The sequence below is a fragment of the Humiphilus diazotrophicus genome (assembly GCF_059726315.1).
In genome coordinates, this window is the sequence record NZ_AP040870.1 from 2810560 (window position 1) to 2868230 (window position 57671).

General features: G+C 52.7%; 47 protein-coding genes (2 of these 47 only partly in view). 17 read left to right on the forward strand and 30 right to left on the reverse strand.

What is annotated here, in order from left to right:
- Positions 1–95, reverse strand: the 5' end (the start) of a protein-coding gene (gene pruA, locus AC6I7T_RS12235; RefSeq protein ID WP_497793727.1) for an L-glutamate gamma-semialdehyde dehydrogenase. Its footprint begins 1495 nt before the window's first position; only the first 95 of its 1590 coding nucleotides appear in the window; it begins with the start codon at positions 93–95; its stop codon lies beyond the left edge, outside the window.
- Positions 96–261: 166 nt separating this feature from the next.
- A complete protein-coding gene (locus AC6I7T_RS12240) occupies positions 262–3780 on the reverse strand; it encodes a trifunctional glycoside hydrolase family 18/polysaccharide deacetylase/glycosyltransferase family 2 protein (RefSeq protein WP_497793728.1) in 3519 nt (1172 codons plus the stop codon).
- 297 nt (positions 3781–4077) lie between these two features.
- On the opposite strand from AC6I7T_RS12240, the gene AC6I7T_RS12245 reads away from it, so the two are divergent.
- Positions 4078–5445, forward strand: a complete 1368-nt coding sequence (locus tag AC6I7T_RS12245) for an ArnT family glycosyltransferase (RefSeq protein ID WP_497793729.1) — start codon at positions 4078–4080, stop codon at positions 5443–5445.
- 66 nt (positions 5446–5511) lie between these two features.
- Here AC6I7T_RS12245 and AC6I7T_RS12250 read toward each other — a convergent pair whose 3' ends face one another.
- The 3 genes from AC6I7T_RS12250 to serS are packed head-to-tail and all read right to left on the reverse strand — an operon-like array spanning position 5512 to position 7963.
- The gene (locus AC6I7T_RS12250) at positions 5512–6231 is read right to left on the reverse strand and encodes a LolA family protein (RefSeq protein ID WP_497793730.1); all 720 of its coding nucleotides are present in this window, start codon (positions 6229–6231) and stop codon (positions 5512–5514) included.
- A 35-nt stretch (positions 6232–6266) separates the two neighbouring features.
- The gene (locus AC6I7T_RS12255) at positions 6267–6635 is read right to left on the reverse strand and encodes a hypothetical protein (RefSeq protein WP_497793731.1); all 369 of its coding nucleotides are present in this window, start codon (positions 6633–6635) and stop codon (positions 6267–6269) included.
- Between the two features lie 8 nt (positions 6636–6643).
- Positions 6644–7963 carry a serine--tRNA ligase gene (gene serS, locus AC6I7T_RS12260; RefSeq protein WP_497793732.1) on the reverse strand — a complete coding sequence of 440 codons (1320 nt, stop codon included), beginning with the start codon at positions 7961–7963 and terminating at the stop codon, positions 6644–6646.
- A 375-nt stretch (positions 7964–8338) separates the two neighbouring features.
- On the opposite strand from serS, the gene AC6I7T_RS12265 reads away from it, so the two are divergent.
- Together AC6I7T_RS12265 and AC6I7T_RS12270 are read left to right on the forward strand one after the other, a co-directional pair.
- A complete protein-coding gene (locus AC6I7T_RS12265) occupies positions 8339–10138 on the forward strand; it encodes an alkaline phosphatase family protein (RefSeq protein WP_497793733.1) in 1800 nt (599 codons plus the stop codon).
- Positions 10139–10146: 8 nt separating this feature from the next.
- Complete coding sequence (locus tag AC6I7T_RS12270) at positions 10147–11055, forward strand: dihydroorotate dehydrogenase (RefSeq protein ID WP_497793734.1); 909 nt, start codon at positions 10147–10149, stop codon at positions 11053–11055.
- A gap of 98 nt (positions 11056–11153) precedes the next feature.
- Here the strand turns inward: AC6I7T_RS12270 and AC6I7T_RS12275 are convergent, their stop codons facing one another.
- The 3 genes from AC6I7T_RS12275 to AC6I7T_RS12285 all read right to left on the reverse strand — a co-directional run bounded on the left by AC6I7T_RS12275 (position 11154) and on the right by AC6I7T_RS12285 (position 13609).
- Entirely contained in the window at positions 11154–11618 is a 465-nt protein-coding gene (locus AC6I7T_RS12275; RefSeq protein WP_497793735.1) for a hypothetical protein, read from the reverse strand.
- A gap of 119 nt (positions 11619–11737) precedes the next feature.
- Complete coding sequence (locus AC6I7T_RS12280; protein WP_497793736.1) at positions 11738–12691, reverse strand: MBL fold metallo-hydrolase; 954 nt, start codon at positions 12689–12691, stop codon at positions 11738–11740.
- 171 nt (positions 12692–12862) lie between these two features.
- The gene (locus tag AC6I7T_RS12285) at positions 12863–13609 is read right to left on the reverse strand and encodes a Stp1/IreP family PP2C-type Ser/Thr phosphatase (protein ID WP_497793737.1); all 747 of its coding nucleotides are present in this window, start codon (positions 13607–13609) and stop codon (positions 12863–12865) included.
- A gap of 338 nt (positions 13610–13947) precedes the next feature.
- Here AC6I7T_RS12285 and AC6I7T_RS12290 point away from each other — a divergent pair, with 338 nt between their 5' ends.
- The 3 genes from AC6I7T_RS12290 (at position 13948) to AC6I7T_RS12300 (ending at position 16665) form a co-directional block, all read left to right on the forward strand.
- Positions 13948–14778 (forward strand): phosphatase PAP2 family protein, encoded by an 831-nt coding sequence (locus AC6I7T_RS12290; protein ID WP_497793738.1) that lies wholly within the window; start codon positions 13948–13950, stop codon positions 14776–14778.
- Between the two features lie 197 nt (positions 14779–14975).
- Complete coding sequence (locus AC6I7T_RS12295) at positions 14976–15806, forward strand: class I SAM-dependent methyltransferase (RefSeq protein ID WP_497793739.1); 831 nt, start codon at positions 14976–14978, stop codon at positions 15804–15806.
- A gap of 355 nt (positions 15807–16161) precedes the next feature.
- Positions 16162–16665, forward strand: a complete 504-nt coding sequence (locus AC6I7T_RS12300; protein WP_497793740.1) for a helix-turn-helix domain-containing protein — start codon at positions 16162–16164, stop codon at positions 16663–16665.
- Here the strand turns inward: AC6I7T_RS12300 and AC6I7T_RS12305 are convergent.
- Together AC6I7T_RS12305 and AC6I7T_RS12310 are read right to left on the reverse strand one after the other, a co-directional pair.
- Complete coding sequence (locus AC6I7T_RS12305) at positions 16636–17478, reverse strand: SDR family NAD(P)-dependent oxidoreductase (RefSeq protein WP_497793741.1); 843 nt, start codon at positions 17476–17478, stop codon at positions 16636–16638. The two genes, AC6I7T_RS12300 and AC6I7T_RS12305, sit on opposite strands and share 30 nt — an antisense overlap.
- A 115-nt stretch (positions 17479–17593) precedes the next feature.
- Positions 17594–18922, reverse strand: a complete 1329-nt coding sequence (locus tag AC6I7T_RS12310) for a hypothetical protein (protein ID WP_497793742.1) — start codon at positions 18920–18922, stop codon at positions 17594–17596.
- A 382-nt stretch (positions 18923–19304) separates the two neighbouring features.
- On the opposite strand from AC6I7T_RS12310, the gene AC6I7T_RS12315 reads away from it, so the two are divergent.
- The 3 genes from AC6I7T_RS12315 (at position 19305) to AC6I7T_RS12325 (ending at position 23125) form a co-directional block, all read left to right on the forward strand.
- Positions 19305–21359, forward strand: coding sequence for a M13 family metallopeptidase (locus tag AC6I7T_RS12315; protein ID WP_497793743.1), 2055 nt, complete (start codon positions 19305–19307; stop codon positions 21357–21359).
- Positions 21360–21612: 253 nt separating this feature from the next.
- Complete coding sequence (locus AC6I7T_RS12320; protein WP_497793745.1) at positions 21613–22557, forward strand: DMT family transporter; 945 nt, start codon at positions 21613–21615, stop codon at positions 22555–22557.
- Between the two features lie 160 nt (positions 22558–22717).
- The gene (locus AC6I7T_RS12325) at positions 22718–23125 is read left to right on the forward strand and encodes a bacteriohemerythrin (RefSeq protein ID WP_497793746.1); all 408 of its coding nucleotides are present in this window, start codon (positions 22718–22720) and stop codon (positions 23123–23125) included.
- Positions 23126–23152: 27 nt separating this feature from the next.
- On the opposite strand, the gene holA is transcribed toward AC6I7T_RS12325, so the two are convergent.
- The 4 genes from holA to tilS form a co-directional block, all read right to left on the reverse strand.
- Positions 23153–24316, reverse strand: coding sequence for a DNA polymerase III subunit delta (gene holA / locus AC6I7T_RS12330; protein WP_497793748.1), 1164 nt, complete (start codon positions 24314–24316; stop codon positions 23153–23155).
- A 27-nt stretch (positions 24317–24343) separates the two neighbouring features.
- The gene (lptE, locus tag AC6I7T_RS12335) at positions 24344–24886 is read right to left on the reverse strand and encodes an LPS assembly lipoprotein LptE (protein WP_497793749.1); all 543 of its coding nucleotides are present in this window, start codon (positions 24884–24886) and stop codon (positions 24344–24346) included.
- A gap of 174 nt (positions 24887–25060) precedes the next feature.
- Positions 25061–26977 carry an ATP-dependent zinc metalloprotease FtsH gene (gene ftsH, locus AC6I7T_RS12340; RefSeq protein ID WP_497793750.1) on the reverse strand — a complete coding sequence of 639 codons (1917 nt, stop codon included), beginning with the start codon at positions 26975–26977 and terminating at the stop codon, positions 25061–25063.
- A 305-nt stretch (positions 26978–27282) separates the two neighbouring features.
- Positions 27283–28632: a tRNA lysidine(34) synthetase TilS gene (gene tilS / locus AC6I7T_RS12345; protein WP_497793751.1), complete on the reverse strand. Its 1350-nt coding sequence runs from the start codon at positions 28630–28632 to the stop codon at positions 27283–27285.
- 100 nt (positions 28633–28732) lie between these two features.
- On the opposite strand from tilS, the gene ispD reads away from it, so the two are divergent.
- The 4 genes from ispD to AC6I7T_RS12365 all read left to right on the forward strand — a co-directional run bounded on the left by ispD (position 28733) and on the right by AC6I7T_RS12365 (position 32636).
- The gene (ispD, locus tag AC6I7T_RS12350) at positions 28733–29431 is read left to right on the forward strand and encodes a 2-C-methyl-D-erythritol 4-phosphate cytidylyltransferase (protein ID WP_497794599.1); all 699 of its coding nucleotides are present in this window, start codon (positions 28733–28735) and stop codon (positions 29429–29431) included.
- A 43-nt stretch (positions 29432–29474) separates the two neighbouring features.
- Positions 29475–30092, forward strand: coding sequence for a 2-C-methyl-D-erythritol 2,4-cyclodiphosphate synthase (ispF, locus tag AC6I7T_RS12355; protein WP_497793752.1), 618 nt, complete (start codon positions 29475–29477; stop codon positions 30090–30092).
- A gap of 342 nt (positions 30093–30434) precedes the next feature.
- Positions 30435–32279: a M14 family metallopeptidase gene (locus AC6I7T_RS12360; RefSeq protein ID WP_497793753.1), complete on the forward strand. Its 1845-nt coding sequence runs from the start codon at positions 30435–30437 to the stop codon at positions 32277–32279.
- Positions 32280–32354: 75 nt separating this feature from the next.
- Positions 32355–32636: a hypothetical protein gene (locus AC6I7T_RS12365; RefSeq protein ID WP_497793754.1), complete on the forward strand. Its 282-nt coding sequence runs from the start codon at positions 32355–32357 to the stop codon at positions 32634–32636.
- Between the two features lie 152 nt (positions 32637–32788).
- Here the strand turns inward: AC6I7T_RS12365 and AC6I7T_RS12370 are convergent, their stop codons facing one another.
- From AC6I7T_RS12370 to AC6I7T_RS12380, 3 genes are all read right to left on the reverse strand, one after another.
- Entirely contained in the window at positions 32789–33448 is a 660-nt protein-coding gene (locus AC6I7T_RS12370; RefSeq protein ID WP_497793755.1) for a trimeric intracellular cation channel family protein, read from the reverse strand.
- Positions 33449–33551: 103 nt separating this feature from the next.
- The gene (locus tag AC6I7T_RS12375; RefSeq protein WP_497793756.1) at positions 33552–34061 is read right to left on the reverse strand and encodes a protein-disulfide reductase DsbD domain-containing protein; all 510 of its coding nucleotides are present in this window, start codon (positions 34059–34061) and stop codon (positions 33552–33554) included.
- On the reverse strand, positions 34058–34702 hold the full coding sequence (locus AC6I7T_RS12380; RefSeq protein WP_497793757.1) for a TlpA family protein disulfide reductase: 645 nt from the start codon (positions 34700–34702) through the stop codon (positions 34058–34060). The genes AC6I7T_RS12375 and AC6I7T_RS12380 overlap by 4 nt, the downstream gene beginning before the upstream one ends.
- A gap of 190 nt (positions 34703–34892) precedes the next feature.
- Here AC6I7T_RS12380 and AC6I7T_RS12385 point away from each other — a divergent pair, with 190 nt between their 5' ends.
- Complete coding sequence (locus tag AC6I7T_RS12385; RefSeq protein WP_497793758.1) at positions 34893–35879, forward strand: KpsF/GutQ family sugar-phosphate isomerase; 987 nt, start codon at positions 34893–34895, stop codon at positions 35877–35879.
- Here AC6I7T_RS12385 and AC6I7T_RS12390 read toward each other — a convergent pair.
- Both AC6I7T_RS12390 and AC6I7T_RS12395 read right to left on the reverse strand, forming a co-directional pair.
- Complete coding sequence (locus tag AC6I7T_RS12390; RefSeq protein WP_497793759.1) at positions 35876–36037, reverse strand: hypothetical protein; 162 nt, start codon at positions 36035–36037, stop codon at positions 35876–35878. The two genes, AC6I7T_RS12385 and AC6I7T_RS12390, sit on opposite strands and share 4 nt — an antisense overlap.
- A gap of 110 nt (positions 36038–36147) precedes the next feature.
- The gene (locus tag AC6I7T_RS12395) at positions 36148–38310 is read right to left on the reverse strand and encodes an FG-GAP-like repeat-containing protein (protein ID WP_497793760.1); all 2163 of its coding nucleotides are present in this window, start codon (positions 38308–38310) and stop codon (positions 36148–36150) included.
- A gap of 371 nt (positions 38311–38681) precedes the next feature.
- Between AC6I7T_RS12395 and AC6I7T_RS12400 the strand changes: the two genes are divergently transcribed.
- Positions 38682–38873 carry a CBS domain-containing protein gene (locus tag AC6I7T_RS12400; RefSeq protein ID WP_497793761.1) on the forward strand — a complete coding sequence of 64 codons (192 nt, stop codon included), beginning with the start codon at positions 38682–38684 and terminating at the stop codon, positions 38871–38873.
- Between the two features lie 166 nt (positions 38874–39039).
- On the opposite strand, the gene AC6I7T_RS12405 is transcribed toward AC6I7T_RS12400, so the two are convergent.
- A complete protein-coding gene (locus tag AC6I7T_RS12405) occupies positions 39040–41148 on the reverse strand; it encodes an FG-GAP-like repeat-containing protein (protein ID WP_497793762.1) in 2109 nt (702 codons plus the stop codon).
- 513 nt (positions 41149–41661) lie between these two features.
- On the opposite strand from AC6I7T_RS12405, the gene AC6I7T_RS12410 reads away from it, so the two are divergent.
- Positions 41662–43449, forward strand: a complete 1788-nt coding sequence (locus AC6I7T_RS12410; RefSeq protein ID WP_497793763.1) for a proline--tRNA ligase — start codon at positions 41662–41664, stop codon at positions 43447–43449.
- A gap of 125 nt (positions 43450–43574) precedes the next feature.
- Positions 43575–46190 carry a transglycosylase domain-containing protein gene (locus tag AC6I7T_RS12415; protein ID WP_497793764.1) on the forward strand — a complete coding sequence of 872 codons (2616 nt, stop codon included), beginning with the start codon at positions 43575–43577 and terminating at the stop codon, positions 46188–46190.
- A 62-nt stretch (positions 46191–46252) separates the two neighbouring features.
- On the opposite strand, the gene AC6I7T_RS12420 is transcribed toward AC6I7T_RS12415, so the two are convergent.
- The 10 genes from AC6I7T_RS12420 to AC6I7T_RS12465 all read right to left on the reverse strand — a co-directional run.
- On the reverse strand, positions 46253–47080 hold the full coding sequence (locus tag AC6I7T_RS12420; protein WP_497793766.1) for an Fpg/Nei family DNA glycosylase: 828 nt from the start codon (positions 47078–47080) through the stop codon (positions 46253–46255).
- Positions 47081–47155: 75 nt separating this feature from the next.
- Complete coding sequence (locus tag AC6I7T_RS12425) at positions 47156–47635, reverse strand: PaaI family thioesterase (RefSeq protein WP_497793767.1); 480 nt, start codon at positions 47633–47635, stop codon at positions 47156–47158.
- A 53-nt stretch (positions 47636–47688) separates the two neighbouring features.
- Positions 47689–48216 carry a GNAT family N-acetyltransferase gene (locus AC6I7T_RS12430; RefSeq protein ID WP_497793768.1) on the reverse strand — a complete coding sequence of 176 codons (528 nt, stop codon included), beginning with the start codon at positions 48214–48216 and terminating at the stop codon, positions 47689–47691.
- The gene (locus tag AC6I7T_RS12435; protein WP_497793769.1) at positions 48213–49055 is read right to left on the reverse strand and encodes a TrmB family transcriptional regulator; all 843 of its coding nucleotides are present in this window, start codon (positions 49053–49055) and stop codon (positions 48213–48215) included. Before AC6I7T_RS12435 ends, AC6I7T_RS12430 begins: the two co-directional genes overlap by 4 nt.
- Positions 49056–49160: 105 nt before the next feature.
- Positions 49161–53855 carry an Lhr family helicase gene (locus tag AC6I7T_RS12440; RefSeq protein ID WP_497793770.1) on the reverse strand — a complete coding sequence of 1565 codons (4695 nt, stop codon included), beginning with the start codon at positions 53853–53855 and terminating at the stop codon, positions 49161–49163.
- Between the two features lie 253 nt (positions 53856–54108).
- On the reverse strand, positions 54109–54936 hold the full coding sequence (locus AC6I7T_RS12445) for a CheR family methyltransferase (RefSeq protein ID WP_497793771.1): 828 nt from the start codon (positions 54934–54936) through the stop codon (positions 54109–54111).
- Between the two features lie 2 nt (positions 54937–54938).
- Positions 54939–56093, reverse strand: a complete 1155-nt coding sequence (locus AC6I7T_RS12450) for a protein-glutamate methylesterase/protein-glutamine glutaminase (RefSeq protein ID WP_497793773.1) — start codon at positions 56091–56093, stop codon at positions 54939–54941.
- Positions 56094–56095: 2 nt separating this feature from the next.
- Positions 56096–56464, reverse strand: a complete 369-nt coding sequence (locus tag AC6I7T_RS12455; RefSeq protein WP_497793774.1) for a response regulator — start codon at positions 56462–56464, stop codon at positions 56096–56098.
- A 22-nt stretch (positions 56465–56486) separates the two neighbouring features.
- Positions 56487–56981 carry a chemotaxis protein CheW gene (locus AC6I7T_RS12460; RefSeq protein ID WP_497793775.1) on the reverse strand — a complete coding sequence of 165 codons (495 nt, stop codon included), beginning with the start codon at positions 56979–56981 and terminating at the stop codon, positions 56487–56489.
- On the reverse strand, positions 56978–57671 hold the end of the coding sequence (locus tag AC6I7T_RS12465) for a chemotaxis protein CheA (protein ID WP_497793776.1). Its footprint extends 1610 nt past the window's final position; the window shows 694 of its 2304 coding nt (coding positions 1611–2304); its start codon lies off the right edge, out of view; it ends in the stop codon at positions 56978–56980. Before AC6I7T_RS12465 ends, AC6I7T_RS12460 begins: the two co-directional genes overlap by 4 nt.

Sequence of the window (57671 nt, forward strand, 5' to 3'; positions counted from 1 at the left end):
TGTGCATTTTCGGAGCGGGAAAAATCGGTGAAGGGCTCATTCTTAAACTCGCCCTTCGGTGAACGGGGAAGTATTACCGATGTCAGAGTAGCCATAACGGCATAGTGTAGACCACCGGAGCATCACTTTGCCCGAATCAAACCGCAAAGGAACTGGTTCCCTATTGATATCCCTGCTGGGCAGTATAGGCAGCGAAATATGCCAAATGCGAAGCCCCTGAATGCTGTAGTCGCATACAGGGGCTTGGATTGGATCTATTCCCTACTTCCCAGATGTAATCTGCTCGGTTTGCGGCGACATCTTTGCCGTTCTTTCAAGCTTGTCCCAATTGAACGGACGCCCGTCGATAGCTCTCTTAAGTGTCTTAAGCAGCACTAAGGAAAAGACTTGACGATAGGCAAACCGCTGCAACCAGATGTGGAAGAGCAACCAGCCATCGCCCTTGCTTGCCGGATGTCTTCGCTCCAGCGAAAACGCCAGCGCCGAGGTAATGAAATCGATGACCAGGAACGCGAGGAAATAGGTCACCAATTTTTCAAAGCTGGCAGCGTTTGCTGTTTCCGGGTGGAAGTGGCGATCCAGCAGATAATGCACAGCCCCGCCCAGGAACATCAGATCGATGAAAGGAGAGACTAACGGTAGCAGCATTTGGAAGATCACAATGTTCGGCAGGGCGAAGAAACCCATCGCCTTGTTCTTCGTAAAGGCCGCTTTGTGTTTGAATACCGCCTGAAGAATTCCAAAAGACCAGCGGAAGCGCTGACGCATCAATCCATTGGCATTGATTGGAGCCTCGGTAAAAGCCAGGGCTCTATCTTCGTAAACCACCTTGTAGCCCTGTTCCAGTAGATTCATAGTCAGATCGGCATCCTCGGCAACAGTGTTCTTCGGATAGCCTCCTGCCGCTCTTACTGCCACTGTTCTCCAGGCGCCGATAGCACCAGGAACAACAGTGACGACATTGAAAAGGTCCAGAGCACGGCGCTCGAAATTCTGACTGGTGATATATTCCAGAGCCTGCCAGCGAGTCCACAGGTTTACACGATTGCCGACCTTGGCATTTCCTGAGACAGCACCGATATCGGGATGAATAAAGTGAGCAACCAGTTTTGAAACTGCGTCGGTTGCAATTACCGTATCGGCATCGATTCCAACGTAAATCTCTTCCGGCATGTGCTCGAGAGCAAAATTCAATGCTTGAGCTTTACCTGCGTTGGGCTTCCGCAAAACAAGCACCTTGCCGGAAGCAATTTCCTTTGCATACGTTTCGCACGCGACATCGTAGGTAAGATCCTTCGATCCGTCGTCTACAACAATCACGCGCAGGTTCCGGTAATCGGAGTTCAGCACGGACTGGATGGTGCGGACAATTACCTTTTCTTCGTTGTATGCCGGAATGATTACAGCCACCGGCGGTTCAAACTCACCAGGAGCAGCGGTCTTCCGGCGACGCAAACGATCGACGAGAGCCATCAGGCCAATCAGCAGCAGGCGCGCACTCATGAGTACGTCGCCAACGAAGAAGATCCACGTTACAACGCGAGTAAAGAATGCGTAACCAAAGAATGCTATTGAGTCGACACGTGCCTGCCAGCGCTGACGAGAAGAGAGAGGAGGCATAACCTCTGCCCTGGTCTTCCCCATCAACTCCGAAACAGGAACAATCTCATAGCCCTTGGCACGGAGAGTCTCGATCACCACAGGAAGAGCAGCTAACGTTGCCGAGCGGTCTCCGCCTCCATCGTGCATCAGGATGATGCTGCCGCGGAATTGCGGTTTTGTCTTCATCGCCTCTAGCTGCTGAAGGATCGAATTAGTAATATCCTGCGGAGTCTTGCGAGGACGCTCCTCCCAGTCATTGGTATCGATCTTGTCGCCAACGATGATATAGCCAAGGTTTTGAACAAGGCTTGCAGGCGAGGCCTGATCGTCGGTATCCGGCTCCTGATCGATGGAGTATGGCGGACGGAAATAGAGAGGCTGAAGTCCCAGCTTTGCCGCAAACAATCGCTCTGTGAGGTTTAGCTCCAGAGCTAATTGACGCATAGAGACTTCGCTGATATCCGGATGCGTAAACGTGTGGCTGCCAATTTCATGACCCTCGGCAACAACACGCTTCATCAGACCCACATTATTCATGGCCTGAGCGCCGATCATCATGAAGGCAGCTTTCACGTTGTAGCGCTTTAGAACCTCAAGAATCTTCGGAGTCCACTTCGGGTCAGGACCGTCATCGAAGGTCAATGCAACCTTACGTGGCTGGTAACCGAAATACCTGAGCGTAAAGGCATGAGGATAGACGTCGATGCTCTCGTCCGTTATCAACCTCTTATGAGGATCGGGCTCACTGTTATCGACATCCACAGTTCTGCTGCCCGGTTGCGGCTTACCGGCAATTCGCAGAATATCGCCTTCACCCTCTTCGTCTACGCCCTGCCCAGGAAGCAGCTTCGATAGAAACTGCGGAGCGTCGGCGGAGGAAGGATGATCCCATATCGTCCAGAGTGATCTATCTTCGGAGCCGAGTCTCCACAGCGCAAAAGTCTTCAGCCCAAGTGCGCGCGCCGCTCGAAGTTCATTGAGAACAGTCACGCCATCCAGGAACCAGACCTGGTGCCTTATTCCCTGATCTTCATCGTCGTAAGCGAAGTGAGGATTGAGGGAGTCGTCATCGAGGTGAATTTCTGCTTCTGCATCGGAAGCGCGTTGCCACGCCTCCTGCACATTCAGCTCTTCCGATCCCAAGGTCTTAGGCTTGGCATTCTTGTGCTTCGAATTAGGAATGGTCGTGGTCCACTCATATCCGTAGTTACCAAGTGCACAGATGATCTTCTCTTTGGGAACAAGCTTTAGGACACGAGTCAGGTTATCGACAAACCAGTCCTGCGCAGCAATCGGACCGGGATCGCTCCCCATCTCATGCTGGTCGTAATTCATCAGCAGGATGCCATCACTGTTTGCGGCAAGCGTACGTAGTTCGTCATCCTCTGCCGAAACCTCTACGTTCACATAGAGGCGCAGATTTCGCGAATGCAATTCGCTGTACATTTCACGAACAAACTGGAGATAGTCCTTGAGGTGCTCATCCGGAACATCTTCGAAATCGAGTGAAATGCCCCGATACAGATTGGAAAGTGCCAGAATCCGAAGCAGCTGGGACCTGATCTGCGCACGCTTCCCCGCATCTGCCAGCATTACACCGACACCCTGATCAAAGGTCTCTTTAGACGCACTGTAATTACTGACCAGCGGGAAGATTTCGGTATCCTCTTTCGCCGTTGTAATCAGCCGTTTTACTTTGTCTTCTTCGTCGGGATCGTGAACACCGGTGTTGTCGATCAGGTTATAGGAGCGACCCTCAAAATTCAGAGATTTGAGAGTTCCATCCGGAACGCCAACTTGAATCCAGGTAGGAAAGAGCAGATCAATCTGATGAATGTGCTCTTTAAACGAAGAGTAGCCCGCAGGATCGTCCTGCTCATAATATGCGGCCCGCAAACCTTCATCTGCGTTCAGCGGAATATCCGAGGGCCTTCGATTCGAATGCCTGCGTGACGGGCGTACAGCCTTCTGAGTTTTGAGAAGTGGCGTGCGATCCTTCAGCGGCTTGTAGTTTCTCTTCTGCTGAGGGAGCAAGAGTTCCGGCAGAGTCTGCCGGCTAATCACACTAAAGAAAAACGCCGCGAGAATTACTGTCGACAGGACGGCGAGAACATCCAGAATTCGGCGAAGCCGTTTCCACCGCTTGCGCTCCGGATCGTAAAAGATTTGCTGGTCCATGCTTAAAACCTGTTATCCGCTTCCCGGGATAGAACGTTATATGAGGCGATCGGCTCAGGTTTGGCGATGGTATAAGAGAAAGTCGCCATAACGAGAAAGAGACGCTTATGTTTACAGCTGGCTATGCTGTAATTCCGCTGCGTATTATTAACGTACGTCACGAACGCTATACCTTTCGTGCCTTGGCCTCGAGAATTTGCTATTCCGTTCCCCTAAAGGGGATAACAACCTTCTCTCGATCCTATGGAACCTATCCAAGGTGAGTCAATTTTCGGCCGCCTTGTATGATGCCAACACATGCCTTTCGTAAGAACATTAAAGTGGCTAAATATTTTTCTTGCTTTGCTTGCCGGCGCTATATTGCGCTGGTGGTTCATCCATCAATTTAGGGAAATCAGCGGAGACAGCCTCATATACGGAGACCTGGCCAAAAACTGGTTCCTGCACGGAACCTATGGACTTTCGCATGGCACGCAGATCGCTCCTACTCTCATTCGCCTTCCCGGTTACCCGCTCTTTCTCATGCTTTGCTTTCGGCTTTTCGGGATTGAGCACTATAATGCGGTACTTTTCGCGCAAGCAGCTATCGACCTGGGTTCTTGCCTGCTGATCGCCGCCTTTGTACGCCGTATTGCTACCCCCAGAGCGGCATCGATCACTCTCTGGGCCGCTGCTCTTTGCCCTTTCACAGCCAATTACGTTGCAGCACCACTCGCGGAACCTCTCTCCATCTTCTGTCTCTCCCTGGGACTATTCGCATTGGCAGAGTACTGCCATCGCCCGCGAAAGCTTCCGCTCATTCTGCTCACCTTCGCCTTCAGCTACGGCGCCCTATTACGACCCGACGGAGCTCTGATCGCGGTTGCATTATGGCCTGCCCTATTGTTTGTACACCGCACAGGAACGATCTCATTCCCCAAGGCCCTTCGAACAGCTCTTCTTTGCGGATTACTTGCTGTACTTCCCTTTGTGGCCTGGGCATGGCGGAATGCAAAAACCTTTGGAGTTTTCCAGCCTCTGGCGCCGAAAACTGCCACAGATCCCGGAGATTACGCAGGCACGGGCTTCGATCGCTGGACAAAAACCTGGTGTGTCGACTTTGTCTCCACCTTTGAGGTCTACTGGAATTACCCGGGAGACGAGTTACACATGGAGTCGCTTCCGGAGAGGGCCTTTGACTCTCCTGCCCAACGGGCTGAAACAGAAAAGATCTTCGATAGCTATAACGAAACCGTCTCTCTTAGCCGAAGTATCGATTCCCGTTTTGCCAAACTCGCAGCGGAACGGATCCACTCGCATCCACTCCGATACTACGTAATACTTCCGCTAGCCCGTCTGGCGGATATGTGGCTACGTCCCCGAGTCGAATCTCTGCCTATCGAGTATCGCTGGTGGGAGTACTGGAACCATCATCAGGAAACGGAATTCTCCTACGCGTATGGCACCTTGAATCTCGCCTATCTCGTCATCGCACTGCTTGGCCTCAGGAAACATCCACCCTTTGTATGGGCCATGGTTGCGTACGTAGTGTTACGATCGGCACTCTTGCTGACTATCGAAGCACCGGAGACTCGTTATACGCTGGAATGCTTTCCGGTGATCTTCGCTCTCGCCGGTATTGCACTGGCGGGAAAACCGGCAAGCAAGAAGGTAGCTGCAATATAGAGGATAGCTGTTCCAGCAGGGGGCCCGGGACACGGCGGAAGGTCGTGTCCCGTCCCTTCAAAGCAATTACTTCCGGACTACCTGAGTGCCGGATGCAGTCTTGATCTCGAAGACGTTCTTCCCTACAGACTGGTTATAGCGAATGTTGCTATAAATCATGGTTCGGTTATCTCCGGAAGGGTCGAAGAACTGCTGCTTCAAGCTGATCGCCCGAGCCGGATCCACCCAAATAATCACGCTCTTGAAAGTTCTTTTGATGCTGTCTTGCTTTGGAATCAGCTGTAACTTGGCTACCGGCGTACCACTGATCTGCTCATTGCCCAAATACGTAATATTCCAGTTGTTCTGCAGATCGGTACCACTGCCGCCAAAGCCAAGCGTCAGAAAGGTCTCATACTGAGCATGATTGTTCCCTACCGAAAACACGGTCAACTGCTTAACCTGCGGTTGGTAATACTGCAGCGTGTTATCCCGAAAGAGAACATCCTTGGGGGTTGGCTTTCCGTTTAATTCACGGATATGAGCAGCCATCAGAGTCTGATTGCCCTTTCGTTGAAAGGCAATCGTACCCTTCTGGGTATCGCTCTCCTTCACTACAGCCTGGTATTGAATCCATTCGACATCGGCCTGCGCGCTCTGGAACTTTGCCGCTGCCGTATTCATCTGCTGCAGGACCTTCTCCAAGTCACCATTGGCTGCGCGCAGCAGTGGCGCACTCAACACCAACACCGCGACCAGCATCCACATCCGTGCCTTAAATATCGCCATCATGTTTTTCAAACCCATTCACTCCGCCATAGTTCTGTACGCAACTTCTGCTATTACCGATGCGCCCATACCTTATAAGCGGTTGTTGCTCCATTCGCATCTGTGACTGGTTCAAAACGTTCGATCTGCACGGAATCACCTACAACAGGCTTGATCACGCGACGCAAGGCCGTACGAAGCTGGAGGTTTTCGCCTGCAGCTTTCACATCGTCACTCTTTACCTCGAAGATAAAGCCATTACCACCATCGCTTTGCACGGAAAGCTGCGACGGAAGGCGGTTTCCGCCTGCCCTCTTGTCTCCGTAGTTCCAGAGATGCGGGGTGATAAAGATGAACGCCAGAATCATGGTCACCATTACGTCGTAATGGAAACTCCCACGCGGATACGTCCAAAAGAAATAGCTCTTTAACAAACGGCCCATCTCATCTCCTACTTTCCTGGCTCGATTACTTCCAGGCCACCCATATAGGGCTGTAACACCTTCGGAATCCGTACGCTGCCGTCGGCCTGCTGATAATTCTCAAGAACAGCCAGCCAGGTACGTCCAATAGCCAAGCCGCTGCCATTCAGAGTATGAACGAATTCAGTTTTCCCCTTCGCCTGAGGACGATAGCGAATATTGGCACGCCGGGCCTGGAAGCCTTCGAAGTTCGAACAGGAGGAAATCTCACGGTACAAGCCTTGGCCTGGAAGCCAGACTTCCAGATCGAAGGTCTTGGCTGAAGAGAAACCTGTATCTCCGGTTGACAATACAACGCGGCGATACGGGAGCTCCAGCTTCTCAAGAACGCTCTCCGCATCCCGGGTCAGCTTCTCATGCTCGGCGTCAGAATCTTCCGGACGGGTAAACTTCACCAGCTCCACCTTCTCAAACTGATGCTGCCGGATAATTCCACGCACATCTTTTCCGTAGGAACCGGCTTCGGAACGGAAGCAGGGAGTATAAGCCGTCAGAGAAATCGGCAACCGTGCCTCATCCAAGATCTCATCCCGATACAAGTTCGTCACCGGAACCTCGGCTGTTGGAATCAGCCAGTGGTCATTGTCGCGATAGACACCGGGTGTAAACCCTTCCGCATCAACACAGCGAAAGAGATCTTCGGAGAACTTCGGCAACTGCCCCGTGCCAAAGAGAGATTTGCTGTTCACCATAAAAGGTGGCAGCACTTCGGTATATCCATGCTCCTCGGTATGGAGGTTCAGCATGAAATTGATCAAAGCTCGTTCCAGCCGGGCTCCAGCGCCCATCAGGACGGAGAATCTCGCGCCGCTCAGCTTCGTAGCCCGTTCGAGATCCAGAATCTTGAGGGATTCACCAATCTCCCAGTGAGGCTTGGGCTGAAAAGAGAAGCTGGGAGGGTCACCCCAACGCTTGATCTCAATGTTGTCGGTCTCCGACTTACCCGCAGGAACCTCGTCACGGGTGAGGTTGGGGATACGAGCCAGGATGGCACGCATCTGCTCGTCGGCCTCAACGGAGGCTTTCTCCAAGCTATCGACACGATCTTTGAGCGAGCGGGTCTCTTCCATAACCGAAGAGGCGTCCTGCCCCGACTTCTTGAGCTGGGCCACCTGCTGGCTCAACTCGTTGCGGCGGGCCTTCAGTTGCTCAACTTCAGTGATGCGCTCGCGGCGGAGGGCATCCAGACCACGAAAATCGCCCAGAAGCTGGGCGGGATCCTGATTCCTCAGCCGCAGCTTCGCTTCTACTAATTCCAGGTTATTGCGTACGAACCCTAAGTCCAGCATGACCTTCTAGATTACTAGAGCTTGCTCCCCCTTCCCAGACATGAGGACCAGGAAAGGCAAATTGCACAGGAATTGAGGTCCCAGGAGACTTGAAAAAACGAGACGCCCTGAAAAAGTCCCGGATACCGGGAACGAAAAAGGCGCTATAAACCAAAGACTGCCTGGTTCCCGGTATCGCAGATTTCCCCCTCCTCCACCTCAACTTGACGCCCAGTGACAAGGGAAATGCGGAGCTACCCAAGCTTTTATATCCAAAGGAGATACAGCAAAATCCGCCCATACGGGGGTATTCAGAATGTTAAGAAACATAACGGCGACAGATAACCTCTTGTTAACATGACTGAGGCAGTCCCGCTGCGATACTGAATGCCATCTATGCCGAAATTGAAGCGTTTTCTTCTCTTATTCGTCGGGATCGTTTTGCTTCTCGCCGCCCCCTGGCAATCCTCAGCTTCTGTCTACGATAACCATCCCAAACTGGTTGTCGTTGTGGTCATCGATCAATTCCGAGGCGATTACCTGGAACGGTACCGGGCCGACTTCAAGGCACGTGGATTTCGTCTCTTTCTCGACCACGGGTCTTACTTCCCAGACTGCTATTACGATTACGCCAACACCAAAACAGCCCCGGGACACGCCACACTGGGAACCGGCGCCTATTCTGACGGACATGGTATTGCAGGCAATGAGTGGTGGGATCTTGCCCGCTCCAAAGACCACCCAATCACTTCGGTAGAAGACGAGCGCTATCGGCTGGTGGGGCTTCCCGATTCCAGCATTCCATCCAAGGCTCCCGGAGCCGCACCGGACGCTCCGACCTTCCTGATTGGCTCCTCGCCGCGTAATTTACGCGCCTCCACGATTGGAGACGAACTGCGCCTGGCAACGCAGGGCAAATCCAAAGTCTTCGGCATCTCATTGAAAGATCGGGCGGCCATCCTGCCCTCAGGATCGGCAGCCAACGCTGCCTTCTGGATCGATCCGGCCAGCGGCTACTTCGTCACCTCGACCTTCTATACCTCTCAATTGCCCGATTGGGCGGTTGCCTTCAATAAAAACGGCCGTCCGGAGCAGGCCGTCCAACAATCCAACGCTGAGAGCACAACCTCGTTCTACGAGCTGGTAGGACGTACACCTGCAGCGAATGCCTACGAGCTGGACTTCGCCCGCGCCCTGATTACCGGAGAGAGGATGGGCAGCGGGGATACAACCAATCTGGTCACTATCTCCCTCTCTGCCAACGATATCCAGGGTCATCAGATGGGCCCGGATTCGACTTACGAAAAGACGATGGTCGACTCTCTGGACTCCGACCTCGACAGCTTCTTTACCTGGCTCGACAAAAATGTCGAAGGCGGATTGCAGAACGTCTGGATTGCTCTTTCCGCAGATCACGGAGTTGCCCCTATTCCGTCTGACGCGGCCAACCTGGGAATCAACGCGGCGACGATTTCTCTCGACAAGCTGGTCGCCTCTCTTAACCAGGCAATGAATGCCAAATTCTCGCCAGGAGAAAACGTCGAATACTTACTGCCTCGCCAGGAATTGCCTTATCTTGCGCTGAATCGCCCGCCGTTTGAACGTGCGGGGATCAATGAGCAGGAAGCAGAAGAAGCCATCATGAAGGCAATACAGCCGGCCATCGATGCACAAAGTGCCCCGGTTGTAGACGAGGACCATCCTGCGCCAAAGCCGGGAGAGGCTCCAACACCCTCGGAGAAGCGGTTGCCGCCAACGCCGGTTGTGTACCGCACCTATACGCGTCTGCAGCTGGCCTCCGGCGAACTACCTCCCACCGAATTCGGACGGCTGCTTGCACATAGCTATTCTTCGAATGGCGGCTGGTACGTTATGGTTATTCCTACCGCCTATCAGATGGAGTACCTCAACAATATCCAGACCACGCACTTCAGCCCCTGGTCATACGATCGGCATGTTCCATTGGCGTTCTATGGGGCTCCGTTTAATCCAGGTACCTATCGAGGCCGGGTTGCCCCAGTGGATATGGCAGCTACCTTCGCTTCTCTGCTAGGAGTGAATCAACCCTCTGCCTCAGTTGGGCGTGTCCTGACCGAAGCTCTGCGTCCAGTCACATATACGGCACCTTCAAAAACACGTGGCGGACGTACAACGAAACCGAAAACAAAACCCTCCCCGGAAAGTAAGTCTCAGTGAAACCCGATATGCGTGTTCGGTTGGCCGGCATCGAGCTGGCCAACCCAGTCGTAGCCGCAAGTGGAACCTTCGGCTATGGCATTGAATTTGAAGACATTGTTTCGCTCGAGCGGCTTGGTGGACTGGTCACCAAGGGTATCTCACTGGAACCCATGACCGGCAACATGGCTCCGCGAATCGTGCAGTCCGCCTCCGGCATGATCAATGCAATTGGACTGCAGAACATTGGGACAGAAGCATTTCTCGAAAACAAGCTGCCACAACTGAGCCGCTACCCGACCTGTGCCGTCATCGTGAATGTCTTTGGCTACACGGTCAATGAGTATGTCTCAGTAATTCAAAGGCTTAACCAGGCAGGAGGGATTGCCGCCTACGAGTTGAACGTCTCTTGCCCGAACGTCCATGAGGGCGGGATGGCTTTCGGAGCCGATGCCGTCATGCTGGATCACCTGGTAAGCCGTGCGAAAAAGGCTTCTACACGTCCGCTGATCGTAAAGCTGTCCCCCAACGTGACCTCAATTGCCCAGATGGCCAGAGTGGCCGCAAATGCCGGAGCCGATGCCCTCTCGCTGGTGAATACCTTTCTGGCAATGGCCATTGATCCGGAAACAAGAAAACCTCGGTTGGCCAACATCACCGGAGGACTCTCCGGCCCGGCTATCAAACCCATCGCTCTGCGCATGGTCTACGAAGCTTCAAAATCGGTCAGTATTCCGATTCTAGGGATGGGAGGCATTGTCACGGCTGAAGACGCGGTCGAGTTCATGCTTGCCGGTGCCACGGCTGTTCAAGTCGGAACAGCCAGTTATGCAGATCCCCGTGCTGTCGAGAGGCTGGTAAAGGGGCTGGAACATTGGTGCAAGAACCACAATGTCGAGAAGATTAGCGACCTTACTGGAGCCCTGGAACTGGGATAGATACAAAGAGAAACCGGTCGACGATTGAATTCGTCGACCGGCATTTGTTGATTGCTCTGCCAGCTGATCGGTTCTTGTTTATCTGCCAGCTTTCCTCGCTATCGCTGACCCGCTTTTAACTGCTTCTCCTCTGGGAGGCGATCATGAAGACCTCGCGCATGTGCAAGCGCCATCCCACCGATATAAACCGGTGCGGGGGTCATCGTAGCCACCAGGACAAACGCCAAAAGAGAAAACAGCAAACCGGCAATGGCCGCCGCGTGCATCGTCAGGACAATGGTCATTGTCCGCAGATGCAAATCGACAAAAGCCCAGCTCTGTAACGGATCGATTCGATGGAGGATTGCTAGAGCAAGCAGAAACACAACGACTGAAGCCGAGGTCAAGGCAGCAAGCGTGACATCGATTGTCCGATGCAAACGCTGTCTTCTACGGCAGTGATCACACTCGACCAGGTGCTGCTCATAATCCTTCCGCATGTCGGGAGCGATTCCGGAGATATCATATCGCCAGCTGGCGAGAATGGCTCCGACAACCCTGTCTGTGCAATTGTTATCATTCATTGGCTATTAGCTCACTTCTTCTGACTAGTTTTTAGAGCAACTAGCTGCTTGACGGCAGGGGCAAGCACTACAGGCAACAACCCCGCCGAGTTACCATCTTGTTATTTTAGTCACTTTCGCTAGAAAGAGATAGTCCCCAGGGGCTGCCTCTGCTCTGCCAGGATCAACCGGTTACCTAGAAGGTTCATTCGGTCCTGAAGGGCCTTCTCGGCCGTAAGTCTTGCAATTTCAGGAAGATTGTTGCTCTCGGAGAGGTGCGCCAGGATCACATAAGCGGCGTGCCCGTCGTACGAATTCTCAAGAAAATCGGCCGCCGCATCGTTAGAAAGATGGCCCACGCGCGACATCACCCTCTGCTTTACGCTCCAGGGATACGGTCCATCCCGCAACATTTCCAGGTCGTGATTTGACTCAATCATCAACAGGTCACAGCGCTGCAGACAGGTCTTTACATTGGTCGGCATGTAGCCGAGGTCGGTGGCGACAGCCATCCGTACCCCCTCCGCCGAAAAGACAAACCCGACAGGATCGATTGCGTCGTGAGGAATCGTAAACGGACGAATTTCGATGTCCCCGATGCAAAAGTCGGTTCCCGCCCGAAAATACTCAACTCCGGGCAAGGTACAGGGATCATGCTTTTCTTTCTTGATCTCCTCTACCTCTTGAGCGCACTCGACCGTTTCAGCCTCGCCACTCTGGGGTTCGATGGGAGCGTCAGCATCCTTTTCCTGTTGCTGCTTCTCAATCTGCTGCTTGCGCTGTTCGAGCCACTGCGCATAGGTCATCTGCTTACGGGGCGTCATCCAGCGCATCCAGGCACGATGAGTTGCTTCCGTAAAATAGGCCGGAATTCCGAGTTTCCTTGCAGTTACAGCAAGGCCCTGAACATGGTCCTGATGTTCATGCGTTATGAGGATGGCATCGAGAGAAGCCGGATCTTCCTCTGCTTCGCGCATTCGGCGAAAGAGCTCGCGGCAGCTCAGCCCGGAATCCAACAGAATTTTGGTGCGGCTGGAAGAGACAATGGTGCTGTTCCCCTTCGAACCACTGGCCAGCACCGTCAACCTCACCATAAGTTCCAGAATAGCCCCTTTCTCTGTTGAAACCGCAGACAGAATACGGGGGAACAAAAAGCGGAACCTAGCGTTTGAGCATTTCCCGAAAAGATGTAGACCGAAGCAATAGAAGAAAGCCGCTCTGCCCCTTACCTGGAAAGTTCCCAGTATTTCGGAAAATGCTTTAATCTACTTTTCGCCAACTCGTAGAACGAGGCAAGTGATGTTGTCCCGACCGCCAGCCCAATTCGCTGACTCAATCAGCCTCTCGCAGGCCTCTTCCGAGGTCTTGGCCTCCCGAAGCAGCCGCTCGATCTGAACGTCCCGAAGCTCCTTGGTAAGACCATCACTGCACAAAAGGAAGACATCTCCAGGACCGATCTCGTAATCGACCACGTCCGAATCGACATCTGTGCGAGTCCCAACAGCTCGCGTAATCACATTCCGCATAGGAGAACGAGCCGCCTCTGCCGCTGTCATCCGTCCCAGACGCACTTGCTCCTCAACCAGCGAGTGATCATGAGTAATTTGCTCCATCACTCCTTCATGAAACCGATAACAACGGCTGTCGCCGATATTCACGATCCAGGCGTGATCCTCATGGACAAGCATGCCAACCAGAGTTGTCCCCATCCCGTGCAGTTCGGGAATGACCGTCGACTTCCTGTAAATCTCATGGTTCGCTTGGGCAACCGCTTCGCGAAGGGAAGCACCCACGTCTGCAAGCACCGACTCGGAAGAATGATGCTCTGAGAACCAGAGTAAAAATTCTTTTACGGCCAGACTACTGGCGATTTCTCCGGCAGCTGCGCCGCCCATGCCGTCACAAACAAGAAACACCCCGTGCTCTTGCGAAAAGCCAAAGGCATCTTCGTTGGCGGCACGTTTGCGGCCGCAATCTGTTTTTGCCGCAACTTCGTATGTCAGCGTTCCCAAACCCTAGTTCCTCACTGGCTCTCCAACATACATTAGCAAAAGCGATCTGCAGTCGTGCTGCCCACCAGCCTGCTAGAGGACCAACCACAGCAAACACCCTAATGACTGTCGGTCTATCCCCTAATCCTTTTCGACGCTTTGGAGAGGATGTTGTCGTAAAAGTCTTCATTGTAGGACAGCAGGCGGCAAAAAGCTTTTTCCGACAAGACTCAATCTACAACCCCAAGCGACTTTCCCGGCAAAGATTCTGCACATAAACTTCGTCGCCAATTACTACCGCACTCGCCCGCCAGCACAGGAAAGCAGGAAGGCCCGAATGGTAAGCTTTACATCTAGCTATGCACTCACGTTTGGCCATACTCCTCCTGTTTCTCGTCCCTGCCTGTACGCTGAAAGCACAAACAACTGCACCCTCCAAGGATTGCAGCCTGAGTTCGCTCCAGATATGTGCTTTGCATGTGGCACAGGATGAGGTGGGAATCGTTACCGCGCCTCTTCACTTCAATACAACGAATCTCCTATGGATTGCGCCCTTCGGAGCAGCAACTGGATTCGCACTAGAAAAAGACAAAGACGTTATCCATGATTTAGGTGTCGATAAAAAACGAGAGGACAGATTCCGCAAAATTTCTGATTACGGTGGCATCTATGGGCCGGTGGCGGCAACGGGTGTTGGATACATCGTTGGCCATGTCACACACAACGCTCACATGAAAGAGACCGCTGTGCTGGCCGGAGAAGCAATGGCCGATTCAGTCATTCTCAATACTGCCTTGGGCTATGCGATCAACCGGCAAACGCCGAGACAGGGAGACGGAACAGGACGCTTTTGGCCTCACGGAACCAAGACCTGGCCGGATGGTCAGTCCATGCCTTCCGATCACTCGGTTGTAGTCTGGTCTTTTGCCCATGTAGTCGCTTCGCAATACGACGGTATTGGGACAAAAGCTCTGGTGTACGGCCTGGCAGCAACAGTCTCAAGTTCCCGTGTAATAGCTCGAGAACATTTTCCCTCCGATGCCCTTGTCGGTAGTGCTCTCGGTTATGTCATAGGGGGCTATGTTCTGCGAAGGTGCTCTTCTTCAAGCCCTCTCAATAACATCTCGTTTTCTACCGTTCCAACTCCAAACGGACGAGCAATGCAACTCTCTTACAACTTTGCTCACTAGAACAATTCCGGCGTAGCTGTTTCCATGAGCCACGAGTGCCGCTTTCCGCCAAAGAAAGCGACACTCAGCCGATCTTCGATCGGACATTTGTAAGTTACTAAAACCGAGGGAAGGGCACGGTTTTGGATTTAGTAGGTCCTCAAATGCTTTTGCTTTGAGGATCAGGATCCAGACAAGGCTTTGGTATACTTCCCGGCGTGCAGCAGCAAGAGAACCTCCTCACAGAACCTCGCCTCTGGAACCTGGTTGCAGACAAATACTCACGTGGGATTGCACCTCATTTTGCAAAGTATGCTGAAGATGCTCTGCGTCTCTCATCTTTGCAACCGGGCATGATCATTGCCGATGTGGCTTGTGGACCTGGAGCCCTTGCCATATCTGCCGCACAGAGAGGTGCACATGTATTCGCAGTCGATTTCTCTCCAGCAATGATTTCGGAACTTCAGCAAGAATGTGAACGGCAACAGATCTCAGGCATCGATGCACTTGTCGGAGATGGCATGATGCTTCCCTTTCCCGACACTTCCGTCGATGCAGCCTTCTCCATGTTTGGGCTTATGCTCTTCGCCGATCCGGCCAAGGGACTTCGAGAACTTTTCCGAATAGTGAAGCCCAATGGCACTGCAGCTATTTCGACCTGGGTTCCTATGCGGAGAATTCCGCTGTTCGCCGATATCTACGAGATTTTGGGCTCCATTCTTGCCAGACTTCCCTTTGGCACAAAGAATGCTCCCTTGACCGAATCCGACGACTGCCGCAGAGAGATGCTTGCTGCAGGCTTTTCCAATGTTTCCGTCCACGAGGTTGTACATACGTTTGAAGTACTCTCAGCAGAAACCTTGTGGGCTACACTTGCACAGAGCACGCCACCCGTTCATATTGTTCGCGAACATGTTGGAGCAGACCGCTGGCAGCAGATCTCATCGCAGATATCCGAACGCTTGATCTCGAAGTGGGGCCGCGGACCTCAAGCAGTGCCGATGGCAGCTAATCTTGCGATCGGAAGAAAAAAGATCGGCGAGAACTAAGGCCATGTTGCTTAGCACGATAAGTCCTCAACTTGGTCTTGTAATTCGCAGCCACAAGCATGGACCCCTCATCGATAATCGGCACTCGATTCCAGTCCGTTTTCAAGATGAACTCGCACTTCTCCTGGTACAAGAATCTACAGAGAACCTAAGCTCTACCGATCGAAAAAGACCGGCAGGACTTCTTTATATCGTTCCACCATCCATTGCAATACCTTGCACTCCTTGTTTTTCGGCATGCACGAAAAGCTTTTGCCTGCTCCTTGAGCATCAAAGAGTTCTCGCCCTACAGGATGATCCTGTCTGGAATAGTTATTGGAATTTGGACAGTCTGACCCGCATAACAGCAGACCATATGAACATACTCTCCGGAGAGGTTGAGCGACTCATGGGGATCGATACATATTCGGAAGAGATATTGCTTTCTTTCCTGCAATACATACCGAAAATGCCTCAAGAACCAATACCGGGAATTACTCGTATTAGCGGCTCCGCCTCGAAGCTATTTCGTTCTCTAGTCGATTTCATGCGAGAAAGAGTAGAGGAAAATATCAATCTCAAAAAGCTCGCTGAGAAGGCGCAGATGAATCATTTCCAACTGATTCGTTATTTTGCTGCACACAGTGGAATGACTCCGCATGCCTTTCAACTCAATCTAAAGATGAATGAGGCAAAACGCAGACTAAGGGCCGGAGATGGAATAGCCACTACTGCCCACAGCCTCGGCTTTTATGATCAAAGCCATTTCACAAGATATTTTTGCCGATTCTTGGGAGTACCTCCCGCCCAATATCGTCGATGCTTTGGCACTCTTCGTCCCGATCCCCGCTCAAGCCCAGCCACTGCGCTCCAGCAGTGAAATCGTCTGAAGACGAAGCTTCTCAGCAATCGACCGATCTTCCCAGTAATCGGATATCTTTGCCCGCCGTCTTCCGGCTATGACCGAGCCGGAAGGGAGTTTGGTTTTAGCTACTGCAAGAGCAATATTCTCGGCAGCACGTCGAGGAGACTTGGCAACTATCTTGGTGGCCATACGCAGCCACCACGGAGAATTACGCCCCAAGTCGGATTTGAACATTCCTGGCCCGGGATCCATTGCCAGAACCCTTATTGCCTTGTATTCATCTCTCCCGGAAAGTTCGAGCGCGTGAAAAAGAAGGAGGAGTTTGATTCGAAAGAATGTATTCAACCCACATCCACGGGTCTCATCCTGGATATCTTCCAACTTAAGCCGAAGCTTAGCGGAGGGAAGGGCGATGTTGATAATGGTGGCATTGTCGCTCTTACTAAGTAACTTCATCAGTTCCGTATTAAAGAGGAACGGCGATAAATAATTTGTTTGCAACATCGTCGATAAGCCGTCTGCAGTGAAAGTCTCTTTCGATTGAAGAACAGCCGCATTATTGATAAGCATATCCAGCTTGGAGTAGGTTCTGTGGATCTTCTCCAGGCAACTACGAACCGAAGCAAACGATGCCAAGTCGCAAAGCAATAAGTCAATTTGGGCATCCGGATAAACACGGCGAATCCCTGCAATTGCCGCTTCTCCTTTTAAAGGATTGCGGCAAAGCATAATCACTCTGGCATTTCGTGCAACCAAAGCCCGGCTGGTTTCCAGCCCCAATCCTGAACTCGCACCAGTAATGAGGCAGATCTTGCCTGAAAGATCCATATCGCATCTATCCATAGAGTCCAGATTAGAGAGCTCTGGCAGAACAATCTTGGACAAAATTGCGGAGGAGGGATGACAGGTTTATCCGCTTAGAAGTTATATAGTCAGCGAATTCTTATTTCCCTTTAGGAACAGTGCCGGACGACGCATCTGCCAGAGGAAGGTCAAAGATCTCGATGGCATTGTTATTCAGCACAGCAAGACGTCTGCCATCCGAAGTAAGAGCAAAGTTCTGCCCGGCATCCAGGATAGGATTCGCAGGAGCAATTAACTGCAAGCGGCCGGTCGCGGTGTCATAGACCTCTACGATCTGCCCCATCACACTCTCGGGATCGGCAGCCGCCATCGTCGAGATCTCGTGATCCATCAGCATAGTTTCGTAAACAAATCTGCTGCCGTCTTGACTAGACGCAAAAGAGGGCCAAATCCTGCGTCCGCTCCATCGCCGCTCCCAAAGATGCTTGCCATCAAGAGAGAGGCCTATACCGATGTGATCTGAAGAAGATCCCGAACAGGCAACCGCCATCAGGATTTGATCGCTTAATGGACGCACAGCCGGCATGCAGGTGGACTCGATACTCCCAATTTCGGTTTTCTCTCCGGTCTGCAATTTCCGAAGGCCGAGAAGCCATTGTCCGCTCTTACCGCGAAGAATGTAGACATAACTGTCCTTCATTAACGGTATATAGGGCAGGCTCTGCATATGGGCCACAGCCACCTGTTTCTTGATATCGGTCCGTATAATTCGCAAGACGTAACCGGCACCACTTGACTCGGGATCGGCCCCATTCAGTTGCCCTCTTGTCTGATCCGGAGCTTGATCTTGGTTGTTCGGTTCCGAAGCTCCTGGGAGTCCGCCGATATTGAGATTGATCCTGCTTTCCTGACTCTCCACCAAGAGAAAATGCCCGCTCAAGCCAACCTGGATGGACTTAATTTCTCCGGGAAAGTCCAGATAGGGTCTGAGTTTCAGGGACTGGTCAATCAGATAAAGGCGGCTTCGAATTCGCACAAGAAAACGACCGTCTCCTAAAGGCCAAAGGTAGCGCCCGCGGTCTCGCATTCTCCAATCGGCTTCGGAAAGCACCTTACCGCTGGCAATCTCGACGACCACGGCATGAATCATCTGGTCGTCATCTTTCGGGGTACTGTCCATCAGGCGGGGGAGAAGCTGGGTCCTGTGGAAGGTAAACAGCAGGTGTTCCGGATCCATGAAGTCCAAAGTCGCATAGGACGTACGCATCAGAGCATAGATTTCCCCTGGAGGCAGAAAGCCCAGATTACCGACAGGAACGCGATGAACGGGCGGTTGGGAGCCTTCCGACGGCACCTGATCGCGAGATTGGAGCCCTTCCCGCTGCAAGGCTATAGCCGTCTCGATGCAAACCAAGAGCATCGGCAATACAGCCAGCCACTTCCGGGCCTTCCGCATGCAACGTGGCATTCTCTGGACTTCCTCCATGAGATTAGAACCTTCTTTGCTACGGCCGATTTGCCTCAACTGCCCCGAATATACAGACGAGAAATCCGGAATTTCAAAGATTTAGGCGACTACTAGGCAGTTACGGCATTGAACTTTTGCGTCGGAATTTGCGTTATCTCTCTAGTATTGCAGTTCCTCCTAACGATACGTCCCTGAAATCGTCCGATTATTCGGACTGTCCTGGATATATACCTAAGGAGAATGATTTTCTGGCGAAACGAACGTCAGGGTGTCCGTCGATCAGTCTAGAATTGCGTACCGGATACATTGACGCCGTCTCGCGTAACCCGAGTTTGTATCCGCTCCAGGAACAACATGGTTTAAATTTATGGAGGCAGTTTTCGTGAAGCATTTATTGGCCATTGGCCTTGCGGCCTGCGCCCTCGGTGCAACCTCCCTGCCCAAAGCGGTCGCACAGCAGGGAGAAACCCCATACAACTATCTGCCCGGATTCGATAAGAGCGTGATGAATACCGCAGCAGATCCCTGTGCGGATTTCTATCAGTTCGCCTGCGGCAATTTCGCCAAACAGCATCCGATTCCAAATGATTTGCCGGCTTTCAATCAGTTCCAGAATCTGCACGCCGTCAATCAGCAGAATACGCATAACATTCTGGAGCAAGCCGCCAAGGCCGGCACCAGCCGCAGTCCTCTCGAACAGAAGATCGGTGATTACTATCAGAGCTGCATGGACACCGCAGGAATTGAGAAGGCCGGACTCAAGCCGTTACAGCCTGAGCTGGACCGCATCGCCGCCCTCAAGAACAAGAGCGATCTCACTCCGGAATTAGCGCATCTGAAGAAGATCCAGGTCGATGCCTTTATGGACTTCGGCGAGCAGCAGGATTTTAAGGACGCTACCAAGCAGATTGCGTACTTCGATCAGGGCGGACTCGGCCTGCCGGAAAAAGATTATTACTTCCGCACCGATCCCCGTAGCCAGGAGATTCACAAGCAATACGTTCAGCATGTCGCCAAGGTTCTTGTACTGCTAGGACAGTCAGCCGACCAGGCACAGAAGGCAGCTGACGCCATCATGCAAATGGAAACCGAGATGGCCAAGGTTTCCATGGGTGTTGTCGATCGTCGCGATCCGCTCAAGATTTATCACATGATGACAATTGCCAGCCTGAGCGAGAACTCGCCTGCCATTGATTACAAGCTCTTCCTTCAGCAGGTGGGAGCACCGCCGATCACCGATGCCAACATCCTGACTCCCGACTTCTTCAAGGGACTCAGCCCTGTACTGAGCAACACCGATATCGAAACGATCAAGAACTATCTGAGAGTCCGCCTGACTGACTCCTTCGCTTCGCGGCTGCCTAAGGCCTTCGATGACGAGAACTTTGACTTCTACAGGAAGAAGCTCACCGGAACTCCGGAGCAACAGGCACGCTGGAAGCGCTGCTCTACGGCTACCGATGGCGCTCTAGGCGAGGCTCTCGGACAGTTGTATGTCGAGAAGTACTTCTCCCCTGAGAAGAAGGCACAAACCTCGCAGATGGTCCGTGACATCGAGACTCAGATGGGAACCGATATCGATCATCTCGACTGGATGAGCGCAGACACTAAGGTCAAGGCAAAAGAAAAGCTGCATTTGATTGCAGACAAGATCGGCTATCCGAACAAATGGCGCGATTACTCCGCCTTGGAAGTCAAGCAGGGAGATGCATTAGGCAATTCGCTGCGTTCCCGCGTCTTCGCTTTCGAATACGATATGAACAAGATCGGTAAGCCGGTGAACCGTGGCGAGTGGGCAATGACTCCGCCAACCGTGAATGCTTATTACGACCCGAGCATGAACGATATCAACTTCCCTGCTGGAATTCTTCAGCCTCCTTTCTATGACAATTCCGCCACGCAGGCCACGAATTTCGGGCACATCGGCTCCGTTGTGGGGCATGAGCTCACACATGGTTTCGATGACGAGGGAAGAAAGTTCGATGGACATGGCAATCTCACCGACTGGTGGACAGAAGAAGATGCCAAGAAGTACGAACAGCGTACCGACTGCCTCGTAGAAGAGTACTCATCCTTCACGGCAACAGGAGACATCAAGGTCAATGGCAAATTGACTTTGGGCGAAAACACTGCAGATAACGGCGGATTGCGTCTTGCATTAATGGCCTTCCTCGCCGATGCAACGCAAAAGCAGCTCGACCTGCAGAAGAAGAACGACGGATTTACGCCGATGCAAACATTCTTTATCGGCTGGGCTCAGAACTGGTGCGCCAATATGCGTCCGGAACTGCTCCAGGTGCTGGCTCGCACAGATCCACACTCGCCAGCTCCAGTTCGTGCCAATGGAGTAGTTGTTAACTTCCCTGAGTTTGCTACCGCCTTCGGCTGCAAACAAGGACAACCCATGGCACCTGTCAAACAGTGTCGCGTTTGGTAACAAAGCCTCTCACCTATCTCCCCACGGTTTATCTCAAATCGTGGGGAGACTCACAAAGCACTTCCTTTCACGCCTCCTCTGGCATTCCTCAATGAATACAGGCCATCCGATAGCGTTTGAGTATTGAGGAGAAGTTACATCTCTCATTCAAGCCGGGAAAAGTAGAGTTATTTCGTCCCACCTATACAGAAAGCATTTCATTCAGTGAGGCAAAATACGTACACAAGTACCTCCCGTGTGCGAAATTGGAGATATGTCTCCGTTTGTTAAAAGCCACAGTACCTTTTTTGGCTATGCAGCCTGCGCACTAGCCGGCTGCCTATGGGGCACAGGATTCTTCTTCGGCAAGATCGCGTTGACGGAAGTTGCCGTCAACCATATGGTTCTCTATCGCTTTGTTTTTGCCAGCCTGAGCCTCGTTCCTATGATTTGCTGGCATAGGGCACAATTTGCCCCTCATCGGGTGCGTTTTTCTGCAAAGGATTGGCGGATTCTACTTACTGCCACCTTCCTGGGGATTCCGTTGCAGTTCCTGATACAGTTCCACGGCCTCTCGATGACGACCGTGAGCCATGCGGCATTAATGGTAGGAACGATGCCGGTCATTCTGGCAGCGGGAGCAACAGTATTTGTCGGAGAACGTCTCGACTTTATCGGCTGGCTTGCCTTGATCGGTTCCACCATAGGAGCGGCATTGATTGTCCTGGGAGGCCATCACGATGGTGGCAGCAGAAACGGCTCCTCGCTCGCTGGCGACCTTCTGATCGTTTTTTCTCTCATGATTGCCCTCGGCTGGATTCTGCTCAACAAACACCTGATGCAAGTGCATTCTCCGATGATCGTCACTACGTATGGGCTTTTGAGCGGAACCATCATGCTGGCAATCGCTGTCTTTCTCCTCAGCGGACCACCTCCGGTCCACGGAATCAGCCTCAAGGTCTGGCTGGCACTCATCTCGAGCGGGGTGCTCTGCACTGCAACAACCACTCTGTTATGGAATTGGGGAATTCATCATGTTCCCGCTTCCCGTGCGGGAGTCTTTCTCAATCTTGAGCCAGCATTGGGGTCGCTGCTCGGAGTGAAATTGCTGGGAGAAAGGCTGGGACCATACGCCGGTGCTGGCGGAGCTCTCATCCTTACAGCCGCCGTGCTGTTGACCACACGTAGACAACAGCAGCCGGAAAACATACTGGAGTAGCAAGAAGACCCGATGCCGAAGGTGTAACGCGTGCCCCTTTCCATTGACATGCAAAGTACGCCAGAGTTAGAGCAGCCCTGAGGCCTCTTCTCATTACTTCTGTAATCCAAATCACCGAATTCAGGACAGTCCTTGGCTAAAGTACAACGACGGAGAGTACATGGCTTTAGTCACCTGGAAGGACATTTATAGCGTCAAGGTAAAGAGCATTGACGATCAGCATAGGATGCTTATGGACATCCTCAACGAACTGCACGACGCGGTTATGGCACGTGTAGAGAACAAAAAGATTGAGGGAATCCTCCACCGCCTCATTCAATACACACTGGAGCACTTCTCCCTGGAAGAAGGACTGTTAGCCAGACACAACTATCCGGAATTAGCAGCTCACCAGGAAGAGCATCGGAAATTGACCTCACAGGTCAAAGAATTTGCAGCGCGGCTAAGCAAAGGCGAAGAGACAATCGGACTCCCCATGCTTCGTTTTCTACAGGAATGGTTAACCGGACATATCCTGAATACGGATAATCGCTATTCGAGTTATCTGCGCGAGCGTGGAGTCGTTTAGAAATCAGCTGAGAGATATGCCATCGAATCAAAGCTCGATGGCATATTGGACGCCGCCTGCAAAATGATGAGCATTCGGTTCGCTTGCCAGATCCAGCACCAGCCGTTCCAGAACAAGTCTCTTGTCCGGAGGCGACGAGCGAAGCTCAAGATCTGCTTTGGCAATCAATCTCAAAGCACGTGTTAGTTCACGTCGGCTCTTGTAGCGGCGTGCCTGACGAATCAGATCCTCGGCGGCAAAGGGAGGCATGCGGAAGCCTTGCCATAAAGCCTGCCAGATAGCCCGGGAGTCCCGCACATTCTTCTCAAGAATGACAAGCATCTGGCGGAAGGTTCGCGCCAGCATGTACAGATGCCCGATTCCTGAGTCGGCACCATCGTCAGAGGCATTCAGCAAACCGTGCAGTAATTCCAGAGCACGAGCCTTGTCCTTGGAACTAATCGCATCGGTAAGTTCATAAAGAGAACGCTGCTTGGCAGAAAGGACCATGGTCTCGACATCGCCAAGTGTGATTCGCTTCTTCTCGCCAACATAGAGAGCAAGCTTCTCAAATTCGCTGGCGACAAACATCATGTCAGCCCCAAGCGCATCGACCAGTTCCCGTCCGGCATCGGGTTCGATCTTGATCTGGTGCTTCTCTGCCTGGGAGGTTAGCCAATACAGTGCATCTCCCTCATCCACGCGAGCTAACTCAACCATTCCGCACCACTCGCCTAAGGTCTCGCGGATACGTTCGTAGCGATTCTTATCCTCGTAATCCATCTTCCTCTGATCGGAGGGAATGCGGATATGGTCGGCGATAAACAGAATCAGTGCCTGAGGATTGGGTGAGCGGAAGTAGCGGTCAATGGCCGCAAATTCCTCTTTTTTGGCTCCGCGTGTATAGAGCTGCTTCAGATTCCGGACAAACAAGACCTGAAAAGGAGCCATCAAGGACGGGGTCTGGGCCCGGTCCAATACATCGAAAATGCTGATCTCAGCCAGATCCAGATCGGAAAGGCAGAACTCCCGCTGCTCGACTGGAACAAACGCCTCTAGTACAGCCTTACGGCAGCGCTCATATAGAAAAATTTCGTCACCGACCAGCACCCAACCGGCACGCAGGGATGAAGGGTCCTTTTGCGACGCCTGAATCTCGGAGATAAACCGTTCGGTCGAGGCGAATCCCGCCCCCCAGCGTTGTGCGCTCACTGATTGCTCCTACCGGGTGACATCATTTCAGAAAGACTCCAAGACATCGCCAACCAGCGTGTGAGCGAAGTCCCGTGACAAGCGGGCCACCGCTGCGGGATCTTCCTGGAGAAAGCTCGCCTGATCGGAAGTGGACTGGTACTGCTGGCGGAAAATATAGTTCGGATTTTCAAACAATACGCGATGGTTCTTGTCCATAACCTTTACGGAAGCAGTAATGGTTACAAGAAAGCTCGAAGACTGACCGGTCGTAGAGTTGTACGTCAACGGACCAACCTGTGTATTCAAGATCGTTCCCTTCACTACGGCATCTGCCCCCGGATCGTCCTTCGGGACGACGTTCAAAGGAGTGCGGCTGGTAAACTCACGCACCACCGCTTGTGTCATCACCACTTCCGCGTGGAAGCTCTGTGTATTGTTCTTGAATATCGGCACGGCCAGGGTATGGACCGAGGAGGGAAGGTGCGTTGCCGATCCGACAGTATGGTAACCACAGCCAGAGAGAGAAATAATCGCCAGCGCGGCAGACAAAATGCCCCACTTTCTAGCTGGTATCCATCGATGCCGCATATTGTTCTTATTCTACGCGGCAGCTAACAAAAGACTCAAAGAAAGAAGCCTGAGGAAGGCTGAGGAAAACATCTATTTGCCCTGTATTCAGACAAAGTTTCATACTCTGCAGGAAAAATAAGAAGGGCGGCTCCAGTCAGAGCCGCCCTTCTTATTCTTGATTAACCTTCTTGCTTAGGCAGGAGAAGGCTGTCCTTCGCTAAAACCGGGGCTCCGGTTGGGATCCGGTTTAAGGACTTCCTGCACGTCACCGTTCGGGGAACCGTTCCCGTTCGTCGGCTTCAAAGGAGGCAGATCCTTGCCCTCGATGATCATCCGGATCTCATTGGCATCCAAAGTCTCACGCTCCAGTAAGGCTGCCGCCATACGGTGCATGACATCCTGATGTCCATTCAAGATCTCGTAAGCCGAACCATAGGCCTGGTCGATCAGTCCCTTCACTTCGGAGTCGATCTGGCGGGCAGTTTCTTCGGAGAAGTCGCGGTGTTGTGCGATTTCGCGTCCGAGGAAGATCTGCTCTTCCTTCTTACCGAAGGTCAGAGGCCCAAGACGGCTCATACCGTACTCGCAGACCATCTTGCGAGCCATTTCGCTGGCGCGCTCGATGTCATTTCCGGCTCCGGTGGTCATCTGCTTGAGGAAGATCTCCTCAGCAATGCGTCCGCCCATCAGGATGGCAAGCTCAGTCTCCAGATAATCCTTGGTGACCGTATGCTTGTCGTCTTCAGGCAGTTGCATAGTGACGCCCAGTGCCATTCCGCGAGGAATAATCGTGACCTTATGAAGCGGGTCGGCATGTTCACGGAGTGCAGCCACAAGAGCATGGCCAGCCTCGTGATACGCCGTAACCTTCTTCTCCTCGTCGGTCAGCAACATGGACTTGCGCTCTGCGCCCATCAGGACCTTGTCCTTGGCCGTTTCGAAATCGGTCATAAAGACAGACTTACGATTGGAACGAGCAGCGGTTAAAGCAGCCTCGTTGACCATATTGGCCAGATCGGCGCCGCTGAAACCCGGTGTGCCACGAGCCAGAACACGGAGGTCGACATCCTCGGACAAAGGAACCTTCTTGGCGTGAACCCGTAAAACCTCTTCACGACCACGAACATCCGGACGGCCTACCACTACACGGCGGTCAAAACGGCCGGGGCGCAACAGTGCCGGATCGAGAACATCCGGACGATTGGTTGCGGCAACCAGAATGACCCCGTCGTTGGATTCGAAACCATCCATCTCGACCAGCAACTGGTTCAAAGTCTGCTCGCGCTCATCGTGTCCACCGCCGAGTCCGGCTCCGCGATGGCGGCCGACTGCGTCAATTTCATCGATGAAGATGATGCAAGGAGCATTCTTCTTGCCCTGTTCGAAGAGATCGCGTACGCGACTGGCACCCACACCAACGAACATTTCCACGAAATCCGAGCCGGAAATCGAGAAGAACGGAACGTTGGCTTCACCGGCCACAGCGCGCGCAAGCAGGGTCTTACCTGTTCCCGGAGGTCCTACGAGCAGGACGCCCTTGGGAATGCGACCACCCAGCTTTTGGAATTTTTGCGCTTCGCGAAGAAACTCGATGATCTCTTTGAGCTCTTCCTTAGCCTCATCGACGCCGGCTACGTCCTTAAACGTAACTTTCTTCTGCTGCATTGACAGCAGGCGTGCCCGACTTTTACCAAAAGAAAGAGCTTTATTTCCACCCGACTGCATCTGCCGCAACATAAAGAACCAGATCGCTACGATCAGAAGGATCGGAGCAAACTGCCAGAGAATCGCCCAGATTGGGTTCCCCTGCGTGTCCTTGATGTTGTATTGGACCTTGGCATCGCCAAGAGCCTTATACATGTCAGGGAAATTCGAAGGAGCCGTAGTGTGGAACTGCGACTTCTCATCCGCCTTTAGGTGTCCGCGCACCTCATTGCCTGCGACAGTAACATCCTTAACCTGTCCCTGCTGGACCTTTTCCATGAAGGCAGAGAAGGGGATCTCCTGGTCCTTGCCCATGCCGGTGCTCTTCTGGACCACGTTCCAAAGCAGCAGCAGGCATGCCACGATGAAAACCCAGAAGACAATCGTCTTGACGGTTGAATTCACCAGAAATTCCTCATTTCCTGAAAGCGTCCATGGGCTGAAGAAACCTCCTACCCATAACGCTGTCGTCTCTTAGACGCTGAAATATGGCTTCACGTCGCAGCGCCCGATCAAACTCTTTGCTTTTTCCCCGGAGGCACGCCCAGAGACACGACACCCATAGTGCCCTCCGGTAGTCATGATTCTACTGCAAACAGCCTGAAACTCCTCCGCATTCGTCGATTATTCCTTTATCTCCCCTTAACAAGGGGAAGGGATTTTGGGCTTCAAATACCCTTTTGGGACGGCACCAAACCGCTTTCCGAACCTCAAAGATCTGACGCCGCGAGGGTTGTCGCCAGAATCCTGACTCCCGTTTCCGGCTCTACCTCAGCCCCCCGCATCCATACCACCTTACCCTCCCAGACCACCACCGGCCAGGCTACGCGGTCTGAGGCGGAAACACGCATTCTCTCCAAAACCTCTTTGACCTTTTTCGGTCCCCTGCTATAGCGAAGCGTTACTCTGTCGCCAGGTTTCCAGACTCTCACTACTGCTTTGTGGCCATCGGCTGCCGCCTCTGCCCGAAAATGTAGACCAAAGGCTTGGGCCTCGACTTCCCCAGGAACCAGCAGTTCGTATTCAGGGAGGGTGGTATCACCCTTATCTATCGGTAAGATACGCAGTTCTCGAGGAGTTCGTTCCGCAACCAGATTCCCGGGCAAAGAGAGTTTGGCTCCGGAAGAGCTTTGACAGGCCAACGTCATCAATTCTTCCGTGTGGAAATAGTCCAGACCGCCTCCGCCTGCTTGAGCAACAGCAGCGCGCAAAATACGCCTTCGTACGGCAGGTTCAAGATCGCGGATCCGCTGAACTTCCAGAGCGATCCCTACGGAACCTCCCCCCGCGGAGCGCCCGCCTCCACGAACAGGTTTGCCGGGAAGCACAATCTGGGGCAACAGCGAGGTAAGTTGGTTTTGCCAATAGAGCTCTTCGTCGCGGGCAATGGCCGACAGAGCCGATAAATGACTGACTATTTGAGTGTTATACCCAACAAGGGCGGGCAGCAGCTCATGCCGGATGCGGTTCCTTGTAAAGGTCAGATCGCGATTGGATTTATCTTCCCGCCAATCCTGCCCCAAACCTCGCAGATACTCTTCAATCTCCTCTCGTGAAGTCTGAAGAAGTGGACGGAGAATACGTCCTCTCGGCACATCGACGACCGGATGCGTTCCTCCCAGACCCTCAGTCCAAGCCCCGCGCAGCAGCTTGAGCAAAACCGTCTCCGCCTGATCGTTCAAAGTATGGGCGGTAGCCACCGCATCGACCTTCCCCGCAGCGATGCATTCGCGGAAAAATGCATACCGGACATTCCGGGCAGCTTCCTCCAGGGTCTCCTGCTTCTGCGCCGCCCGAGCTGGAACATCGGCGCGGTGTAACAGAAAATCCAGCCCCAACTGCCGGGAGAGGGACTCAACAAACGCAGCATCCGCATCTGCCTCTACACCGCGAATTCCATGATGGACATGAGCCACGGACAAGACGATTCCCAGATCTCCTGCCTGCGAATGGAGGAAACGCAAGAGTGCTACAGAGTCGGCCCCTCCGGAGACGGCCAACTGGACCCTCATGCCTGGCTGAAACAGGCGAATATCCAACGGAAGTGATTTTTCGGGCATAGTCGCTAAGCCCCATGGTAGATGACAGCTGCACCGGAATTGCTGCGAAAGCACACTGATTGATGATCTGGAGCCGTTAGTCTTGTATACTCCTGACTCTATGCAGGTTTTTGTCATTCTTCCGGCAGCTGGATTGGGTACACGGATGGCCGCGTCCCAACCCAAGCAATTTCTCGAGCTGAACGGACTACCGATTCTGATCCACAGTCTGAGGGCTTTTGCCCAGGTTCCCCGCGTCACTGGTATTTATGTCGCCGTCAGGGCGGCTGAGATCGAGCGGGTGCAAAGCCAAGTTGCTGAATACGGCTATCAAGACAAGGTTCGTATCGTTGAAGGAGGCGATACGCGCCAGGACTCGGTAGCTAATGCTTTGGCTGCACTGCCCTGCGTAAGTGACGATCTGGTTCTGGTACACGACGCCGTTCGCCCCCTAATCGACCCCGCAATCATTGAGCGCACCATCGATGCCGTTATTAAGCACGGTGCAGCTATTGTCGGCCTACCTGCCGTTGATACCATTAAGCAGGTCGAGCGCACAGCAGACGGCGCGATTATTACAGCCACAATTCCACGTGAGTATATTGTTCATGCTCAGACCCCCCAGGGCTTCCGTTGTGAGCTGCTGCGCAAGGCCTTTGCCGAAGCCGTAGCCGACGGATTTGTTGGTACGGATGAAGCTTCGGTAGTAGAGAGATCGGGGGTCCCTGTAGCTGTTGTACCGGGCTCGGCGGTTAATCTAAAGATTACAAAGCCCGGCGATCTGCAACTCGCTGAGTTCTACCTCAAATCTCGAAGCTAATTTGTTGGGAAAGTAGCCCTTCTTCGGTTGGGCAGGTGGATGCATGAATATGAAGATCGGTTTTGGCTGGGATTCCCATGCCTTCAAAGAGGGTGTGCCTTTGCGTATTGGGGGCCTCACCCTGGATCATCCGGCAGGCCTCGCAGGCCATTCCGACGGGGATGTACTGTTACATGCCATTACAGATGCCCTGCTGGGAGCTGTTGCCGCTGGAGATATCGGTAATTTCTTTCCTCCCGGCGATCCCCGGTGGAAAAATGCCGATTCTGCTATTTTTCTTAATCTTGCGCTGGAAGAGATTCAGAATGCCGGCTACAAAATCGCGAACATAGATACCACGCTGATTCTTGCCGCCCCGAAGATCTCTCCCGTCGCTGCTGAAATGCGGGCTCATGTTGCCGAGTTGCTCGATGTACGGCTCGATCAGGTCAGTATCAAAGCCAAGACACCGGAAGGTCTGAACCTGGACCATGTTGCTCAAGCTCATGCGGTAGTTCTTCTCGAAAAGGTTGAAGACCCCGAGACACTGATGAGCATGAGTGCCGTCATCGAAAACCAGAAGCAACTGGAAGACGTCGTGGAAGATCTCCTGAACCAGGTACACGGCGTACCGAAGCGTGGAACCCTTACGCCCGCTTTCGATACGGAAGACATCACCTAACAGCTACGAAGCGGTCAACTAAAGACGATCAGCCAGAATGTTGGTCAGCAATGGACCAACAGCGCGATCTCTCTAGATGGCCGCTTTTGTCGTTCTAGAACAGTTCCTGTGCAAATGGTGTAGACCGGAATCATAAGTTACCTGTTTCGAGCCACTAGAGCATTCCTCGTTCAGGTGTACACCGAAGCCACGGATGATCGTGCAGCTTTCCACCCCGGCAAGTCTGGTGTTGACTTGCCGGGGTGGAAAGCTGCACGTCACCACTGTTGGAAGGGTATATCTAGGCGAGAAATGCTCTATTACTCCAACTTCTTGCACGACCAGCCAAAGGAGCCAATTTTGATGGACTGCCACTCACGGTGGATCAAGACCTTTTTACTTAGTGCCGCAGCATTGCTGCTTTCCTGCACGGTGAATGCACAAGCTAATAGCTGGGCCACACCGGCAGAACAATCCAACTACCGCACTACCCCCACCTATGACGAGACCATGGCCTATCTGCGCCGCGTTGCCGCTGCCGCTCCGGGCCAGGTTAAGATCGAGCCCTTCGGAAAGAGTGGAGAAGGCAGAGAGCTCGACATTGTCATCGCTTCGCGTGACGGAGTTTTCGACCCTGCGGCGATTCATACGGCAAAACGCCCCATCCTATTGGTTCAGAACTCGATTCACGCGGGAGAAATGGACGGCAAGGACAGTTGCCTGGCTCTCCTGCGAGACATGGTCATCACCAAGACGCAGGCAGCCCTACTCGATAAAGCGGTCTTTGTCTTCATCCCTATCTACAACGCCGACGGGCATGAAAGGCGTTCGAAATATAACCGCATCAATCAGAACGGCCCTGAAGAGATGGGATGGAGGGCCAACGGAACCAATCTCAATCTGAATCGTGACTATCTGAAAGCCGATGCTCCGGAAACCCGTGCCTTTCTCAAATTAGTTCATCAATGGCTTCCCGATTTCTTTGTCGACGACCATGTAACCGACGGTGCGGATTATCAATATGACGTCACTTTCACGCTCGACCATGGCCTTACCGTGCCCCCGGCTACATCCCAGTGGATTGTCGATACGGTCACGCCGGAACTGGAAAAACGCGTCGATGCTACAGGTCATATCGCTGCCCCGACATATATCACCTTGAATGACGAGAGCGATCCGGCACAGGGCTTTGGTTTCAACGACGATCCTCCACGATTCTCGACAGGGTATATGACCCTGGAGAATCGTCCGGCACTGCTTGTCGAAATGCACATGCTGAAGGATTACAAAACCCGCGTCACCGGCAACTATGAGACACTTCGTGCTCTGCTCGAAATCGTTAATCGCGATGCAGAAAAGCTAGTAGCCCTAAACCGGCAGGCAGATGAAGAAGCCGCTCGCCTTGGCTCACATCCTCTCAGTAACGTCTCGTTTCCACTCGCTGTGCAATGGAATGGAGAAACCACTCCTTTCCTCTTCCGAGGCTATAAGTACACACGGGAGCTGAGTGCGGTGTCCGGAACCATGTGGGTTCGCTACTCTCACGAGCCATGGGATGTCTCCCTGCCGCTGCAAACAGGCATGAAAGTCAGTGCTTCGACTGTCCCGCCGGCGGCCTATATCGTTCCGCCGCAGTGGACACAGGTAATCGACGTTCTGAAGGCCCACTCGGTAGAGATGGATCGTACAACTTCGCCTTGGACCGGAAGTGTAGAGACTTATCGCTGCCGGCAGATGGCTTGGCAAGGACATCCCTTTGAAGGCAGACACCCCATCTTCGGGGGCGAGGGTTCAGCCGGAAATCCTGGGAGATTTGGAGACTGCAGCATAGTTACCGAAACAGTTACCTTCCCGGCTGGCTCCTTTGTCGTTCGCTTGAACCAACGCTTATCGAAAGTGGCAATGCATTGGCTGGAGCCGCAGGCCCCTGACTCTGCCATGCGTTGGGGATTCTTCGATTCCATCTTCGAGGAAAAAGAATACGGAGAGAGCTACGTACTGGAAAAGCTCGCCCGCGAGATGATGGAGAAAGATCCCAAGTTAAAGGCAGAGTTCGAGCGTAAAGTCTCGAACGATCCGCAGTTTGCAGCTAATTCTTACGCGCGCCTCGATTTCTTTTATGAGCGCTCGCCCTGGTTCAATCAGAAAATGGGGTTATATCCGGTCGGACGACTTACAAAGCTGGAAGGATTACCAGTAGGTCACTAAAGCCAGATTATTATTGCCCTGTGACGGAGCATCCGGTATTTTTTTGAGAACTAAAGATTCCTAAGGAGATAGGTTATGGATCAAACTGCCGCCGGATTGCAGGCGCTTCACATGATTCTGTTGTTCATGATCCCTGCAATGCTGATCATGATGCTTCTGGTAATGATTCCTTACTGGTTCATTTTCAAAAAGGCCGGATTTTCACCCTTTCTTTCGCTATTAATGCTGGTCCCAGTGGCCAACTTTATCATTCTTTATGTCCTGGCGTTTTCACAGTGGAAGGTAGTCCCGGTCTCTCAATTCCAACCGGAGGTACCACAGACGCCCCCGCCGCAACCTTGGCAGCCAAACGCCTAGAGCAAACAATCTGCAATCACCATAGAGACAGAACAATACCGGCTTTGCAGATCGCTTCCTAATTCCCCAAGGACTCTTTGACTATCAGAAATGGAAAGAGCTATGCAACAACCGCATAGCTCTTTCCATTTGGCTTCGAGAAATCCCGGCGCTCACTCGCTATCGAGAGTAGAGTTGACTGCCCGGGTTTTCCATTGAAAGCGGGCAGATAGTAGCTTGAGCGTCAATCCAGACAAGGCTCCAGCGGCAGTAGAGAAGGACCTGTCCATTCCGGTCTGTTCGCAACCGAGAAAAACAATCGCTGCAAGCAATGCCGCCAAAGTATAGGGCTCACCCCGTTCGAAGACCCGAGGTGTCCGCCCCATCAGAGCATCGCGCAACGATCCCCCTCCGGCAGCCGTAATCAAACCAAGCAGCAGGGATGGAAGCATAGGTAGACCTGCGTTCAGTGCGCGGCTTACTCCCGCCACGCTGAATAACCCCAACGAAGCAGCATCGGCAAGCCAGATCCCTTTTGAGACAAATCTCTGCGCCCATTCACCGAAGAGTAGGGCGAAGCAGCCAGCTCCGAGCGCTACGAGCAAATAGCGTGGGTCCATGAAGGCAAGCGGAGGCCCTTTCTGAAGCAGGACATCTCGGGTGATACCACCGCCAAGAGCCGTAATAATAGCCAGTCCCAGAACGCCGATCAGGTCGTACTGGTAGGTGCGGTTACGCCGGGCCTCAAGTGCTCCGGCCAGAGCTCCGGCTACCACTCCGGAGAATTCCACTCCCGTGAAGACGGCTATCGTATGCAAATCTATCCTGATCATTACACTCTCAGGATAGGCGGAATTGCCTTTGTAAATCGAATACACCGCCTCGGAGTTCGAACAAAGTGACCCATTTCCGAACTTCGATCACAGAAACGGGCCTTCACTTCCCTTGAACGTCAAGCACTACCGGAATCGTACGCGGCGGATAGCAAGAGTTCGTATTGCAGGCCTGATAACGCAATCCCCCCTGCAACAGATGATCCCCGGGCTGCACATCCAGCTTCACCTTCAGAACAAACTCCCCAGCGTAGACACTCAGCTTTCTGTTTGGGCTGAATTGTGGGGAATAGTCCGATCCGGAAGGAAACTCTACACCGACGACCTTTACGCCCGCTATTTGCGGAAAGGTCAGATTCGTGGGAATAAGTTCTTCTTCTCGAGGGCTATGGGAGTTGATATGCAGTCCCTCTTCAATTCGAAAGTGAAGATCAACGGAAGCAGTCTTATTTGCGGCGACGGTCACTTGCTGCGGAAAGAGGAATCGTACTTCCTGCTTGCGAACACTCGACTGAGCTGGAGCATCCGCAAACGGAAGCTGACCTGCAATGACAAATCCAGGAGAGAGCAGCGTCAGCCCAAGAGCCAACAGGGAGGGGAGCATTCGTTTCATCCTTTACGATTTCCTTTCAACGCTTTCTGAATGTTAGCCTCGAGCTCATCCTTCGATGTCAGACCGGTTGTCGTAGACACAATCACTCCCGAAGAATCGATAAAGAAAGAGGAAGGCAGAGCATCAACGCCGCCATAGGGCTTACTGATCGAATCCCCATTCAGCAAGACGGGATAATTCATTTTCTTCTTTTCGACAAACTGACGGATCTCCTGCTTTTCATCGGCCAGCTTGGCTTTGTCATCCAGATCCAACAGATCGCTGGAAACACCCAGTATTTCGAATCCTTGGGAGCCATACTTCTGTCGGAAATCGATCAGCCAGGGAATCTCGATGTTGCACGGACCGCACCAGGTCGCCCAGAAGTTCACCATTACAGCTTTTCCGCGATAGTCGGAAAGCGAAACCTTCTTTCCGGAGAGATCTTGCAAAGTGAACGCGGGTGCGGGCTTACCCTCTAGCGGTGAGGTATAGGGGATACCTTCCATTGCTGCCGTTGCGGCATCGGGGACAAGACGGGCTTCCATTGCCTTGCGGCGTTCTTGCTCCTGCTTGCGATGCTCAAAATTAGCAAAACCCGCCCAGAACATAATGGCCAGGGCAGCTAGAACAGCTAGGAGGACTACTTGATTACGTTTCACAGTCGGGGATCCGTATGCTCAGATCTAATTCTAAAGGACTGCGGAGAATCGGCAATTCCTCTTGAGGCAATTTCACTTTTAGGATGGAAACAGACATACAGCCACGCATGCTTTTGGTCCTTTCCTCTGCCCCGAAAGTAAAATGCTCTAGGATTAGAAACCGCAGGCACTCGTGAAGGAAATAACGCAATTGCAAGAGAAGAGAGACTATACCCCCGCAGACCTGGTTCGAACAGAAGCCCAGGGTCTATTGCAGTTAGCCAAGCGGCTGGACGGCCCAATGGCCAACTCCTTTGCCCAGGCTGTCGACCTCATTCTTCACTGCGGTGAAACCCGGGGACGCATCATTGTGACGGGCATGGGCAAAAGCGGAATCATCGCGCAAAAGATAGCGGCCACACTTAGCTCTACCGGCTCTCCGGCCCTGTTCCTTCATCCCGCCGAAGCTGTACACGGCGATTTGGGCGTCCTGATGGAAGGCGACGTCGTCATAGCTCTTTCCGCCAGCGGAGAAACAGAAGAAATTCTTCGCCTGCTAGCTATGGTGAAGCGGCGCGGAGATGCTTTGATCAGCCTCTGCTGCAACCTGCAGTCGACGCTGGCTGAAGCCAGCGATGTCGCGCTGGACTGCACGGTCGAGCGTGAAGCTTGTGGAATGAATCTGGCGCCAACAGCCTCGACTACGACGATGCTGGCTTTGGGCGATGCTCTGGCAATTGCCGTCTCTCTCCGGAAAGGCTTCAGCGCAGAAGACTTCGCAGAACTCCATCCCGGCGGCAAACTCGGAAAGAGATTGGCACATGTTCGCGACCTGATGCAAAAAGGTGACGCCATACCTGTCGTTGCACCATCGACACCAATGCCGGAAGTGATCTATGAAATGTCCAACAAGAAGCTTGGTGTCACCACCGTACAGGAAAACGGAAAGCTGGTTGGCATCATCAGCGACGGAGATCTGCGGCGCCTTCTTGAGCGTGAAGGTCCAAAGGCAATTGAAAGAACGGCTGGCGAGACCATGAACTCGAAGCCCAAGACAATAGCCCCCAATGAATTAGCAGCCCGCGCCTTGAGCATCATGGAGGAAAAGAAAATTACTTCACTCGTAGTGGTCGATGCGAACCACCGAGTGGAAGGGGTCTTGCACCTGCATGATTTGTGGGGAGTAGAGCTTATCTAAAGCAATTCCGGCGTTACCGCAATCCGATTGAAGTCAGGTTTGAGCCTGTTATTCACTTCTAGAACGGCATCGATGGAGGTGAAATTTGCCGAGGTCGAGGCGTGAGGAGTGAACTGTACTGAACGTACTGGAACTACGAATAACGAAGAGATCGGCAAATTTCGTCCCGTCCTTTCGGGTTGAGGGAAAACAGGTTCTAAGTGCCGTTTCTTAGGCAAAAGCGGCACTTAGAGAAACATAGATCGGGCATAATAACGCGAAAACTCCGCTAGGGCTGTGACGTTATAAAACTGGTTGCGGGAGAAATCGCTGTCCAGTGAGAGCCATCCGGGAAAAACACTACCGAACGGGCTTGAAAGAGGTAGGACGACCCCTGGAGCAGATTCGTTATAACAACGGTGTGCTTCGTAGATGGGGCGGAGGGCCACTGGGAATACATATCGAGGCTTGCCCCATATGCCCTGTAGCTCACGAGTCCGTACGACTTTACATTGCTAGTCCAACTAATGGTTGCGGAGTTAAGCGTAATATTGCTTACCGTTATATCGCTGATAGTGGGGGCATTCGGATTTGTCCACGACGACTCACTGGACAAATAATTCGCGGCTCCGGAATATTTGGCACGGGAAAAGACCGTGGGCACGTCAGGAGCAGTGATATTGCCAAACGTCGCAGTTGCAGTTTCTATTCCGTGCGAATGCCAGGACTGAGTGATAATCGCCGAGAGCCCCGCATTCTGCGAGGCAAACAAGACCGGAGCCTCATCGCTATCCAGATTCACAGCCACAAGGGCGGTAAGGCTGTCACCCTCGCCGACTCCAGCACAGCACTCGCCGACTTCCTTCTCAAACTGCCCCGGATGATCTGGATCGCCGAATATTAACCCCAAGTACTCGGAAGATCCGGCAGCAACATCCAAGGTTCCATCTTGATTGAAATCTCCAACGACAACGGAGTGGTACTGATAGGGATCTATCTCCAAAAAGGAAAGGGACAGGGTCGGAAATTGTCCAGGATGAGTCGCGTCATTCAAAAGAATCCCGATGTTCTGCCGCCCTAAATTTCCCACGGCAATATCTGGAAGGCCGTCTTTATTGAAATCTCCCACAGCAATGCTGTCCGTTGAATATCCCGAGGGATAGTTCACCGCAGCCAGGAACTTCCCAGGATGCAACCCGTCTCCAATCAGTATCGATACCGTACCGTCATGAATGCCTTGCGCGGGAGCTGAGGCATTCGAGGAGCAGGCAACAGCAATGTCAGCAAAACCATCCCCATTGAAATCTGCTACCACGATATGCCCGGCTCGGACTCCCACGGGATAGGAAACTACGGGTAGAAACTCTCCCGGATGGGCCGCATCATTCAACAGAACGTTCGCCAAACCAAAGATTCCAGACCGGCCACCTATCGAAACAAGGTCTGGTAGACCGTCGTTATTAAAATCTCCGACGGCTAGATAGTTTATATCCTGCACGGTGGTAGGAGAGGCATAGGATCCGCCTAACTGAAATTGTCCAGGACTGGCACGATTCCCAAGCAGAATCTGCACACCCCCACTGGTGGACACTGCCAGATCCAAAACTCCGTCTCCATCAAAATCCCCTGCGGTCATTTGCGAACCGATGTTCGGCACGGCATAAAAATTGCTTGGAAGGAATTCACCAGGGTGAGCCGGATCCCCTAGTAATACTTCAACACTTCCCGAGCCCAAAACAGCAAGATCCGTAAAACCATCTTTATTGAAATCTGCAGGAACAATGCTGCTTGGAACGTAGTTGAAAAGTGTTTCGTCCTGTATCGAAGTTTTGAAGCCAAATGTCGGTTTCCCTAGGGAAGCGATTCGAGGAGGGGCGTCTCGCCCAGGACCATTCAGGACGACGGCTCCAGAAAGCGGCGGTTTTGTGAGCCCCCTTGGCGCTTGTGTAACTGAGGCTGTCATCACAAACTTTCCACCAGATCCACCTAACGAATCGAGCAGAGTAGAAGTCTCAAACTTTCCATGAACATGCAACTCCCTCAACCAGGACCGGCTTGAAGCATAAGACTGCGTGCCTTGAAACAAGGCATAGATTCGATGCTTCCCTACGCTGGGCCTTACCTTAATACTTGCTGTCCCGTCGCTAAGGAGCTGAGCGCTGCCCAGAACTGCATCGTCAAGGCAGTGCGCGGCGCTGGCTTCACAAAATAGAACCAATCCAGGATTGATAGCAGGACCGGTGCTTGACTTGACTGCAGCGGAAAGAACAATCGAATCTCCACGGGATATATGCGATGAAGATACATTCAATGTGGTGGTGGTTTCCGTTTTTGCGGCACTCGCAGATTCTGCTATAGATACGATCATCAACAGGGAAAGAGCGATAACCGACAAGCTGTACTTTCGCCCGCAGGCAAGACTAGAAGGGAAGTATTGGCAGAATATAGACACAGTAGCAACTCCATCTCTTGGTCCGCCCTAGAGAGCTCAGAGCTTGCATAAATCCAGATACCTATCCAAGCACAATGAATCTCTATGAGACTAAGGTCAGACCTAACAGCTTTGTTATTTTCGTTATCTTCCTTGGGAACCGTGGGCCGGACTAGCTGACAGAGCACAAAAGCAGAAACACTCTTCGCGATGGAATGTACCACGTTATCGGGTAACTAAACTATGGGTAGCTAGAAACTTTATTTCGCCACCCTCCAAGCAACCAAGCAAGGATTGCATGTATCGCTGCCCAGGCAGTCAAAGGTTCACATTTGAGCTTCGCATCATCGGAAATGGAGACTTACGGCGATTGATGGAACGCGAAGGTTCACGTGCCATTCAAGGAACCGCCAGTGAACCGAATGAATGCTACACCGAAGGCTATTGGAGCCAACGAACTGGCCACTCGCGCCCTGAGCATCATGGAAAGCAAAAAAATCACGTCCCTCGTGGTGATCGATAGGAACAATCGTGTTGAAGGCATCTTGCACCTGCACGATCTCTGGGGAGTAGAACTGATCTAGCCTGGATTATTCATAAATCAGAATTAACCTGAAGTTCCTACAACTGGCGCTTGTCACAGAATTATCAGAGCCATGGCTGCAGACATGGCTCTGGAGAAAACCGCCTTCGAAAACGAACCATAGTTAGCCGTTTGGTTCAGAAGCTTACTATGATTCGCTTCTGCCGCTAAGGAACCTGCAAAAGGACTTGTTCTGGCGAAATAGTCGTCCAATGTGTTCCATCAGGAAAGAACACAATAGCCCGTACATGAAACCGATATATAGACCATATAGTCAGATTGGAGAGAACGACGGAGTGTTGTGTTGTTGCCGGCTCCGTCCAGGGGGTGTAAATCTCTAACCCGGTATAGTCGTGATAGCTGACGATTCCGATTGACTTTACGTTGGTCGTCCAGGTGATCGTAGCAGTGGTATCTCCAACCTTTGACGCTTGAATATTGCTAATAGTGGGAGCATTCGGATTCGTAGGGGTCGACTCGCTATGGTCATAATAGATAGCCCCCCAATATGTTGCTTTGAAATAAGTAGAAGCGAGATCCGGCACAGCAATGTTATTGAAAGTTGCCGTCGCCGTCTCCGTTCCATATGTGCGCCAGGTTTGAATAATGGTGGCGGTATCTCCGGCATTCTGAGTTGCAAACAAAACCGGTGCTTCGTCGCTGTCCAACTTGACCGCCGAAAAGGCAGATAAAGCAGCCCCTTCGGAATTTCCGGCGCAGCATTCCACAACTTCGGGCTTAAATTGTCCGAGATGGTCAGGATCACCTAACAGTAAACCCAGATTAGAAGGATTCCCGGCAGCCACGTCCAACATTCCATCCTGATTGAAGTCTCCTACGGCGATATTATTTGTCTGCCCGGGATCGATCTCGTCATATACCAGCGAAAGGACTACGGGAAGGAGCTGCCCAGGATGCGTAGCATCATTCAGCAAAACACCTATATTCTGCCAGCCAATATTCGTCACGGCAATATCGGGCAGCCCATCTTTATTGAAATCACCGGCAGCGATGCCATCTGCTGAACCTCCACATGGATAACTCGCGGGAGCAAGGAATTTCCCCGGATGAGCCGGATCACCCAGCAAGATGTTCGCTGTTCCTGAATGGGAGGCAATGGCGATATCCAGAACGCTGTCACCATTGAAATCCGCCACCACGGCAGAACCAAGATCACTACCAGCCGGATAGCTTGCCGTCGTCAGAAACTTCCCAGGATGAGTTATATCGTTTGGGAAAACGATAATAGCCCCGTCCCGATTGTCGACCGAAACTATATCGGGAAGACCATCGCCATTGAAATCTCCTGTTGCCAGGAAATTACTGCCAGGAGCAGAGTAGAGGGTTCCCGGCTGGAATTTCCCTGGACTGGCCGGATCACCAAACAAAACATCCACACCTGTCCCACTAGCTACAGCAAGGTCGAGAAGACCATCGCTATTAAAGTCTCCAATTGTCATTACGCCGCCAATGTTTGGCACTGCATAAGAACTGGCAGGCAGAAACTTTCCGGGATGTGCTGTATCGCCCAAATCTATTTCAACACCAGGGCCCCCTCCTAATACGGCCAAATCGGGAAAACCGTCATTATTGAAATCCGCCGACAAAATGTATGTGGGCACATAGCTAAATAAGGTTTCATTGTGTATTTCAACACCAATTCCATATGTAGGCTTACTTAATGGAGATGTCCTGATGAAGGCATGCTTCCCAATGTCATAAAGCGACACATATCCGGAGAGTGGAGGTTTCGTCAACCCTCGCGGTTGTTGGGTAACTGTTGCCGTCATAAGAAACTTTCCCGCACCGCCCATAGCGGCGAGGGAAGTAGAAGTTTGGAAACGATCGAATATCTCAATTGCCATTGAGGAGGAGTTACTGGAGGCAAAGGACTGAGTGCCCTTAAACGAAGCGTAAATCCGATGTCTCCCCACACTCGGCCGCAGCGTGATTGTCGCCGTACCATTTCCCAACAACTGGGCGGAGCCAAGAACCGCATCGTCAAGACAATGCGCTGCTTCTGCCTCACAGAAAACAACTTGTCCAGGACTGACAGGTGCGTCACTCACTGTCTTGACGCTGACGGAAAGCGTAACCGGCGTTCCCCTCAAAGCAATAACAGATAGAGCACTTAGGGTAGTCTTGGTTTCCGATTTTGCGGCGTGGAGATAATTTGTACCAATAGCGAGAACAAATACGATGCAAACACTTGCGGAGTATGCGGCCTTCTGCATATGCAGAAGGAAGGAAGAGAGAGACGAAAGGAAGGTAAACATTGCAAAGACTCCAGTTCTGACGAATCGACTGAATAGCAACCTCCTCATATGCACAGCAAATGCATATGGGATGACGATGGACTTGTAGACATGCTTTGTACTTGGGGACCCGAGGCCTGATAAATAGCTATCGCGCTTCCCGATTCTTTAGTGGGAGCCGCAACCTGAGGCGTTCATGAACATCGCTATAAAGCGAAACAAAGTTGCGCGGAGGACTGTAGCACGATGAGATATAACTAACCACACTAAACTGTCAGTTTTCTTTCTGAAGGCAGTGAGCAACCAAAGAAGAAATAGCCGTTTCTTAGCGAGCTCACTTTAGAGGGCGATCCCACAAGTAAGCTTGGTCGAGAGCTTGCGTTCGTGTGAAAAGCTCCCTCCGAGACAAAAATTTTGTTCAAATCCCGCAAAGTGCACCAAAATCAGGGCATCGCTATCGCTACCATTTAAAATAGAGAATTGTGGAATTTGCCTCGCGGCAGGCCGCGGGCAGGAAAGCATACCTAAGGAAAAATGCACCGCTGGTCTAAGCTCTTTGTTCCTACTCTTCGTGAAGCGCCGGCAGACGCCGAAGTCGCTAGTCACAAGTTTCTTTTGCGCGCCGGATACGTCCGTCAACTCGGAGCCGGCATTTACTCGTACCTCTTCATGGGACACCGTTCGATTCAAAAGATCATCGGCATTGTTCGTGAAGAAATGGACCAGATCGGTCAGGAATTTCTGCTCCCAGCATTGAATCCGCGTGAGGTATGGGAAGCCAGCGGCCGCTGGTCGACCATGGGCGACAACATGTTTCGTCTGAAGGATCGCAAAGGCGCGGATCTATGCCTGGGCATGACTCACGAAGAGATCATGACCGACATTGCGCGCAAGGAATTGCGCAGCTACAAGCAACTGCCTCAGATCTGGTACCAGATCCAGACCAAGTTCCGCGACGAACCTCGTCCAAAATCCGGATTGCTGCGCGTCCGCCAGTTCATCATGAAGGACGCTTACAGCTTCGACATCAACAAGGAAGGACTCGACAAGAGCTTCCTGCTGCATGACCAGACCTATCGTAAGATCTTCAGCCGTTGCGGTCTCTCTGTCGTCGCTGTCGAAGCAGACTCAGGCTCGATGGGCGGCACGCAGTCGCAGGAGTTCATGGTCTACACCGATGCCGGTGAAGACCTCATTGCCAGCTGCGCCAAGTGCGGATATGCGGCTAACACAGAAAAAGCCACATCCAAGCTTTCATCGATTGAAGATCTCGCTCCAACCGGGGACGGCCAGCCGGAGCTGGTTCACACACCCGGGAAAGGCGCCATCGCCGATGTGGTCGAATTCCTGAAGATCTCTCCACAGCACGACATTAAGACGGTCGCCTATATGGCCAGCATGCGTGGCGGCGAAAAGGACAATTGGCAGCCGGTTGTTGTCTTCCTGCGTGGCGATCATCTGGTCAACGAAACGAAATTAACAGGTGTCCTCAATGCCGGGCTGAGGGAACAGAAATCCAAGCTCGACGTAGCGGAACTTCGTCCAATGCACGGAGAAGAACTGACCACCTATTTCAACGCTCCGGCAGGATTTCTCGGACCTGTGGGCCTTAACGCGGCAGCTAAGCTCTTCGATGGCGGAGTAAATGTCATCCTCGACAATGGTCTGCTGAATCGCAAGAACATGGTCTGCGGTGCCAACAAGCTGGATTACCATCTCCGCAATGTGACGCCCGGTGTGAATTTCAAGTTCACAGTTTCGGCCGATATCCGCAATGCTGCCGAGGGTGAGGGATGTCCTCAATGCGGCGCTCCGCTGCGGGTTGCCAAGGCAGTGGAAATTGGACACATCTTCAAGCTTGGCTACAAGTACTCGGAGAGCATGGGCGCCCGGGTTCTTGATGAGAACGGCAAGGAAGTCACGCCGATCATGGGTAGCTACGGTATTGGAATCGAGCGTATCCTTACCTCGGCAATAGAGCAGAACAACGACGCCAACGGGTTCTGGCTATCCCCTGCTATTGCACCGTTTGAAGTTGTTGTAACCATTACGAATACCGCGGATGCCAAGCTTCGGGAGACGGGAGAGAAGCTTGCAACCGATTTGGAGCAGGCAGGATTCGACGTCCTACTGGATGACCGCGACGAGCGTGCCGGAGTCAAATTCAAAGATGCGGATCTTATTGGTATTCCATTCCGTATCAATGTTGGGAAGAAGACTGCGGAGGGTAAGGTCGAATTTGTAGTTCGCTCGCGGGCAACCAGCGAGGATCTCCAGCTCGATGCAGTCGTATCTACGTTGAAAGAGCGCATTCAGGCATAAATCGAAGGTGGATGGACCCAAGAGGTCTGTCCACCTGGAGTTTCTTCGAGCAAGTCGCATCCTTTCAGCAACAAGAGACCTTGCCTTCACCGGCTCGGTCCTACGGTCAGTGGAGGTTTTGACCTGTGGCATTAAAAATCAAGCTTGCTCATCCGCCTTCAGCAACTTTCTTTTCCATGCGCAGTAAAGCTATGCGCGTCATGCTGATCGCCGGAGGAGCATTTGTAGGACTCTTTCTCCTGATCTTTGGCTTCTACTACTTCAAATACGGGAACATCGTAGATGAACGGCTGGAGCAGCCTCTCTTTGCGAATACGGCCAAAATCTACGCGGCTCCACGTGAAGTACGTGCCGGACAGAAGCTCACCCCAAGGGGAATCGCTCAGGAGCTTCGCGAGGGCGGATATACGGAGGAGGGCATAGGGACAGCCTCACCTATGGGCACCTATCGCGTAAACGCCACCTCCATTTCGATTCACCCGGGTCCACAGTCCTATCACTCTCAGGATGGCGCCACGATCAACTTCAACAACGATCTGGTGAGCGGCATCTACGGGGACAAGGGCCAGGAGCTGGTCGCCTATGAGCTTGAGCCTGTGATGATCACAGGCCTCTCCGAAGGCGTAAACCGCACCAAGCGCCGGATCGTAAAGTACGACGAGCTGCCAGCGAATCTGGTGAACGCAGTCGTAGCCATTGAAGACCGCAGATTCTTCGATCATGGCGGCGTCGACTATATCCGCATGCTCGGCGCGTTACGCAACGACCTTACCCGCAAACACACCTACATGGAAGGCGGATCGACGCTGACCATGCAGTTGGCCCGCGGATTCTTCCTGAGCCCTGAAAAGCGTTTAAAACGCAAGCTGATCGAAATTGTAATCACCTATCATCTCGAACACCGCTTTAACAAGAAACAGATCTTCGAGATGTATGCCAACGAAATTCCTCTCGGTCAACAAGGAAGCTTTGCTGTCAATGGTTTCGGAGAAGCCGCTCAGGTCTACTTCGGAAAGAATGTCCAGCAGCTCGACTTAGCCGAATGTGCGCTGTTGGCAGGCATGATTCAGCAACCAAGTTTCCGCAATCCCTACCGCCATCCTGACAGAGCCATTCAACGCCGGAATATCGTAATCGACTCCATGCTCGACATGGAAAAGATCACTGCGGATCAGGCAGAACGTGCGAAAGCGGAACCGCTGCATCTATCGACCGTAAATCTGGATGCTGGAGAGGCTCCCTACTTCGTCGATCTGGTTCGTGACCAGATTGCACAAAAGATCGGCGATCGCGATTACAACCACGAAGGTGTGCGCATCTACACGTCGCTCGATCCCGACCTGCAGAAGGCTGCCACAGATGCTGTTGCCATCGGCATGAAGAGCGTAGACGAACAGGTTGCCCGTCTGCATGCAAAGACTCCTGGCAACGTCGCTCCCCCGCAGGTCGCGCTTGTTGCACTCAATCCTCATACAGGGCAAGTGCTGGCGCTTGTCGGTGGACGGAATTATGGCAACAGCCAGCTGAATCACGCAGTCGCGAAGAGGCCTACAGGATCGATCTTCAAGCCATTCGTTTTTGCAACTGCGTTCAACACATCGTTGACCGGAACACCCCTTTCCGGACAGGATGCGGTCTTCTCACCGGTGACCATGCTCAACGACCAGCAGGTTACTTATACGGTAGGGAACCAGCAATACACACCGCGTAACTATCATGGGGAATACCATGACGAAGTTACAGCCCGCTATGCGCTGATGCATTCGCTCAACAATGCGACCATCAGCCTTGCACAGATGGTTGGCTTTAACAACGTAGCCTCTTTAGCCCGGGATGCCGGTATTAAGAGTGCTCGTGGTACTCCTTCTGTCGCCCTTGGAGCCTATGATGCTACTCCAATAGATATGGCCGGGGCTTACACCGTTTTTGCAAACGGTGGAGTCAAAATCGATCCTTGGATGCTAGCCTCCATTCGCAATTCCGACGGCGACGTGGTTGCCGACTTCACACCTTCTTCAAAGCCGGTCATCGATCCTCGTGTTGCTTTTCTGACAACGGAGTTGATGGAAAGCGTCATGAATAACGGTACTGGCTACGTAGTCCGCCAGCGCGGTTTTATGGCACCGGCAGCAGGCAAGACCGGGACTTCGCATGATGCGTGGTTCGCAGGCTTCACCAGCAACCTGCTTTGCATAGTCTGGGTCGGAAATGACGATTACACAGATATCAAACTGGCTGGTGCTGCTGCAGCCGCTCCTATCTGGGCTGAATTTATGAAGAAGGCAGTTCAGCTGCCTCAGTATTCGGATACTCATGATTTCTCTGCACCGGAAGGTGTTGAGATTGTGAGGATTGATAAGGTCACGAATCTGATCTCGACTGCATCCTGCCCGGATTCCTATACGGTAGCCTTCCTGGCCGGAACCGCTCCAACAGATACTTGCGATCACGCCAACGGTGATCAAAGAAATCTCTTCCAGCGCCTCTTTGGATTAGGCGGAGATAAACCGGCTGCACCACCCAATACCCAGGGCAACAACACCCCAGGATTGCCGCAGTCGCCGCCCACGATACCGCAACAGCCTGTGCAACAACAACCGGTGGATGGGCAGGCAAATACACCTAATTCCAACGCACAGAAAAAGAAAAAGGGCTTCTTCGGAAAGATCTTTGGGGCGATTTCCGGAAGCGGCGACAACAAGCAAGACCAGCAACAACAAGAGCCGCCACCTAAGCAGTAAGAGAACAAAACATAAAACCGGCCATTCAGCAAAACTGAATGGCCGGTTTTATTTGTGCGGGATCACTTTTGACAACTCGGACACCAATACGTAGAGCGCGCATGAATACCTTGTTTACGCATCATGATTGATGTTCCGCAACGACGACAGGGCCTTCCCTCGCGCCGGTAAACCCATAGCCTTGCTCCCGGATCCATTGCCCCCGTTGTTCTCCGAAGCCCCGAGTACGTCTGAATGGAGTTCGAGGTCTCCTCGCTAACGTTATCCGCCATAAGCTTGCGTGCCCGTGCAATCAGGCAATCCAACTCTTTATCTGTAAGTGTCTCTACGCGCCGAAAGGGATTCACTTCACAAGCGAAGCAGACCTCGGATTTGTAGATATTCCCAACTCCTGCAATCACTCGCTGGTTTAGCAGCACATCTGCAATCTCTTCTTTCGGAAGAGCCCTAATTCTGACTACAGCTTCCTCGACGGGAAATATATCGCCCAAGACATCGGGACCTAATTTCGGAATTGCCGATTGTCTTTCCAGTGTCTGTTGCGTGTAAAACTGCGCTACGGGAACATCGAAGGCGACAGCTTCAAAGTCTTTCGTCTGCATCCGAATCCGCATATGCTGACGTCCCATTTGCCATCGTTCACCGACACGATAGAGATGCCAACTGCCCTTCATACGCATATGAGTGGCAAGAATCAAATCTCCCGAGAAATAGATCAGCAGCCACTTTCCATGGGGCTCGGCACGCTCAACCAATCGACTAGCAACGGGAGTATCGTCATTGACTCTCGTTAACTGCGCATACGCAGATTCAAACGCAGTAATCTCCTTACCTGCGAGTGCACGATTTAGCGTTCGTGCGATCCGAAAGATTGTGTCGCCTTCTGGCATCGTTTATTAAAGGATTGCTCCGTCGAAGCAGGGTTTAGTCTCCCGCTGGCAATCATCCTGTTTGAAAAGCTGGTGTCAGGAAACCTGGTCCGCACTATCAAGCAAGAACATCGTCGCATCCACCTCGGCTACTAACGTTTGAGCCTCATCATCAATGCGCATTTCCGCACGGGCACTCATCACCTTGCGCCGTTGTTCCTGAGTCCAGGCACGTATGATCAGCTTTGTTCCGATGTGAACAGGCTGGCGAAAGCGGGTCTCAGCTTTCGCCGTGACACCATATAAACCTTGGAAATGCACCGCCCAACCGAGGGCCTCATCCATTAGTGCGAATGTTACTCCGCCATGCATAATCCCGGACCAGCCAGCATGTTCAGCGCGGGCAGTATAAAACGCGCGGCTGCCATTCGTTCCTTCGCGCGTAAACAGAACCTGTAACCCTAAAGGATTTTCCGGTCCGCAGACATAACACTTTGCCGTCTTTGCACTCAGACAATTGAGAGAAGTTTCAGGAGAGCTGCTTTGTGCTTGTTCATCGGAGACAGAGGAGTTCATCTAGCTACATAACCTTTCTATCCATTCAAAAGTCGTAATTTGCTGGCCGGACCTTATTTGTCTAGCTCTAGTTCCATCTTGAGATTTTCTCTTGGCACCGTATAACGATCGTCGTGATGACGTTCGGTAATTCGAAATCCGACACTCTCATATAGTCCTCGCGACTGCGGCAGATGATCGACAGTCCAAAGAAAGATTTTTTGATATCCCCGCTGTTTGCACCAATCCAATGCACTATGCAGAAGTGCCTTTCCAGCGCCTTTGCCGTGATAAGCGGGGTCCACAAGAAAGAAGCGCAACTGTACGCCCTCGGGTTTGGGATTCTGCCCCAGTATTGCGATAGCTCCTACAAGAACATCCTCTATGTGAGCAGAAAGAATAAGATCTTTATCGGCATCATAGCGTTCTATGAACTCACAGATGTCGCGTGCCATCATAGCCTCAAACGGTGCTCCAGATCCCCATTCCCGGGCATAGTACCTTCCGTGCAGTTCGCTAACTCGTCCTATCAGACCGGGCTCATACCCTTGATGGATTTCAATCCCGGATTGAATTGAACCGTGCACACACGAACCGTTCATTTTTTATTGCTCCTCTTTGAAGCTTTCCCGCGAAAAGGTGTGGCATTCGTCCACAGATGCTCAAAGGCGAGATTCATCATCGCTACGAAGCCCCTATTATGAATAGCTACGGCAGTAAAACTCGGTTGGCCCGCAGTAGGATCCTGCATAGAAACAAGTACCGTCTCGTCATCGAATGCCTGCATCTTTAGCGGCAATTCTGCAGAAACGCGGATCTCCACTCCCCAGTCCGCAAAGGTACTTATCCATTCTTGTAGTTCGGAATCTTCGATAGCTTCTGGATCGCAGAGAGCCCGGTATTTGAGCCCTTTGCCAAGCGGTGCGCGCAGAAACCCCCAGTTTTGATCCTTGGAAAGAATCATTGGTTTTCGAATGCACGAGTTCACACTCTTCTTTGCTGCTTCCGCAAGAGCTAAAGCTCTATGAGCAATACGCGTCGCGCCTGATAGCACTTCTACGTAGGCAAGCGGATCATTTTGCCCTCGCCCAGAAGCGTAAATTGGGGCTAACTCCGTGACGAGTTTCAGGGCCAGAGACTCCGTCTCCTTTTTCTGGCGGTCGAGAGCAGAAGCCCTCTCCTTTGCAAGCAAATCGAGGGAGATCCTGGGATCGACGGCAGAGAAACTCTTCGGAGTCGTATCGCGAGCAAGGCAAAGTCCCTTGGCCGCTAATGAACCAAGTACGTCATAGATCCGCTGACGGGGAATGCTGGCTCGTACCGCAATTTCGGCAGATCCGAGTTCGGGACGGCCCAACAGTGCCATATAGGCCGCCGCCTCATAGCTATTCAGTCCAAGTGCAATCAGAGACTGTAAATCGGGAATAGTGTCACCACTCATCAGTGGTGTCACTATATCGAGAAAAACATTCCCTAGTCAAACGTCTACTCAGACTTAGGCAAAGGACTCCTTAGGAACCGAGCTCCCCTTCCAGCGCAGGTGTTCCTAATCCACATCCGGGGAGCCTATTGGCATGGGCACTCGTCTCAGATTGAAGCCCATAGGCGCAGCCTGGAAACCGGCGTCGAGGAGATACTGCCCCATCCAATGAAGATGAATAGGCTGACCGTTGATGATCGAGAGAAAGAACCCCTGGTGCCTGTCAGCACCATCCTGCCGCATGAGTTCTTGCCCCTGATGTGCGAGAAAGTGAGCCAGATCGCGAGCAGCATTGCTCCTATCCGGCTCTTCTTGTGGCATGAATACCTGAAGAGCAGGATTATTGCGGCGCAAATAGGCAATCAAGACACCGTTCCGAAGGATCACGGATGCCCCGACACTTCTTGCCAAGGAACGAGTACTTCCTGCTTCGTCCTCCTCGGAGGCCGGCCAGCGCAGCACTGAGCCATAGAGATTGGCAGGATCGGTCGCAGCCAGCATAACCATCTCGGGTTTCTCCGGAGCTGGACTATTTCGCAGCGATCGTAAGAGATCGATTGCAGAAGGCATCGAAAATTGAGTAGCACCCAATCCAGCCACAAAATATCCACGGCGAATACGACCACTCTCCTCCAGCGCTTTCAACACGTCGTAGACAGACGAAAAGCCGCCAGGAATGTCTTCTGCCATTGCGGACTCTCGCATCAGCACTCCGTAACGATTCAGCAGCTGTTGAGCAATTGCGTGGCTTCGCTCCGTAGAACTGGCCAAGGAAGACACTGCCCCCTCAACCGCATCGGCAACTGGAAGGAGTGTCCATCGGCCTTGAGCGGTAGGCGGAGTAGTCCGTCGGGAACGGAATACAGGTAAGTTATGCTGCCGCTTCGACGAACGTTGCTGAGAAGGCCGTGCCGTATAAGCCCTGAGAGGATGAAAGGTGTCGTTCGTGACCATGCCCCGCCAGACCAGGCTCCACAAGGCATCCAGCGATTCTCCAGGATATCCGCCGCCCGCTGCCTCGTGCAACTGAGCAAAGAAGGAGGCCCCACCCTTTCGCAATAACTCAACTAACGCCGCTTCCCTCTCAGATAACGGTTCTATCTTCGGACGAGGAATCAGCAGAGTGTTCAGCCGGTCGGCTAAGTAGAGAGCAATGCGTCCGTCATGCTCGCCCAGTGGATCAACTCCACACCACACAATTTCCCCGGCAGCGATCAAGGTATCGAGATCATTTGGGGAGTAGTTGGCAATACGCGCGGGAAGTACAGCGGTTTCCAACAATGATGCGGGAATTGGAGCACCCTGCAAGCTCTCGATGGTATCGAGCAAAGCATCGAGGCCACGCCTTTTCTGAAGAACACCCTGCCAGTGCGTCTCCAAACGAGCCAACAGCTGAGGCTCAACCGGCTCGACTTCCTTGCGCAGCTTAGCTAAGGACTTTCGCCGGATCAGGCGCAACACTTCAACATCGCACCATTCCCGATGAACTCCCGCCGGACGAAACTCTCCTTCGGCAACGCGCCCATCGGAGAGAAGCGTTCGCAGAACTGTCTCCACTTGTTTGAGATCGAGACCAAAACGCATCGAGACCTCACGAACAGTAAACGGTCCATGAGTTCGTGCATAACGACGGACAAGCTCTAGAACAGGAGAATGAACATGCCCGAGAAAAGATGCCGGTAGACCGGGAGGAAGAGGAATGCCAAGAGCATCGCGATAGCGGGCTGCATCCTCAACAGCTATAAACCTCTTCTCTCCTGCAACACGCAACTCTAGAATTCGCCGTGAGCGTTGCAGGCGCTCGAGATTCTCGATCAGATCGGGAGAAGCCAATCTTCGGGCTATGTCTTCACGACTCAGATCTCCTAACCGCAACAGGAGATCATGCATACCGTCAGCCGAGCGAACCCGTTGCGTCTCCGCCAGCGATTGCAGATGCTCTTCCACTTCTGCGATCGCGTCGGGATCGAGAAGTTCGCGAAGATCGGCATCGCCCAGGAGCTCGCGTAGTTGATCTTGATCGATCGACAGAGCCTGTGCACGTCGCTCCGCCAAAGGAGCATCGCCGTCGTAGATGTAATTAGCTACGTAATTGAAGAGCAATGAAGCTGCAAACGGAGAAGGTGTTTTGGAATCGACAACATGCACGCGAATCTGTCTGCTGCCGATGTCGCGCAGAATCTCCAGAAAGGCAGGCATATCGAAGACATCCCGCAGACATTCTCTATATGCCTCAAGCAGCAGTGGGAAGGAAGGATAACGAGATGCTACCGCCAGCAAATCGTATGCACGTTTGCGTTGCTGCCAGAGAGGAGAACGTCCTTGCGCTCTGCGTCGCGGAAGAAGCAATGCCCGAGCCGCACTCTCACGGAATTTCGCAGCAAACATCGCGGTAGATCCAAGCTGCCTCAGTACAAGTCCTGCCGCCTCTTGTGCATCCAGAAGAAAGATATCCGAGTCCGGAGGAGCATCCGTATCCGGGAAGCGCAGTACAAATCCATCATCGTCCCAAAGAGTCTCAACCGGAGTTCCACCAAGAGCATTAATACGAGCCGTCACGGCCATTGCCCAAGGAGCATGGACGCGACTTCCAAAGGGAGTAAGGACGCAAACCCGCCAATCGTTCAACTCATCGCGGCAACGCTCGATAACAATCGTCTGATCATCGGGAACATGCGTGGTTGCAAGCTCCTGGTCGGCAAGAAAGCGCAGGAGATTTTCAGCTGCCTGGGGATCGAGATCGTGTTCGCGTGTAAGGCGACTGATGGCTGCATTCCGCGGCGTTGCTCTCAGCTCCCGCACCAGCTTGCCGATACGTTTACCAAACTCCAGTGGACGTCCGGCAGCATCTCCATGCCAGAAGGGCATTCTCCCCGGTTCTCCGGGAGCAGGGGTAACAAGGACGCGGTCGTGCGTAATTTCATCGATGCGCCAGGTAGAAGCGCCCAGGATAAAGGTATCTCCAGTCTTGCTTTCGAAGACCATCTCCTCATCGAGTTCACCAACCCGAATCGGCTTGCCTTCCTGGCCTGCCAGAAATACGCCATATAAGCCGCGATCCGGTATGGTTCCACCGTTCAGGATTGCCAGATGCTTTGCACCCTCACGAGGAGTAACCGTGTTGCGAACCCGATCCCAGGTCACTCGCGGTCTCAATTCCGCAAACTCATCCGATGGATACCGGCCAGCCAACAAATCGAGCACGCCGTCGAAGACTGTGCGGCTAAGTCCGGCAAAAGGCGCAGAATGGCACATTAACTGATACAAATCATCGACGTTGATTTCTGCCTGAGGAGGTGGAACTCCCTTCTTCCGCTCATACAGTACGGAGACGGGTGGATGAGAGATGGTAGCAACCATCTGCTGAGCAAGCACGTCCAGGGGATTGCGCAAAAACCTCGTCGCCTCAACCAGCCCTTCATGCATGGCACGAGTCACAGTTGCACAAGCAACCAGATCGGCACGGTATTTGGGAAAGAGGATGCCTTCACTCGCGGCCCCGACATGATGGCCGGCACGACCGATACGCTGCATTCCACTGGCTACGGAAGGAGGTGCCTCAATTTGAATGACCAGATCGACAGCCCCCATGTCGATACCCAACTCCAAAGAAGAGGTTGCCACGAGAGCACGAAGATTTCCCGCCTTCAGCTGTTCTTCAATTACAGAACGCTGCGCTGCCGCCAACGATCCATGATGAGCAGAAGCGACTTGTTCCCCAGCTAAATCATTCAAGGCACCAGCCAATTTCTCCGCTGTCCGCCGATTATTCACGAAGAGAATTGTCGAGGTCCGGGAGCGAATAATCTCCAGTAGTCGCGGGTAGATTGCACTCCAGATTGAAGTTCGCTTGGGTGATTGAGAGGCATCTCCACTGGGAAGATCTTCCTGCTGGCCGATCTTGGCCATATCTTCTACTGGAACCTCGATGCGCAACTCCAGCTTCTTCGGCTCGCTGGCATTGACTATCGTTACAGGTCTGTATCGAGGGGCATCATCGATAGGCGAAGCTTCTGTAACCCATTCCGTTTCAAGTTCCTCCACAGGATCGCTGATTACAGGAGCAGCAACGGACTCTGCGCCACCAAGGAAATGTGCCACCTCCTCCAAAGGGCGTTGCGTTGCGGAGAGCCCAATACGCTGTAAGGGCCTCTGTGCAATCGCTTCGAGACGTTCCAGCGAGACTGCCAGATGAGCTCCTCGCTTGGTCGGAACCATCGCATGAATTTCATCGACAATCACGGTCTCAACCGAGCGCAAACCAGAAGCCGCTTCAGAGGTAAGAATCAGATAAAGAGATTCGGGCGTGGTGATGAGTATCTCTGCCGGATGTCGGCGAAAACGGCTGCGTTCTTTCTGCGAAGTATCTCCGGTGCGAATACTGATCTCCGGCTCATGGACAGCCACATCATGCCGTAGAGCCATGTTGGCGATACCCGCCAGCGGAGCACGCAGGTTCCTTTCGACATCGACGGCAAGCGCCTTCAAGGGGCTGATGTAAATAACGCGGCATCCTGGTATCGAAGAAGGATTGCTCAGCATGAGTTGGTCAATACACCAGAGAAATGCCGTAAGCGTCTTTCCTGTACCAGTGGGGGCGAGAATGAGAGAACTTTCGCCTCGTGCAATAGCCGGCCAACCCAGCATTTGAGGAGAGGTCGGCTTCTCAAAGACAGCCCGGAACCACTCGGCGGTGACAGGATGAAAAAGACTAAGCGGGTCGTTAGTGGAACCTGACGATTTCGAGGATCTTGGAGCCATGGATAAACGCAACGTACAAGGCAATAGCCCGTTGCGTTGAAGATAGCAGAGGCGCGAAGGGTTTACGAATTCCCTTGGAAACACCCTTCGGAACGTGAGGCCTGGCTTCGGCAGTGCCGAAATTGAGAAGACGAAAGATGAAGAAATATTTCAGCAGCAAAAAATTCCTCACCAGATACTGGTGAGGAATGAGAGGGTAACACTTGGTACCATTTGCGGATCGGCTCTAGGCCTGCCGCTCTATTCTTTTCGATTAATTCGCTGGCCTCGGACGGTAGTAGCAGGTTCCTCCGGCCAAAATCGTGGTCCACAACTCAGGCTGAACAGGTTGCTCGCTGCTTCCCAGGAACAGGAGACCATCCGGAGCAAGCAGGCGATGCACATTAGCTAGCAGTTTGCGACGAGTCTCCATTGAGAAATAGAGCATCACGTTACGCAAAAAGATAACGTCAAAGGTCTCTTTAAACGGCAGGGGAGCAACAAGGTTCGCCTGACGAAAGTTACACATCTGCCGGATCTCCGGCTTGACCTGCCAATCCTCGCCAATGTGATCGAAGTAGCGGACCACAAATCGCGCAGGGAGACCACGGTTAATTTCGATGCGGTGATAGATTCCGTTGCTGGAGCGATGAACCATCTCCGCAGAAATATCCGTGCCTTCGATGCGGATATTCCAGCTGCCCAAGAGAGGAAAGTGTTCCCGAGTAAGCATAGCCAGGCTGTAGCCTTCTTGCCCGCTGGAACACGCCGCACTCCAGAAACGAAGCGACCTGGCAAGGCGACGCTTTTCGATCAGCTCCGGTAATAATTCTGTGCGCAGTAGTTCGAAGGGACGACTGTCACGAAAGAAACTCGTTTCGTTGATTGTCATCGCTTCGGCGACAGAGCGAGCCAAGCTGGGATTCCGGCTTTGGCGCAGAGTCCGTACTAGCTCATCCAAGCCGTTCATACCTTGGTTACGCAAAAGACGGGCCAAACGCGTTTCGAATAAATAATCCCGAGCGGGATCCAACACGTTCTCTGATTGCTCAAAGACGAGCTGACGAAGATACTCGTAATCGCTGGCCGTTGCTGCAGACATATCTATACTGCCGATTCCCGAAGCGATTGCGCTTCGCGTTGATTGCGAGAGGTACAGAGACGAATGATTTCAGAAGCTATGCCCGCCAGCGGTAAAACGCGCTGCGCTAAACCGGCATGAACAACTGCACCAGGCATCCCCCAAACTGCGCTGGTCTCTTGATTCTGGGCGAGAAGGGTTCCACCGAGCGCTCGTATCTTCCGTGAGCCCTCCAAACCATCACTTCCCATACCCGTAAGCATTACCGCCAAAGTCCCGTTTCCGTATAGCTCCGCAGCAGAGCGGAACAATACATCCACAGAGGGCCGGCAATGATTCTCGGGAGGAGTCTGGGTCAAACGTACGGAGACCTTTCTCCCTTCGTGAGGCGCATTTTTTGGCCGATCACTCACCATTTCCATGTGCCAATCTCCACGCGCCACATATATCTTGCCAGGTACTACAAGATTTCCAGGCTCCGCTTCGCACACGTGTAACGGACAACGTGTATCCAGACGCTCTGCCAGCATCTTCGTAAAGAGCTGCGGCATGTGCTGGACGAGCAATATCGGCAGAGGAAAATCTGCTGGAATATTCGGCAACACAATATCGAGGGCTGCCGGACCTCCAGTTGAAACTCCTATCACCACCACGGTAGGCACAGCGGTAATCTGCTGCGACTGCGGTTGTGGCTGAGATGGTGCTACACCACGCTGCACGGGAGCAAGCGGTGAGGGCATTGCTGCTCTCGTTACGCTTGAGTGCCCGGTCAGCGCCAGAATCTTTGGAACCAGATCCTGCTGTAACCTCCGTGATGCTTCTTCCCTGCCCCCCGGCCCACTGGGCTTGGTGACATAGTCGGAAGCGCCACGTGCAAGGGCCTCGATGGTAACGCTGGCACCATGCTTCGTAAGGGTACTGCACATGATCACAGGAATCCTGCGATCCATGGAGCGAATCCGTTCCAGTGCTGTCAGACCATCCATCCCCGGCATTTCGATATCCAGAAGGATGAGATCTGGCTTAACAGTCTCCATGATCCGGAGAGCCGCCTGCCCATCTGAAGCAGTGCCAGCAATCTCGATGCGAGAATCTGCCGACAGCACTTGGCGCAACAGGCTGCGCATCACCACCGAATCATCCACTATAAGAATCCGCGCAGCGCGGCCGACCGGCATAACTAATTCTCCATGAGGCCCATCATGCAAAGTTTTTCTTCAAGGGCTTCTTCATCAAACGGTTTCATCAGGTATTCATCAGCTCCCGCATCGAGTGCCTTCAAAATGAAATCATTGTCAGCCTCGGTGGTGACCATCATGACTTTTAGATCTGAATAACCTTCCTGACGCAGGTTCTTCAGCATATCGAGGCCTCCCATGACCGGCATATTCCAATCAACCAATGCCAAATCGAAAGGACCATCGTTTCGCAAGCGATCGAGGCCGGCCTGCCCATCAGCAGCCTCATCGCATTCCACGCCTCTTTCTTCTAGCAGGCCGCGTAAATAATCTCGCACGAAGCGTGAATCGTCCACGATCAACGCACGCATACATCCTCCTGGTATCCGCGGCTCATGCCGGGAGAGCACTACTTAACCGGAGCGGGTCTAAACGCTCTGGATCCAACATAACGAGCAGACCATCCTTCAGCTTATAAGCTCCGGCAAATAGAGCTCTCCGAGAACTGTCCAATGTAGAAGGATTCGGCTCAAATTCGGTGGATGTAACGGTAATAACTTCCCCTACCGCATCCACTAAGAGGCCGTAATAACCGCTTGGCCCTTCGAAAACCAGAATATCCGGAGGGGTATCAAGAGGAGGTAAACCCAGCAACAACCTGAGTGAAACAGTGGTGAGCACATCGCCGCGATAGTGTACCAAGCCTCCGATAAAGCTGGGAGCAAGTGGAACAGCTTGTGTTGCAGATGAGCCGACGATCTCGAGAATTTGGGTAATTGGCACACCGAACAACATGTCACCAACTTTAACCGAACATATCTCTAGTAGAATTCCGGCCGATTTATCTTTTTTTCTCTTGCGACCTTCAGTTGCTACAGCTGCCTTCATGCCAAACTCTCCATCTCGTGATTCAGATCCTGACCGCCAATGCCGGACTCAGTAATCGGTAGAGGTGGAATCGTGCCTAAATCCACCACTCCTGTTACACGCTCCTTCAACAGGATCACGCCACCAGCTCGAATATCGGTGCCCGCTTCGGTCAAATCCTTACCAGCCGCAACATCGAGAACCTGCGAGACAGCTACGCCTACATGACGGCTGCCATCGCGGCAGACAACGACTGTCAGTTGGGCTTCGTTGTTGGACTCGGCGCTCAACAGTACGCCTCCCGGATCGTCGACGGGCAGAATCGTTCCGTCGAAGTTGAGTACAGGACGAGAACCGATGTACTCGATCTTCGAGAGAGGTATACGCTCGATGCGCAGTACATCTCCCAACGGAATTGCCGCCTGACGTGTTGCCGCTTCGACGAGCAGGAATTCGGCGCCCTTCTTCGTCTCTTCTTCCAGCTCCTCTTCGACGCCCTCTTCCTCGCTGGAGACGAGTCCAATGCCGCCGTGAGAAGCGATAGAGCCGGGATCCAGAATGAGTGCGAGATCTCCATTACCCAGAACCGTAGCTCCGGAATAGAGACCAATGTTCTTCAATACCGCAGACAGCGGCTTCACCACGATTTCTTCCGGATCGTCCAATCCGTCTACAACCAGTCCGAAGCGACGTCCGTCGGCATCGAGCACG

What these genes read in the sequence shown, in the direction of transcription:
- AC6I7T_RS12240 (WP_497793728.1), bottom strand. Translation starts at nt 3,780, where the DNA reads ATGGACCAGCAAATCTTTTACGATCCGGAGCGCAAGCGGTGGAAACGG.
- AC6I7T_RS12245 (WP_497793729.1), top strand. Translation starts at nt 4,078, where the DNA reads ATGCCTTTCGTAAGAACATTAAAGTGGCTAAATATTTTTCTTGCTTTG.
- AC6I7T_RS12250 (WP_497793730.1), bottom strand. Translation starts at nt 6,231, where the DNA reads ATGGGTTTGAAAAACATGATGGCGATATTTAAGGCACGGATGTGGATG.
- AC6I7T_RS12255 (WP_497793731.1), bottom strand. Translation starts at nt 6,635, where the DNA reads ATGGGCCGTTTGTTAAAGAGCTATTTCTTTTGGACGTATCCGCGTGGG.
- serS (WP_497793732.1), bottom strand. Translation starts at nt 7,963, where the DNA reads ATGCTGGACTTAGGGTTCGTACGCAATAACCTGGAATTAGTAGAAGCG.
- AC6I7T_RS12265 (WP_497793733.1), top strand. Translation starts at nt 8,339, where the DNA reads ATGCCGAAATTGAAGCGTTTTCTTCTCTTATTCGTCGGGATCGTTTTG.
- AC6I7T_RS12270 (WP_497793734.1), top strand. Translation starts at nt 10,147, where the DNA reads ATGCGTGTTCGGTTGGCCGGCATCGAGCTGGCCAACCCAGTCGTAGCC.
- AC6I7T_RS12275 (WP_497793735.1), bottom strand. Translation starts at nt 11,618, where the DNA reads ATGAATGATAACAATTGCACAGACAGGGTTGTCGGAGCCATTCTCGCC.
- AC6I7T_RS12280 (WP_497793736.1), bottom strand. Translation starts at nt 12,691, where the DNA reads ATGGTGAGGTTGACGGTGCTGGCCAGTGGTTCGAAGGGGAACAGCACC.
- AC6I7T_RS12290 (WP_497793738.1), top strand. Translation starts at nt 13,948, where the DNA reads ATGCACTCACGTTTGGCCATACTCCTCCTGTTTCTCGTCCCTGCCTGT.
- AC6I7T_RS12300 (WP_497793740.1), top strand. Translation starts at nt 16,162, where the DNA reads ATGAACATACTCTCCGGAGAGGTTGAGCGACTCATGGGGATCGATACA.
- AC6I7T_RS12305 (WP_497793741.1), bottom strand. Translation starts at nt 17,478, where the DNA reads ATGGATCTTTCAGGCAAGATCTGCCTCATTACTGGTGCGAGTTCAGGA.
- AC6I7T_RS12310 (WP_497793742.1), bottom strand. Translation starts at nt 18,922, where the DNA reads ATGCCACGTTGCATGCGGAAGGCCCGGAAGTGGCTGGCTGTATTGCCG.
- AC6I7T_RS12320 (WP_497793745.1), top strand. Translation starts at nt 21,613, where the DNA reads ATGTCTCCGTTTGTTAAAAGCCACAGTACCTTTTTTGGCTATGCAGCC.
- AC6I7T_RS12325 (WP_497793746.1), top strand. Translation starts at nt 22,718, where the DNA reads ATGGCTTTAGTCACCTGGAAGGACATTTATAGCGTCAAGGTAAAGAGC.
- lptE (WP_497793749.1), bottom strand. Translation starts at nt 24,886, where the DNA reads ATGCGGCATCGATGGATACCAGCTAGAAAGTGGGGCATTTTGTCTGCC.
- tilS (WP_497793751.1), bottom strand. Translation starts at nt 28,632, where the DNA reads ATGCCCGAAAAATCACTTCCGTTGGATATTCGCCTGTTTCAGCCAGGC.
- ispD (WP_497794599.1), top strand. Translation starts at nt 28,733, where the DNA reads ATGCAGGTTTTTGTCATTCTTCCGGCAGCTGGATTGGGTACACGGATG.
- ispF (WP_497793752.1), top strand. Translation starts at nt 29,475, where the DNA reads ATGAATATGAAGATCGGTTTTGGCTGGGATTCCCATGCCTTCAAAGAG.
- AC6I7T_RS12360 (WP_497793753.1), top strand. Translation starts at nt 30,435, where the DNA reads ATGGACTGCCACTCACGGTGGATCAAGACCTTTTTACTTAGTGCCGCA.
- AC6I7T_RS12365 (WP_497793754.1), top strand. Translation starts at nt 32,355, where the DNA reads ATGGATCAAACTGCCGCCGGATTGCAGGCGCTTCACATGATTCTGTTG.
- AC6I7T_RS12370 (WP_497793755.1), bottom strand. Translation starts at nt 33,448, where the DNA reads ATGATCAGGATAGATTTGCATACGATAGCCGTCTTCACGGGAGTGGAA.
- AC6I7T_RS12375 (WP_497793756.1), bottom strand. Translation starts at nt 34,061, where the DNA reads ATGAAACGAATGCTCCCCTCCCTGTTGGCTCTTGGGCTGACGCTGCTC.
- AC6I7T_RS12405 (WP_497793762.1), bottom strand. Translation starts at nt 41,148, where the DNA reads ATGTTTACCTTCCTTTCGTCTCTCTCTTCCTTCCTTCTGCATATGCAG.
- AC6I7T_RS12410 (WP_497793763.1), top strand. Translation starts at nt 41,662, where the DNA reads ATGCACCGCTGGTCTAAGCTCTTTGTTCCTACTCTTCGTGAAGCGCCG.
- AC6I7T_RS12420 (WP_497793766.1), bottom strand. Translation starts at nt 47,080, where the DNA reads ATGCCAGAAGGCGACACAATCTTTCGGATCGCACGAACGCTAAATCGT.
- AC6I7T_RS12425 (WP_497793767.1), bottom strand. Translation starts at nt 47,635, where the DNA reads ATGAACTCCTCTGTCTCCGATGAACAAGCACAAAGCAGCTCTCCTGAA.
- AC6I7T_RS12430 (WP_497793768.1), bottom strand. Translation starts at nt 48,216, where the DNA reads ATGAACGGTTCGTGTGTGCACGGTTCAATTCAATCCGGGATTGAAATC.
- AC6I7T_RS12435 (WP_497793769.1), bottom strand. Translation starts at nt 49,055, where the DNA reads ATGAGTGGTGACACTATTCCCGATTTACAGTCTCTGATTGCACTTGGA.
- AC6I7T_RS12440 (WP_497793770.1), bottom strand. Translation starts at nt 53,855, where the DNA reads ATGGCTCCAAGATCCTCGAAATCGTCAGGTTCCACTAACGACCCGCTT.
- AC6I7T_RS12445 (WP_497793771.1), bottom strand. Translation starts at nt 54,936, where the DNA reads ATGTCTGCAGCAACGGCCAGCGATTACGAGTATCTTCGTCAGCTCGTC.
- AC6I7T_RS12450 (WP_497793773.1), bottom strand. Translation starts at nt 56,093, where the DNA reads ATGCCGGTCGGCCGCGCTGCGCGGATTCTTATAGTGGATGATTCGGTG.
- AC6I7T_RS12455 (WP_497793774.1), bottom strand. Translation starts at nt 56,464, where the DNA reads ATGCGTGCGTTGATCGTGGACGATTCACGCTTCGTGCGAGATTATTTA.
- AC6I7T_RS12460 (WP_497793775.1), bottom strand. Translation starts at nt 56,981, where the DNA reads ATGAAGGCAGCTGTAGCAACTGAAGGTCGCAAGAGAAAAAAAGATAAA.